This is a genomic window from Roseobacter sp. HKCCA0882 (genome assembly GCF_037805225.1).
Taxonomy (GTDB): domain Bacteria; phylum Pseudomonadota; class Alphaproteobacteria; order Rhodobacterales; family Rhodobacteraceae; genus M30B80.
On record NZ_JBBLYI010000001.1, the window covers coordinates 110,790 to 166,644 of the forward strand.

Here is a 55,855-nt window from a genome sequence, read left to right on the forward strand (position 1 = left end):
TTCATTATAATAGTCAACGCCATATACAAGGCCATTCATGAAGGCTGTCACAGGAGGTATGTTTAAACCCCCAAATGTGCCGATAGTACCTGTTTCTGTCATTCCTGCGGCCAGGTATCCGGCTAAAAACGCGGCTTCGTCAGTCGCGAAAACTTGCCCAAGGACGTTTGGAATTGTGGGATCATATGCAAAATCCACAATAGAGAATTTTTGATTAGGGTTTGCAGTGGCTGCATTAGCGGTGGCTTCTCCCATCAGGAAACCTACTGTAACAATTATATCGCATGATCCATCCATCAATGCGTTGAGATTAGCTGCGTAGTCAGTTTCTGATTGGGACTCTAAAAATCTTCCTTCGATCCCTCTATTGGCAATCGCGTTTTCAACCCCATGCCAAGCTGTTTGGTTGAAGCTAGCGTCATCAATTCCGCCAACGTCAGTAACTTGGCATGCAGTGAATGCATTGGCTGATGCAGTGCATAAGAGCGTGAAGCCTATTGCAAGGCTAGTTTGTTTTACAAATTTCATTTTAACCTCCATGTTTGTGATCTGAACCTAGGGAATGGGCCTGGTGGTTACGAGATCTAAGCCAAGTCGTTTTTTATTGGGTAGTCTACTGGCAGGAGAGGATAATGGAAAAAAAATAAAACTTTCACAATGATTTTGGGTCAACCGGCGATTTTTAATTTGTATCTAGAGTTTTTGCTAACATTATCGCATCGCTGCACTTGCCATTTTTGTACTGATAATAGCCTTTGCGAAATCCAATTTCGTTGAAACCAAAAGAGGTGTAGAGCGCCCGGCCAATACTGTTTTTGTTGTCCACTTCCAAAAAAATCTCTTTAATTTGAGCCTCCTTAGCTATTGAGATTAGTCTAGAAAGCAGAGCTTTTCCGTGACCCTTTCCCTGATGGTTTGGGTCAATTGCAATGGTTAAGATTTCAGCCTCTGGTGGCACGATCCGAAGAACGGCAAAGCCGTGATCATGATGGCTGATGGTCATATTGTGCGCCACAAGCAACTCTTCAAAATCCTTGCGCGTCCATGCGCCGCCTTGGTTAAAGGCGCGGGCGTGTAATTCGGCCATTTGTGCAGCGGTGCGGGTCACAGCAAACGCGGCCCATATTCGCGCGCAGGGGCTGCATCTGCCGCGCGCAAGTAAAGCGGCGAAGGGCGCGGCAGCGGCATATCTGCCGCGTGTTTTGTTTCGGCGATATGCGCGATGGCCGTGGCAATCATGACGGATGGGGCGACATAGATCAGCCCATAGGCATCGGCAATATGCTGTCCCAGACTTCCTGTGACCTGCTTTGCAAGCTCACGAGGGGTGAGCGTGTTCAAGCCGACAAGTCGCGCTTCATCTGCTTGGCCCTGATCATCAAAGCTTTGCAGATAGGCCTCATCGCGGCGGGCATCTTCGATCACGCTGAGGGGGCCTTTGATCCCATAACGGCGCGCTTCAAAAATTGAGACACCAATCGCAGGTCGCGCTAAGGCCAGTGCAAGACCACGGGCGGCTGAGACCGAAATACGTAGGCCTGTGAAATTGCCCGGCCCGATGCCAACACCAATGGCACCCAAGTCTGCGGCTGTTTTACCTGCTTCCGCGAAAATCTCATCTACCAAAGGCATCAGGCGTTCCGCCTGACCTTTCGCCATTGGTTCAAACCGCGCAGCAAGTACTGTGCCCCCGTCTACCAAAGCGGCCGCGCAATGCGCGGCCGATGTATCTATCCCTAAGCAAAGCAAAGGGGATTAGACCGTGACAGGGCGCACTTCCACCACTTCGGGGATGTAATGGCGCAACAGATTTTCAATACCCATTTTCAGGGTCAAGGTTGATGAGGGGCAGCCCGCGCAGGCCCCTTGCATATGCAGATACACCACCCCACGATCAAAGCCGTGAAAGGTAATGTCGCCGCCATCTTGCGCCACAGCAGGGCGCACACGGGTGTCGAGCAATTCTTTGATCTGACCCACGATCTCGGCATCCTCGCCGCTGTGGTCAGCATGGCCCCCTGCGGCGGCCCCCTCATCCCCCATCACGGGTGCGCCAGACTGGAAATGCTCCATAATCGCGCCGAGAAGGGCAGGCTTGATATGATCCCATTCGATTGTATCGGCCTTGGTCACAGTCACGAAATCGGTGCCAAAAAATACCGCCGTCACGCCATCAACCGCGAAAATGCGCGCGGCAAGTGGCGATTTATCCGCCGTCTCGCGCGATGGAAAATCGGCTGTGCCCATGTCCAGAACGGTTTGCCCTGGCAAAAACTTCAGCGTGGCTGGGTTCGGGGTGGATTCCGTTTGAATAAACATTGGGCTATCTCCTGCGCGCAAGCATGAGCCTGATATGATATGGCACCCCCGATAAGTCAAGTTTTAGAATAGTTCTAAAACTTAGCAATCAGGTGATCTGCTCAAGCTGTTCTTTGGTCAACTCACCTGGAACAATGGTGATCGGCGCGGGCAAACTGCCGGCCTGTTTCGTCAATTGAGTGACCAATGGGCCAGGCCCACCCTTGCCCGATCCTGCCCCAAGAACCAACACACCAATATTGGGATCATCGTGAATATGGGCGAGAATTTCTTGGACAGGTTCCCCTTCACGGATGGCGAGACTGGGATCAATCCCCTGTCGGTCGCGCATCCATTTTGCAAACACTTCGAAATGTGCCTCGATCCGTTCCCGCGCTTCGGCGCGCATCAAATCGCCAATGCCGATCCAGTGTTGGAATTCCTCAGGTGGGATGATGGAGAGGATTTCAACCGCACCCTTGGTGTTGGCTGCCCGCATCGCGGCAAAGCGCATCGCGTTAAGACATTCACGCGTGTCGTCTAGAACCACCAGAAACTTGCGCATTTTTTCATCCCCTCTCACCGCGCCAAAGGATGCGCATTTGCACGCGCCATTTCAACAACAAACGCGTGATGCCTTACGAGGCCGCCTCGCTACGCGCCCAATCCCAATAGAGATCGCGCGCTTTCAAGCTGATGGGCCCGATCTCATAGGTGATCTCGTCAAAGGCGCTGACAGGGGTGATTTTTTGCAAGTTGCCCGTCAAAAACACCTCATCGGCGCGGCGGAAATCATCAAAACTGAGCACGGTTTCAACCACCGTGATGCCATTTTCGCGCATGTTTTTGATATGGCGCGCGCGTGTTATGCCTGCCAAAAATGTGCCATTTGGAATTGGCGTATAGACCACGCCATCGCGCACCATAAAGACGTTTGCGGTGGCGGTTTCCGCAACATTCCCCATCGCATCGGCCACAAGTGCGTTGTCAAAACCCTTGGTTTTCGCCTCAAGAAGCATCCGCGCATTGTTGGGGTATAGGCAGCCTGCTTTTGCGTTGACCACATTATCCGCCAAGACGGGGCGGCGGAAATATGTGGTGGTCAGGCGCACGGTTTTCTTGGGGTCGGGCATTGGGATTTCTTCAAGGCTGATCGCAAATCCTGTTGCGCCCGCCTTTGGCAATATCCCCAATTCGCCCCCATCAAGCGCCCAATACATGGGGCGAATATATACGGCGGCATCCGCGGGATAGCGCGCCAATCCTTCCCAAATGATTCCATACATGGCCTTTGGGCTATGGCTTGGCGTGATCATCAACGCCTCGGCAGATCTGTTGACCCTTGCGCAATGCGCCATCAAGTCAGGCGCAAGCCCGTCCACATAGCGCGCGCCGTCAAACACATTCGAGCCAAGCCAAGCGCCATGATCAGCGGCGCGGATGACAGGGATATCCCCATCATGCCAAGCGCCGTTAAAATAGGTTTTTATATTTCTGCCAGTTGCCATGAGTGATCCTCTTCATGGCTACCTATAGGCCGCTTCAGCCCGTTGGGCCAGTCGCAAAGCCCAATTGATATTCCATCGCTGATGACGCGGGTTTTGGGCCAGCTTTCGGATCTTGAGCAGGCTTTGCCGCCTTTGCTGCTGCGCCCAATGTGGGCGGCTGCGGTGTTCCATTCTTCGATATCGTAGTCATGTCGAACCTCCGTTTCCCGTGAACCGTCGACCGAAATCAGCCAACGGAGGTTGAGGGCGCAAAAGCGCCCTGCCTTAGAATGCGTGCAAACCTTAACAACGGTATGACAAAGAAAGTATTAAGCGCGGCACTATTCTTGCCGCGCTTGCAAAATATACGCCGCAATGCAGCAAAAAGTCAAGCCTCCGCTAAGAGCGCCTCTAGATCAAGCGGGGCGTTGACCATCTCCAATGCGCCTGATGCATCGCGGGGCCAATCAGCAGGCGCGCGGTCGCGGTAGAGTTCAATCCCATTGCCATCGGGGTCAGAAAGATATAGCGCCTCAGACACGCCATGATCTGCCGCCCCTTCAAGCTGCACGCCTTTGGCAACCACATTCGCTAGGGCACCGCCAAGGCTTTTGCGGTCAGGATAGAGGAAAGCCACGTGGTAAAGACCCGCCGCCCGCCGCGGTGCGGGGCCAGCCCCCGCGGATTCCCAAGTGTTGAGACCAATATGGTGGTGATACCCCCCGGCCGATAGAAATGCCGCTTGGCGGCCATAGCGTTGTTTTAGCTCTAACCCCAAGACATCGCGATAAAATGCGATAGAGCGCTCAAGATCGGTGACTTTAAGGTGGATATGGCCAATGGCCAAGCTGTCAGGTGCAGTATATGTCATGATGTCCTCCTTTGCGGGCAATCTGCTCCCAAAGCACGCGCACATAAACTGACCATTTCGCAGGGGTTCTGTGCAAAAATGCACTAATAGCGTCTAGCTGCGCACCATCCCGACAATGTCATAAGCCTGCGCCAAAATCGGCGCTGCAATTTCGCGCGCACGTTCTGCACCGCGACCGAGAATGCGATCAATTTCGGCCTGATCCTGCATCAGGCGCGCCATTTCCGCCGAGATTGGGGCAAGTTTTGCCACAGCCAAATCAGACAGCGCCATTTTGAAATGACCAAAGAGCGCTCCTTGATGCTGATCCAAAACGGCCTGCGGATCAATTTCTGCCAAAGCGGCGTAGATATTGACCAGATTGCGGGCCTCGGGCCGCGCCGCCAGTTCGGCCAATGCATCCGGCAGCGGATCAGGGTCCGTCTTCGCCTTGCGGATTTTCTTGGAAATCGCATCAGCATCATCGGTCATATTGATCCGACTTGCATCTGCAGGGTCGGATTTCGACATCTTTTTGGTGCCGTCTTTTAGGCTCATAACCCGTGTTGCCGCCCCTTCAATCACGGGCTCAGCGATCGGGAAGAAGTCGACCCCAAAATCATGGTTGAACTTGGCCGCAATATCGCGGGTCAGTTCCAAATGTTGTTTTTGATCTTCGCCGACCGGCACATGGGTGGCGTGATAGACCAAAATATCGGCGGCCATCAGAGCGGGATATGCGAATAACCCCAGCGAGGCGTTTTCGGCGTTTTTCCCCGCTTTGTCCTTCCATTGGGTCATGCGGCCCATCCATCCCATGCGGGCCACGCAATTAAACAACCACCCAAGCTGCGCATGTTCAGGCACTTGGCTTTGATTGAAGAGGATGGATTTTTCTGGATCAATCCCTGCGGCAATGAAGCCCGCACAAAGCTCGCGGGTGTTTTTGGTAAGGTCACTTGGGTTCTGCCAAACGGTAATCGCGTGCATGTCCACCATGCAATAGATGGTCTGAAATCCGCCCGCCTCTTGCATATCTACAAAACGCTTCATCGCGCCTAAGTAATTCCCAAGGGTCAGCCCGCCCGAAGGTTGGATGCCGGAAAAGACGCGTGGTGTGAATTTTGTCTCAGCCATTAGTGACCTATTGCGGTTGTGATCGGATGCCAGAAGAAAATCATTCCACAATACTGGCATTTGCCTTGCGCATCGCTTACCCACGAGGCGCAACAAGGTCAACCGAAGGTGCAGCCATGGATCAAGAGAATAATAGCCTGTTCAACGACCTTCACCCAGTTGTTCTTGGTTTGGCTGTGGTGATCTTCGGCCTTGAGGTGATGTTTCAGCTGGCCACTGCTGGGCTTTTGGGCGGGTCAGGCGGGATTGGGTGGCGCATGGCCGCGGTGCGGGATTATGGCGTGTTCCACGAAATTGCCGCTTGGATGTTTGCCAATAACAGCTATCCCGCAAATGACCTGATGCGTCTTGTGACCTATCCGCTGATCCATGGCGGTTTTATTCATGCCGTGTTCGTTAGTGTGTTCATACTGGCCATTGGCAAAATGGTGTCACAGGTTTTCTCAGGGCTGTCGATCTTGGTTCTGTTCTTTGCGGGTTCCATCATCGGGGCTTTGGCCTTTGTGGGCCTGTTTAACAGCACCTATCCCCTGATCGGCGGGTATCCGGGTGTCTATGCTCTGATCGGTGCCTTCACCTTCATCCTCTGGGCCAATATGGGTCGGACAGGCGACAATCCGATGCGTGCTTTTTCCCTGATTGCAATGCTTTTGGGCATTCAAATCTTATTCGCTTTTTTGCAAGGCGATTGGGGCAGCGTGGTCTCTGATCTTTCAGGATTTGTGACAGGATTTGCTCTGTCGTTTGTATTGATCCCAGAGGGGTGGGCCTTGCTTTTGCAACGCCTTCGCAAACGCTAATCTAGCGGGCGGCAGCCACCATTATTGGCTCAATCGGGGATGTTGTTACCACCGCTTGTGGCGTGTTTGTGGTCATGGCCAAGATGGCCAAGCCAAAAATCACCGCAAGCGGCGCGTGAAGGATCAACCCCCGAGAAATGCTGTCACCTCATGCGATTGCGCCTCAAGGGATTTGCGCATCTTGGCAAATGCGGCAGCCTCAAGTTGGCGCACACGTTCCTTGGACAGGCCCAGTTCTTCGCCCAACGATTCCAATGTGCGCGGCTCATCCCGCAATTTGCGTTCGCGCACAATGAACCGCTCGCGCTCGTTCAATGATGACAAGGCATTCAACAACCATTCGCGCAGTTGCGCGCGGTCGCGGGCGTGCTCAACCAAATCTGCAGCCTGCTCGCTGTCATCCTCAAGCGTGTCGATCCATTCGCGCCCTTCATCCTCAACGGATTGCGTGGCGTTCAAAGAATAATCAGATCCTGCAAGGCGACCTTCCATCATCTCAACATCATGCAGCGGCACGCCGACCTCTGTGGCGATCATCTGCAACAATTGATGCTTGTCGAGGTTTTGGCCTGCGGCCATTGCCTCGCGTTCGATGCGCGTCTGCACGCGGCGCATATTGAAAAAAAGTGATTTTTGGCTGGAGGTAGACCCCGTGCGCACCATCGACCAATTGCGCATCACGTAATCTTGGATAGATGCCTTGATCCACCACACGGCATAGGTTGAAAACCGCACGCCACGATCAGGGTCAAATTTATCTGCCGCCTTCATCAAACCCAGACCGGCCTCTTGGATCAGGTCATTCATTGGCGCGCCGTAGCGCTTGAATTTCGCGGCCATGGAAATCGCAAGGCGCATATAGGCCGTCACCAGACGGTGCAAGGCTTCCTCATCGCGATGATCGCGCCAAGCATAGGCCAGCCGCAATTCCGTCTCTGCGTCTAACAGTTCCGCTTTCATCGCACGGCGCGAAAGCGCTTTTTCTCCACCCATGTCCAAAGCCATAACGCACCCCCTGTTGGCGTATCATTTTTGGCAGTGTCTTGTTCCGCATCTTGTGCGGTTCTATTGGTGTTACGCGGCAGCATGATGAATGGATCACTTTTGGTGAGGAATTTCTTTTGACGGGTTTGGCGGGTTTGACATTGGTTTTTGGCGGTGCGGCTTCTGGCAAGTCGCGCTTTGGCGAGGATTTGGTGCTGAACACGGGCCTGTCGCCCGTTTATCTCGCGACAGCACAGGCCCATGATGCCGAGATGGACGCCAAAATCGCCAAGCATAAATCCGCGCGAGCGGCGGCCCAGTGGCGCACAGTCGAAGTGCCGACCGATATTCCTGCGGCTCTGACGCAACTTCACAAAAGCGAGGCCGTTTTGATTGATTGCGCCACGCTGTGGTTGGCCAATTTGGGTATGGCTAAACGGGACTGGCGGGCTGAATGGGCGGCGCTGGCCCACGCCATCGCCGATTGCCCAGCCCCTGTTGTCATTATCTCGAACGAGCTTGGAATGGGCGTTGTGCCGGATCATCCCCTCTCGCGGGCCTTTCGTCAGGATCAAGGGGAATTGAACCAAGCCATCGCTGCCACAGCGGATCTTGTGGTGATGGTGGCCGCAGGCCTGCCTCTCGTCCTCAAAGGGCAATTGCCGAGGGGGCAGGGGTGATGCGCCGTGCCTTTTGGCTGCGCCATGGGCCGACCCATGCCAAGGTGATCACGGGGTGGCGTGATGTTCCTGCTGATCTCAGCGATCACGCGCAAATAGCGCGGCTTGATGCCTATCTTCCTGCAGAGGCAGTGGTGATTTCCTCTGACCTCATCCGTGCTGCGGCCACTGCAGATGCGCTATCGCCGCGCCTGCGCCTGCCTCATGAGCCTCATCTGCGCGAATTTCATTTTGGCGAATGGGAGGGGCAGGGGTTTGATGCGGTTAGCCAATCCGCCCCTGAACTTTCGCGCGCCTTTTGGGAGGGAGGGGAAGACATCTGCCCGCCCAACGGGGAAAGTTGGGCGATGGTCATGGCGCGGGTGAGCCGCGCGTCTGATTGCGTTCTGGCTCAGCACCCAGATCAAGATGTGATCTTCACATGCCATTTCGGCGCAATCCTAACGCAAATCGCGCGCCATTCAGGGCTAAGCGCATATCAGGCTTATGCCCATACCATCCCCCCTCTCTCGGTCACTGAATTTCACCAGAGAGAAGGCAGCTGGTCTGTTGTGAGAATCGGGTATTGCCCCTAGCGGTGGTGTCCTTGGCACAGAATGGAGTGAGACATGGCATACAGGCTTTTGATCGGGCAACGATCCTATTCCAGTTGGTCACTTCGGGGTTATCTGTGCTTTGCGCTTTCGATATTCCCGTGACCCTCGAAGAGGCCGTGATCTACAGCCCCGACTTTGCTGCACAGGTTCGTGCCTTTGGCGGTGGGTCAAGCGTGCCTGCCGTGGCCACGTAAGACGACACTATCTTACGCGATAGCCTGTCCATTGCGTGGCATTTGAGCGAGGTTTTCCCGCGACATGGTCTGTTGCCCCAGGATGATGCTGCGCGGGCTGAGGCGCACCATTGCGGATTTGGCAGCATCCGACAAAACCGAAGAGGCGTATATCCTAGAAGCGGTCAGTTATCGCATCAGCACAGGGCGTGAAGATTAGCCCGCACGCCGTGCCTCGATGGCTTGCCAAATGATTTCGGCGACATTGATCCCGTCAAAGCGTTCTAATTCTTGAATTCCCGTAGGTGAGGTCACGTTGATCTCGGTTAGGTAATCGCCGATCACATCAATCCCCACAAAAATCTGGCCTTTTTCGCGCAGCAGCGGGCCAATTTTGGCGCAGATCTCATGTTCGCGCGTGGTCAGCCCGATTTTTTCAGCCCGTCCGCCAACATGCATATTTGATCGGGTTTCGCCTTCGGCAGGCACGCGGTTGATCGCCCCAACGGGCTCGCCGTCAATCAAGATGATCCGCTTGTCCCCCGCCGTCACATCAGGCAAGAATTTTTGCGCAATCAGGGGTTCGCGGCTGCTAGAGGTGAACATCTCATGCAAGGAATTGAGGTTGCGATCCGTTGGCTCAAGACGAAACACGCCCGCGCCACCATTGCCGTAGAGCGGTTTGATGATGATTTCCCCATGGCGCGCGCGGAACTCACGCAAAGCGCCAAGATCGCGGGCGATCATAGTGGGTGGGGTTAAATCGGGGAATTCCAGAACCAACAATTTTTCAGGATAATTGCGCACCCAAAACGGGTCATTCACGATCAAGGTTTTAGGATGAATCCGTTCCAAAAGATGGGTGGTGGTGATGTAACCCATGTCAAAAGGCGGGTCTTGGCGCAAAAGCACCACATCCCAATCGCTTAGGTCGATGGTCTGTTCTGCCCCAAGGGTGAAGTGGTTCCCTTTTTCGCGGCGCAAGGTGATCGGCCACCCGCGCGCGCAGACACGACCCTCGTCAAAAAACAAACGGTCTGGAGTGTAATAAAACAGCTCATGCCCCCGCGCCTGTGCCTCCAGCCCCACGCGAAATGTGCTATCCGCGTCAATGTTAATCGGCGCGATTGGATCCATCTGAATTGCGACTTTGAGTCCCATGTCTCACCCCGTAACTATACCAACCCTTTCATGGCCTTTGGCAGGGGGGGACGCAATGCCCAATTCATGTGAGGCAGGCTATTCGAGAAACGCATTCGCGATGATGTGAACCTGTCCGATCTGGTTGAGGGCTGCGAGATCATAACGGCACGGTGTCGCAAGCCCCATGGGACACAGACCCAAATACTCATCACCTGTCTGCAGGATGCGCGCCCTTTCTGCGGGACTCACACGTGACACAGCGGTGTCAAAATCCCGCGATTTTTTAACTTCCACAAAAGCTATTTCGCCTGATTTTTCGAAGATCAGATCTATCTCGCCGCCCCGCCCGCGCCATCGCCGCGCCCGCAAGTGATAGCCATGGGTTTCATAGAGCCGCGCCACCTGATCCTCGGCTGACAGCCCCGCAAGATAGGCGGCTTTCCCGCTCACGGATCCGCGTCCAAGGACAGACCCAATTGATAAACATCGCGTTTCGGCAGGCCCAGCTCGGTTGCCACCTGTGCCGCAGCCTCCTTCAGCCGTGCAGTCTTAAGTCGCGCCCGAAGCGCCGCAATCACGGTGGCCTCATCAGCGGCCTGCTTTTCCGCGCGGTCAATGACAAGCACGATCTCACCTTTCAATGCTCGATCTTCGATTGCCGCAATCACATCTGCAAGCGATCCGCGAATGACCTCCTCAAATTTCTTGGTCAATTCGCGGCACAGAGTGATCTGGCGATCTTGGCTCCAAATCTCGGCCATATCGTTTAACAATTTATGAATGCGCTTCGGGCTTTCATATAAGATCAGTGTCGCTTGGGTCTGATCCAAATCTTGCAGAAATTTGCGCCGTTCCCCCGATTTTGGGGGTGGGAAGCCCGCAAAAAGAAAGCGGTCACTGGGCAGGCCCGACACGGTCAGTGCGGCCAATGAGGCGGATGCCCCCGGTGCGGTGGTGACCATATGCCCATCCGCAATGGCAGCACGCCCCAAGGCAAAACCAGGGTCGGCCACCAACGGCGTCCCTGCCTCTGATGCATAGGCCACGGACTTTCCTTCGCCCAAAAGGGACATGATCTTTGGCCGCATCTCTGCGCCGTTATGATCGTGATAAGGCAAGACTGCGCGGCCATTCAGCGCCACCCCATGAATTTCCATCAAATGGCGCAAGGTGCGCGTGTCTTCTGCGGCGATGACATCGCAGCTGGCAAGGATGTCTAACCCGCGCAAGGTGATGTCGCGCGCGCTGCCAATCGGGGTTGCGACAAAATACAAACCTGCGGCCAGTTTGCTGTCGCGGGGGGTGTAGGCAAACTCGCGCCCGTTTTCTGTGTCGTTTCGCATCAGCTCACTTACATATCTGCGCAATCTGTCCATTGCGAGCGTTTACTTGGCGGACAGGACTGGCTAGGGTTTGTGCAAATTGGCCCCACTGGGAGAGATCACTATGATCCCTGCTTTGACAAGATTTCGCAAGTTCTTGCGGTTGAGTTTGCTTTTGCTGTTTGGCGCGGTGCTATCGGCCTGTCAGGCCACGATGGGTACGGGGCCACAGGTCGGGCAATCGGTGCGTGTCGCGATGCTGCTGCCCTATGGTTCGCCCAATGCAGGGGACGACCTTCTGGCCAGTAGCCTTGAAAACGCCGCGCGCCTCGCAGCCGCCGAGGCCGTTGGCACGCAAATCGAATTGGTGGTTTATCCAACCCAAGCCGACGCAGGCACGGCTGCAGCTGTGGCACAGCAGGCGGTGGCGGAAGGGGCGGATGTGATCCTTGGGCCATTGCGCTCGGACGCGGCGGCGGCGGTTGGTGTGGCCGTGGCGAATACCAATGTTTCGGTTCTTAGTTTCTCAAACAATGCCAGCATTGCAGGGCGCAATCTGTTTGTGCTTGGCCTGACTTACGACAATGCCGCCGCGCGGATGGTGTCCTATGCGGCGGCAAATGGCCGTGATCGCATCATGGTGGTGCATGCGCGCAATTTGGCGGGTGAAGTGGCGCGTGATGCGGTGCGCCGTGCGGCGGCGGCCTCAGGTGCCACTGTTGTGGGTGAAATCGCCTATGAGTTCAGTCAGACTGGCGTTGTTGCTGCCTTGCCTGAGGTTGAGGCAATGGTCGCACAAACTGGCGCAAATGCGATGATTTTGACCGCGGACGCCTCAGGGGCTTTGCCGCTTTTCGGTCAGCTTTTGCCAGATAATGGCTTTGATACTGAGGCCACCAAAATCATTGGTCTGACCCGTTGGGATATCCCTGCGCAGACCTTGGAAATTCGTGGCTTGCAGGGCGGGTGGTTTGTCCTGCCCGATCCCAATGCCGAAAGTGCGTTCCGCACCCGCTATCAATTGGCCTATCAGCAAGCCCCCCACAACCTTGCGCCCTTGGCCTATGACGGGATGCGCGCTGTGATTGACACCGTGGGTCGCACGGGCCGTTTGGGCGGTGTGGATTTTGCATCAGGCTCTGGCTTTGCGGGCGCGAACGGCGTATTCCGATTGCTACCCGATGGCTCTATTGAACGCGGCCTTGCCGTAGTGACTTTGCAAGACAGGCAGATCATCCTTGTTGACCCCGCCCCAAGAACCCTCGGCGCTGGATTCTGAACAGAACCCACGCCTTTCGGTCATCCCATCTGCTGCGGGGCAATTGATTTGTCCTACGGAAGATATTTTTGACGCAGAGGCCGTTACTGCCGCAATTGATGGCGCGATATCTGATCTCAGCGATCCTGCCAAAATTCGCGCTGCGGTCGTGGCGGTCTTGCAAGATGCCCAAGCAAAGGGTCGATCTGCCATTGATGCGGCCTTTGCGGAAAATCCCCTAACCGCACGCCGTGTGACGCGCGCCTATGTCCATCTGACCGATGGGTTGGTGCAGCAGGTGTTGCGTGTCTCATCTACACGCTTACACCCCAATCCCACCCCGACCGAGGGGGAGAGGATGGCGATCTTGGCGGTTGGCGGCTATGGGCGTGGCGAGATGGCCCCGTTCTCGGATGTTGATCTTCTGTTTTTGACTCCATGGAAAAGCACAGGTTGGGTCGAAAGCGTGATTGAATCTAGTCTCTACATGCTTTGGGATCTCAAGCTGAAAGTGGGCCACGCTACCCGCAACATCAAAGATTGTCTGCGTCTGGGGCGCGAGGATTTTACAATCCGCACGGCCTTGTTGGAAATGCGCCACTTGACGGGCAATGCCGAATTATCGGCCAAGCTCAAGACGGCACTGCGCAAAGATTTGTTTGAGGGCAGCCTTTCCGAATTCATCGAAGCCAAGCTTGAGGAACGGGTCAGCCGCCACAGAAAGCAAGGTGGCCAACGCTATATGTTGGAGCCGAATGTAAAAGAGGGGAAGGGCGGTCTGCGCGATTTGCAGACGCTCTATTGGATTGCGAAATATCAGCATGGCGTGGCGCGGGCCGAAGATCTGGTCGCCCTCAAGGTGTTCAGCCGCGAAGAATTTGACGCGTTTGATGCGGCCGAACGGTTCTTGTGGTCGGTGCGCTGTCATTTGCACGCAATTGCAGGCCGCGCGCAGGATGGTTTGAGTTTCGATTTGCAAGTGCAGGTCGCGGAACGCATGCAATATGCCGATCACTCAGGCCGCCGTGCGGTTGAGCATTTCATGCAGGATTATTTCCGCCATGCCACCCGCGTGGGCGAATTGACCCGCATCTTTTTGACTGCGCTTGAGGCCAGTCACGCCAAAAGCGAACCGATGATCTTAGGCTTTTTGCGCGGGCGCAGCCGCAAAAAGAAACTCAAAGACGGCTATGCGCTGAAACAAAATCGTCTGACTGTCGAAAATGAAAAGGCGTTTTTGGCCGATAAGATCAATCTATTACGCATTTTTGAGGAAGCGTTGCGCACAGGCTATCTTCTGCACCCCGATGCAATGCGGATGATCTCGGCCAATTTGCTCCTCATTGACACAGCAATGCGCCGCGACAAAGAGGCGAACCGCATTTTCCTTGATTTGCTTTTGAAACAAGGCAATCCCGAACGTGCCTTGCGGCGGATGAATGAATTGGGGTTCTTGGGCGCATTCATCCCTGATTTCGCGGCTATCGTGGCGATGATGCAATTCAATATGTATCACAGCTACACTGTGGACGAGCATACGATCCAAGTTGTCTCTACCCTTGCGCAGATCGAACGGGGCGAATTGGTCGAGGAATTGCCGATTGCATCTGGTATTTTGAAGCGTGGGGTAAACCGCAAAGTGCTTTATGTGGCCTGTTTGCTGCATGACATTGGCAAAGGTCGGAAAGAAGATCATTCGATTTTGGGCGCGCGGATTGCGCGTGCACTCTGCCCTCGCTTGGGCCTCAAACCCGATGAGACTGAAACAGTCGAATGGCTTGTGCGCTACCACCTGTTGATGTCCGACATGGCCCAAAAACGCGACATTGCAGATCCCCGCACAGTGCGGGACTTCGCCAAACTGGTAAAAACGCGGCAGCGTCTGGATTTGCTGACTGTTTTGACAGTTTGCGATATTCGCGGGGTTGGGCCTGACACATGGAACAACTGGAAAGCCACGCTGTTGCGCGGCCTCTATCGCGCCACGGCTGAAGCCTTGGAAACGGGTCTTGAGGATCTTAACCGCGACAAGTTGGAAAGCGAGGGCAAAAAGGCCCTGCGCGATGCCTTGGCAACTTGGCCTAAGGCGGATCTTAAAACTGAAATAGACCGCCATTATGGCCCCTATTGGCAAGGGCTTGATCTGGCCAGCCAGATTATCTTTGCCAATATGCTGCTTGGCCTTCGGGATGATGAAATCCGGATTGACACACAGCGTGATACTGACCGCGATGCGACCCGCGTCTGCTTTGCGCTTGTGGATCACCCAGGCATCTTTAGCCGCCTTTCTGGCGCCCTGTCACTGGTGGGCGCGAATGTGGTCGATGCCCGCACCTATACCTCGAAAGATGGCTATGCGACTGCCGTGTTCTGGGTTCAAGATGCTGATGGCAACCCCTATGAGGATGCCCGCCTGCCGCGTCTGACTTCGATGATCGACAAAACCCTAAAGGGCGAGGTTGTAGCCTCAAAAGCGTTTGAGGGGCGCGACAAGATCAAAAAGCGCGAGCGCACGTTTAACGTGGCGACCAATATCACCTTCGATAATGACGGGTCGGAAATCTACACGATCATCGAAGTGGATACACGCGACCGCCCTGGTCTGCTATATGATCTGACCAAGACCTTAGCCGCGAATAATATTTACATCGCCAGTGCGATGATCGCGACCTTCGGTGTTCAGGTGGTAGATGTGTTTTACGTGAAAGATATGTTCGGTCTCAAACTCCACTCCAAATCCCGCCAAGATGTTTTGGAGCGCAAGTTGCGCGATGCCATCGCGCGCGTGGCCGAGCGGGCAGGGGTCTAGCTGCTGTGGCGGCCCCGCAAATTAGATTGGGCTTTGGCTTTCTCACTGTCGGTGGTTGGACATTGGTCAGCCGCGTCTTGGGATTTCTGCGCGATATTCTGATTGCCCGCTATCTTGGTGCGGGCGGCGTGGCCGAGGCGTTTTTGGTGGCGTTTTCTTTACCAAATATGTTCCGCCGCTTTTTTGCTGAGGGTGCAATGAACACGGCATTTGTGCCGATTTTTTCCAAAAAACTCGAAGGCGGCAGCGATGCGATGCCATTTGCGCGCAATGCATTATCCATGCTTGCTGTGTTTCTGATTGGCTTCACCCTGCTTGCGCAGATTGCCATGCCTTGGTTGGTTTTGGCGATGGCATCGGGCTTTGCCGATGATCCCCGCTTTGGGATCGCGGTGGAATTTGGCCGTATCTGTTTCGCCTATATTTTGCTGATCTCACTGGCGGCGTTGATTTCGGGCATGTTGAATGCTGCGGGTCGCTTTGCGGCTGCTGCTGCGGCGCCTGTGCTGTTGAATGTGATCCTCGTCTCGGCGCTGATCTTTGGCGCGCAGAGCGCTACGGACAGCCCCGAAGCCGCGCGCATGATCGGGCTGGCCCTGTCTTGGGGGGTGCCCGTGGCGGGCGTGGCGCAACTGGTTTTGGTGTGGGGGGCAGCTGCACGCGCAGGGTTGGTCATCCGCCCAACTTGGCCGAAATTCACGCCTGATCTGCGCCGACTGGCCGTTGTGGCAGGGCCTGCCATGCTTGCAGGCGGGGTGGTGCAGGTCAATCTTTTGGTGGGGCGTCAGGTTGCAAGCTTCTTTGATGGGGCGATTGCATGGTTGTCTTATGCCGACAGGCTATATCAATTGCCGCTCGGTGTGGTTGGGATCGCAATCGGGATTGTGTTGTTGCCAGATCTCTCGCGCCGCTTGCGGGCAGGCGATGATGCAGGGGGGCGGCAGGCTTTATCGCGTGCGGCTGAGATTGGGATGACCCTGACCATTCCTGCCGCGGTTGCGTTGATGGTTATCCCAGTGCCTTTGGTCTCGGTCTTGTTTGAGCGTGGGGCCTTTGAGGGCCAAGACACGATTGCCACGGCTTGGGCGGTGGCGATTTATGGGGCAGGGTTGCCTGCCTTTGTTCTTCAGAAAATCTGGCAGCCCGTGTTTTACGCGCGCGAGGATACCAAGCGCCCATTTCACTATGCTTTAGTGGCAATGGTCATAAATGCCGCTCTCGCCATCGGGCTTGCCTTTTTTATCGGCTATGTTGCCGCCGCATTGGCCACCACCATTTCCGCATGGGTCATGGCCTATCAGCTGCGCCGTGGTGCAAAGACCTATGGTGATGTCGCTGCCTATGATGCGCGGTATCTCGCGCGCATTCCACGCATTGCGGGGGCGGCCATCGCGATGGGGGCGGTGCTCTATGGTGCGGGATTGATCCTTGCCCCCGTTCTTGAGGGGGGAGGCGTGCGCTATCTCGCGCTTGCGGGGCTGATTGCAGTTGGCGCGGGGGCCTATGCCCTTTTTGGTCGCCTGTTTGGCGCCTTTTCATTCGGAGAAATTCTGGGCGCGCTGCGCCGCAAAGGGGCCGCGTGAGGGGCATTTCCCATTGCCCCACGCCGCCGCGCCACATAGGTTTCGCAACAGAACAGGCGAAAAGGTGAGATCATCATGATTTCGGGGAAACGTATATTGTTGATCATAGGGGGCGGGATCGCGGCCTATAAATGCCTTGAGCTGATCCGCCGTTTGCGCGACCAAGGGGCCGCTGTTACCCCTGTTCTCACACAGGCCGCACAAGAATTTGTGACGCTACTCTCGGTCGCAGCCCTCGCGGGCCAAAAGCCATACACGCATCTCTTTGATCTGACCGATGAGGCCGAAATGGGCCATATCGAATTATCTCGCGCCTCAGATCTAGTGGTGGTGGCCCCAGCAACGGCGAATTTGATGGCCAAAATGGCGGGCGGTCATGCGGATGATCTGGCCTCGACCCTGCTGATGGCAACTGACAAGCCCGTGCTGATCGCCCCTGCAATGAATGTGCGGATGTGGGAACATCCCGCCACCCAGCGCAATTTGGCGCAGCTTTTGGGGGATGGGATTCGTTCTGTTGGCCCCAATGAGGGCAGCATGGCCTGTGGTGAATTTGGCCTAGGCCGCATGGCTGAACCCGATGAGATTGTCAGCGCTATTGCCGCGCAATTTGCTGAAGGCCCGCTTGCGGGGCGACATGTTCTGATTACTTCTGGCCCAACACATGAACCCATAGATCCCGTGCGCTATATCGCCAACCGCTCGTCAGGGGCGCAGGGGGCGGCGCTTGCTGCGGCCTGTCGCGATTTGGGCGCGCGGGTCAGTTTCGTCACAGGCCCTGCATCTGTGCCACCGCCGTATGGTGTGGATGTGATCAAGGTCGAGACTGCCGCGCAGATGGCAAAGGCCGTGACAGAGGCCCTACCTGCAGATGCCGCTATATTTGCCGCTGCCGTTGCAGATTGGCGCGTGGATAATGCCGCAAACCAAAAGATCAAGAAATCGGGCGATGGCGCGCTGCCCCGTCTCAGCTTTACGGAAAACCCAGATATTTTGGCATCTGTGGCGGAGATGAAAAAAGGCCGCCCGGCCTTGGTTGTGGGCTTTGCCGCCGAAACCGAAAATCTGGTTGATCATGCGCAAGCGAAATTGGCGCGCAAAGGATGTGATTGGATTGTGGCCAATGATGTGTCCCCTGAAACGGGGATCATGGGGGGTGCATATAATGCGGTCACGCTGATCACGCGCACAGGCGCTGATCCATGGCCACGCTTGAGCAAATCTGAGACTGCAGCACGGCTTGCCCTGCGCGTGGCCGAGGCTTTGGGGCAGGCATAATGGCGCAAGTAGAGGTAAAGTTCTTACGCGAAGACTGGGCCGATCCTGACCTGCCCCTGCCGCAATATGAAACCGATGGGGCGGCGGGTTTTGATCTGCGCGCACAGTTCACGGCTGACGCCCGCGAGGCCGGGCTGACGCTTGCCCCGCAGACACGCGCCTTGATCCAAACAGGGTTTCGTGTGGCTGTGCCTCGCGGGTATGAGCTGCAAATTCGGCCGCGATCTGGCCTTGCCCTGAAACATGGGGTGACGCTTGCCAATGCGCCCGGAACGGTTGACTGCGATTATCGCGGGCCATTGGGGGTTATCCTCATTAATTTGGGCGATGCACCTTTTGTTATTGGCCATGGGGATCGGATCTCTCAAGGCGTTGTCGCGCCAGTGACCCAAGTCCGTTTTACGCTTGTGTCGCGTTTGGATGAAACCGCGCGTGGGGCGGGTGGTTTCGGCTCAACTGGGCAGGTCTGATGGTCACGGTTCTTGCAATCATGGCTGCGCTTTGGGGCTTCGGGGCAGTGATGAAAACCGCCTATAACCCCCGTCTTGTGATGATCGCCCTTGTCTATGGGGTGGTTGTCTTGGGCCATTTCGTATTGCCCGAGGGCCACCCTTTGCGCATCGCGACAGGCGAAACTGCCGCGCCATGGTTGATTTTAGGCGGCGCGGTTCTGTTGGTTCTGGCCTATCGTGCGGGTCTAAACCGCTTGCGCCGCGTGGCCCAGCCCATGATCACGCCCGCGCCGCGCCAAAGCGGCACCTTCACGCCAGAGGAATTAGAGCGCTATGCTCGCCACATCACCCTGCCTGACATTGGTGGGCAGGGGCAAAAGGCGCTGAAATCAGCCAAGGTTTTGGTGGTGGGGGCAGGTGGTTTGGGCTCGCCTGTTTTGCTGTATCTCGCAGCTGCGGGGGTCGGGCGCATTGGGGTGATTGACGCGGATCATGTCAGCCTTTCGAACCTGCAACGCCAAATCATTCACCGCGATGCCGATCAAGATACGCCCAAAGTGTTTTCAGCAGAAGGTGCGATGAAGGCGATAAATCCGCATCTTGATATCCGCCCTTACAATCGTGCTTTGGACGAGACGATCGCGGCAGAGCTATTCGCGGACTATGATCTAATCATTGATGGCACGGATCAATTCGAAACGCGGGCAATGATCAACCGCGCTGCGGTGTCTGCCAAGCGTCCGCTTTTGGCAGGTGCAATTTCAGCATGGGAGGGGCAGATTACCCTCTACGATCCAAGTGCTGGCGGGGCATGCATGGCCTGTGTCTTTCCCAATCCACCACAGGCAGGGATGGCTGCCACCTGTGCCGAGACGGGTGTCATCGGCGCGCTTCCAGGGGTGGTGGGCACCATGATGGCACTTGAGGCCATCAAGCAGATTACAGGTGCGGGTCAGGGGCTATTGGGACGTATGCTGCTATATGATGGGCTTGGGCCTGAGACGCGGATCGTCAAGCTAAAGCGCAATGCGGCTTGCCCCGTTTGCGCAGGGGACTAGTCGAAAATCTCGTCCTCCATCACGCCCCAAAGGGCGGATTTCTCAACCCATCCTGTAAACCCATCAACGGCAAAGCGACACCAGTCGCGTTCGCATTCGCTTACCCGTCCGACCACGCCGCGTTGGGCTTGGGCAATGACAGTGGCATCTGGATCAGGGCGTTGGTGCAAATCGGCAAGGTCAATATCAATTTGCGCTGTGCGTCGCCCTGACAAAAGGGCGTAATGCATCCATCCGCCCACGCCGTCATGATCCACGACCCGCCGCCAATGCCCATGCTCGGCCACAACCATCAGCGGCATATTGCGTTCTTGAAAGACCCAATCAATGCGGTGGTTGCGCGAGGGGCCGCGCCGTGCATAGCCGCGTGTCGCATCCATCGAAACATAGCGCGGCAGCGGAAAGCCTGTTTCTGGCCCAGTGGTCGGGGCGTCAAAACTGGGCGTTGGGGTGGGGGTGGCGGTCTCAAGTTCGGGTGTCTCGACTGGCACAAGATTGTCAGGGCGTGGCAACGGCACCGCGCCATCCGTGCTTTGCGCCCCTGCGGTGGCCGCAAACACAAGACAAACCGCACCAATCGCTAGGGTTATGCGCCAATCTGACTGTGGCATGACTATCCTCAATAGGCCTCGTCCCGCCGCTTTGGGCTGGGTTATTTTGATCTTTTTCACACCATAGCGAGAAAGCCATCGCGGGGGAAGATGACATTACGAGGCGCCTGTCGCGGCCAAGGCCCCGCGAACGCTTGCACCCGCGCGCAGAATGGGGAAGGGTAAAAGCGTCAGACATGCCATCCGCCTCAGGAGAAGCCCATGCCCGCACCAAGGTTAAAAGTTGTCGTTACCCGCCATTTGCCCGAAGCGGTGGAAACCCGCATGAGCGAATTGTTTGATGTTCAGCTCAATGACGAAGACCGCAAAATGAGCCGCGATGATCTGGTCGCAGCGATGAAATCAGCGGATGTTCTGGTGCCATGTGTGACGGATCAGATTGATGCAGGCATGTTGGGGCAAGCGGGCGAACGGCTCAAGCTGATTGCCAATTATGGTGCAGGGGTCGATCATATTGACGTTGCCACTGCACGCCAACGCGGGGTCTTGGTCACCAATACACCCGGTGTCATGACGGATGATACCGCCGATATGACCATGGCGATGATCTTGGGTGTTCTGCGCCGCGTGCCAGAAGGGCAGGCTGTCATGCAAACGGGCACATGGCAGGGATGGGCGCCAACCGCCTTTATGGGGGGGCGTATCGCGGGTAAGCGTTTGGGTATTCTGGGAATGGGTCGCATCGGTCAGGCCGTGGCCCGCCGCGCGGCTGCTTTTGGCATGCAGGTTCATTACCACAACCGCCGCAGGGTTCACGCTGATATAGAGACAGCGCTCGGCGCGACTTATTGGGAAAGCTTGGATCAAATGTTGGCGCGGATGGATGTGATTTCAGTGAATTGCCCGCACACCCCTTCGACCTTTCATTTGATCAATGCACGCAGGTTGAAGTTGATGAAGCCATCAGCGGTGATTGTGAATACATCGCGGGGAGAGGTGATTGATGAAAACGCACTCACCCGCATGTTGCGCGCGGGCGAGATCGCGGGTGCGGGCTTGGATGTGTTTGAGCGTGGCCATGATGTGAACCCCCGATTGCGGGAATTGGATAATGTGATCCTCCTCCCGCATATGGGGTCAGCCACGCTTGAAGGGCGGATTGAGATGGGCGAAAAGGTGTTGATCAACATCAAGACCTTTGCAGATGGCCACCGCCCCCCCGATCTGGTTTTGCCGAGCATGCATTGAGACAGCGGTGATATGCGGCAAAAATCGCCTCACCCCCGACAGTCGCGCCTGACCTCGCGTTCCCTCAGGCCTGTCTCGACCAACATGCATCTGTCCCGTGCTACATAGTAATAGCCACGCGCGTAATGCATGACGGCCGTGTCATAAGATCCATCTGACAGCAGCCATGCGCCGCGCAGATATTTGACCGCATAGGTGAGATTGGTTTCTGCATCCAGTAAATCGGCATCTTCACCCGTAAACCCCATATTGCGGGCTGTGGCGGGCATGATTTGCATCATCCCGTAATAGGGGCCGTTGCGGGCATGGGCGCGATAGTCGCTTTCACGTTGGATCACGCGGTGGATCAGGGGGGCGGGCACATCATATTGGCGCGCCATTTTATTCACGAGGGCCCGAATTTCTGCTGTTTCGCCTGGGTAAAGATCAGGTTCGGGTGTGCCAATGCAGGCCACAAGCATCACGCAAAGGGCTGTGATCATAAGGCGGCGCATAGATCAATTCCCCCCGAACAGGCCGCGCAAGGCACCTTCGACCTCATTGCGCAGTTGATTTTCGATGGCATCGCGCGCATCGCCCTCGGCGGGCAGGTAAAGCCGATCGCGCGCCTCTTGTTCCAGCCTAGCACGCTCTTCGTCAATGCGGGCTTGGGCCGCAGCTTCAAGTTCTGCGCGTTCCAGTTCTAGCCGCTGATTGGCCAAATATTCTAGATCAGGTGCAAAACTGAGATCAGCCCAAGGGCCGCGCACGATGACGGGCACGGCAATATTCGACCCATCGGAGGATGTTTGCACAGCGGGGATCACGCGATATTCCACTGACTGGCCCCCAATATTGATCTCGCCCGTCCCTGTGACACCGCCCCATCCAGCGGTTAGGGTGAGGTCGTCATTGCGCGCCACACCGCCCGTGATCGCAAGGGTCGCGGTGATGCTGTCATAGACTGTGCGCGCGCCTTCGCCCCGATAGGAGCTGTCGAGATTGCGGATCATCCCCGCAAGATCAAGCCCCTCAATCGCCCCCTGACCAAAGTCAAGCGCGGCACTGCCCTCAAGGCTGTTCATCCATGCCGCTACAGACCGCCTGCCCGCTAAAATGTTAAAGGTGACGTTTCCCGTGCCTGAAAGGCGGTCATAATCTGCAAAATCTTGCAACAAGGGTTGCAATTGCACCGCACGGATCGCCATGTTGCTGGCCACGGATCCATTGCCACGGCCATTTATCACAGTTTGCCCTGCAATCGTGCCGCCATAAGCCACGGCGCGCGCCAAATCGAGCTGCAGACGGCCCGCATCAAGCGTGGTTTGTAGCGCAATATCTGACAGCCGCATCATACCCAAATCCAATTCGGCAAGGGCCAGATCAAGATTGGCATCTACCGCGAACAGGCCCGTGAGGTCGATTTCGTCACGCGGCCATCCGCCGCCTGCGCTGCTGCCCTCGGTTGCGCTGCCTTCTGTCAGGGCGCTTAGGTCAACGCGCCCGCCCGCGATGCGGCCCGTGATCTTAGGGCGCTCACCGCCTGTGCTGAGATCTGCAGATAGGGTTATGGCCGTGTCATCTAGCGCAAGGGTTGCATCCATGATCTGCGCAACGCCCTCGGGCGTGATCGCAATGGGGCCGTTCAGCGCGATACGATCACGACCCAATCCCGCGGGCAAAGTCACCGCTGCGACACCCGCCGCAGTCGTGATCGGGGTCAAGTCGGTGATATCGGCATTCACCTCGCCCGCAAGGCTGAACGGGGCAAGCATAAGCGCGCCGCGATAGCCAAGGCTGCCGCCTGTCCAAGACAGGGACATATCAATGCGCGCCTCACGCCCCGCAAGCGCATCAGCAAGGGTGGTGAGGGTCACATCGCCCCTCAAGCGCGCGCCATTGATTGCGGCGTTAAAGCTGCCTGTCAGACTGCCGTTCAGATCGGGCGCTTCAAGGCGAAGATTGACCGCTTCGGCTGCATAGCTTTGCGCTGTTGTGGCATCAGTATAGCGCAGGGCGCCATCGCTGATCTGTGCAAGGCTGAGGCTGATTTGCGGCAGGTCACCGCTTGTGCCTGTCTCGGCTGTGGTGGCGGTGGTTGAAAATTCCCAATTGGCCTGTCCATCCGCGTTTCGCAGCAAAATGATGTCAGGCTTTATCAGTTCCGCGCGCGCAATCCGCACCTCGCCAGAAAAAAGGGGCATGACTTCGACCCCGATATGCAACGCCTCAGCCCGCAGCATCGGGCCTTGATCCGCAGCCCAGTCAGGGTTGGAAATTTCAAAACCTTCGGCGCTGATCCCGATCATGGGGTAAAAACTTGGCCGCACTGCGCCCGTCAGGGTCACATCACGCGCGAGGCTGGCCGATAGCCGCTCTGTCGCCAATCTGGCAATGGTGTCCGTTGGAATTAACGCAATCCCTCCAACAGCCACGCCCACGAAAATCACGACAGCCAAAATGACCCGCAACACCCACTTCATCGAGAATCCCCCAAACTATTTTTGTAACCCCAAGCACCTTTGTGTTTAGCGGCTATGGTTCGGGGCCGTAAAGCCTTGGCGGTGCCTTTATGTTCAAGGTTGCGCGAGGTCACGGCAGAACAAGATTAGGCTGGATGTGGCCCCGCGCCGATGGTGCCTGCGTGCTTTCTTGCTTCACGATGGCCAAAAGCCACGCTATAGCGCGGGATATGACACAGAACCCACCAAATCTTCGCCCAGATCTTGCCCGTGCGCGCATTGAGAAGACGATCCGCGAGGGTCAGCCCAAAATCGGGATGGTCTCGCTTGGCTGCCCCAAGGCGCTTGTGGATAGTGAGCGGATCCTGACCCGACTGCGCGCCGAAGGCTATGGGATCTGCGCCGATTATGGCGGTGCAGATGCGGTAATTGTGAACACCTGCGGCTTTCTCGACAGCGCCAAGGCCGAAAGTTTGGACGCGATTGGCGAGGCGCTGCGCGAAAATGGCCGCGTGATCGTGACGGGCTGTTTGGGGGCCGAGCCTGACTATATCACAGGCGCGCATCCGCGTGTTCTGGCCGTAACGGGCCCGCACCAATATGAGCAGGTCTTGGATGCGGTGCATGCCGCCGTGCCACCCGCGCCTGATCCGTTTGTTGATCTTTTGCCAAGTTCAGGCGTAAGCTTAACGCCCCGTCATTATAGCTATCTCAAGATTTCCGAGGGCTGCAATCACAAGTGCAAGTTTTGCATCATCCCCGATATGCGGGGCCGCCTGCAAAGCCGTCCCGCAAAGGCCGTGTTGCGTGAGGCAGAAAAACTGGTTGAGGCAGGGGTGAAGGAACTTCTGGTCATCAGTCAGGACACCTCGGCCTATGGCACGGATTGGGCTGGTCGGGATGAGAAATTCCCAATTCTTCCTTTGGCGCGCGATTTGGGCCAACTGGGCGCGTGGGTGCGGTTGCATTACGTCTACCCCTATCCGCATGTGCGGGAGTTGATCCCTTTGATGGCCGAAGGGTTGGTTCTGCCTTATCTGGATATCCCATTCCAACATGCCCATCGCGATACGTTGCAACGTATGGCCCGCCCTGCGGCATCGAGTAAAACCTTAGACGAAATCGCAGCTTGGCGTGCGGACTGCCCTGAGATCACCCTGCGCTCAACCTTTATCGTGGGGTATCCGGGCGAAACAGAGGCCGAATTCCAGATCCTGCTTGATTGGTTGGATGAGGCGCAGCTCGATCGGGTCGGCTGTTTCACATACGAAAATGTTGCGGGTGCGCGGTCAAATGATTTGCCAGACCATGTGCCGCAAGAGGTCAAGGACGAGCGTTTTGCGCGCTTTATGGAAAAGGCGCAGAGCATTTCCGAGGCGAAATTGGCCGCTAAAATTGGCACGCGTCTTGAGGTGATCGTGGATGAAGTGGACGATGAAGGGGCCACCTGCCGCACCAAATCAGACGCGCCAGAGATTGACGGCAATCTCTTTATCGATGAAGGGTTCCAAGATCTCAAAGCGGGCGACATCGTGACTGTGACAGTTGATGAGGCCAGTGAATATGATCTTTGGGGTCAGATCGCCTGATCCCCACCCTTAGCGCAAGCTTGCCATCGTATCCCGCACGATTTGAATGCGGTTCGCATTGGGCGGGTGCGTTCCAAGAAAGGTTTCGCCCGGATCAGGCAGGCGGGTAAAATATTGTGCGCCAAGCTCCGGATCAAACCCCGCGCGATAGGCGATGACAGTGCCCAAAGCATCGGCTTGCAATTCGTGATCTTGGCTAAAACGGCGCGCGCCCACTGTGGCGCCAATATCCGCCGCGTTTTGCACCATAGAGGCATCGCCACCCGCAATCCCTGCAAGCACGCCGAAAATTAACGCCCCCCCTTGGGCAGAGGCCCGTTGGCGGGGAATATGGCGGGCGATGTGATGCGCAGCCTCATGACCCATCACAAAGGCCAATTCGTCAATATTGCGCGCATCTTCAATAAGGCCAATCGTAAAGACCAGATATGGGTTGCCCGCATTGTCCAAGGTTTGAAACGCGTTGATGCCTGCATTTCTGTCACGCTCAATCGCAATGGTGAAATTACAGTTTTGATCTGGTGTTTCTTGGCGGCAAATATCTTCGGCAATGGGTTCGACCTTGGCGACCACTGTGCGGAAATTATTCATTGCCACATCTGGGGCTAGTTTGGGCAGATTATCGCTGCTGGCCGTGCTTGTAGGTGCGCCGCTTGGTGGCGGGCTTGCCACCTGACACGCGGCAAGGAATGCAAGCATCGGCAAAATCACAATTGCACGCATCAGAACCAAATACCTTTGTGTTGAGGCTAACCCTATTTAGCAGCCCATTTTGAGATATCTCAATCGAATTCTCATCACGAGAGGATCACATGATTGCCAAGAGGGAAATTCCCCCCTAGCGTGATTTTATGTTTAGCATTGAGCATGATTTTGACGCCACGGTTGTAACCTTGATGGATGAGGGGGAAAGCCCACTCCAAGAGGATGTCGTGCTGACGGCTTTTGAAGAGGTCGTTCAGGTTGAACAATATGACCCGCGCAGTGATAGCATTCAGAAAATCTCAATCTCTATGGCGCAGTTGCGGGAGTTGGCGGCAGCGCTGAACTTGCCAGAAGGGGTGTATCGGATTGATCGCCCGACCCGCTAAGACCCCCCAATGACCCCTGATACATCCCATCACGCGGCCGATTTGCGCGGCAGTTTGTTCATGGTTTTGGCAATGCTTGCCTTTACCCTCGAGGATGTCTTTATCAAGGCGGCAGCGGCGCATATCCCCTTGGGCCAAGTTATGGTGACCTTTGGGCTTGGTGGGCTGTTGGCCTTTGTGGCCACGGCGCGCTTTCGGGGCGAGGTGATCTTGCACCCTCAGGCCTTTGGTCGCGCCATGGCGTGGCGTGCCTTGTTCGAAATAACGGGTCGGGTATGTTACACGGTCGCGATTGCCTTAACGCCCCTGTCCTCGGCCAGTGCGATTTTGCAAGCCACACCTTTGGTGGTGGCGGCGGGGGCGGTGATGGTCTTTCGCGAAACCGTGGGCTGGCGGCAATGGGCGGCGATTGGCGCAGGGTTTGTTGGGGTGCTATTAATCCTACGGCCTGGGCTGGACGCCTTTGAACCGCTGTCCCTCTTCGCGGTCTTGGGCATGATCGGCTTTGCTGGCCGTGATCTGGCGACACGCGCCGCACCAAAGAGCATGACAACGGCGCAGCTTGGCGTTTACGGGTTTATCATGCTGAGCATCGCAGGCGGTATCGTTTGGGGTTATCAGGGCGGCGCGGCCCCACTAGGCGCGGGCGGCATGGTTCTGACAGGGCCTGCCATCTTATTTGGCGTTGCCGCCTATATGTGCCTGACTATGGCCATGCGAACAGGGCAAATTGCCGTTATTGCCCCATTTCGGTATACCCGTTTGGTTTTCGCTATGATCTTGGCCGTGGCCGTGTTTGGCGAACGTCCCGATGCCCTGACCTTGATTGGCAGTTTGATTATTGTTGCCTCGGGCCTTTATACGGTTTGGCAAAGCCGCAGGGTTTAGCCCATATTCACCCCAACCACTTTGTTCCGATCCGTCTCGCCGCGTATCAGCGTCAGGCATGAGGGCGCGATCCCGATTGCCTGAGCCAAGAGTTTGAGAACCGCACGATTTGCTTTGCCGCTATCGGGTGCTTGGGTCACATAGACCCGAAACAGGTCTTCTTCGACCACGATACGGTTCTGCGCGGCCTTTGGGGTGACGCGTAAATTTAGCCGTATACCGGTCTGCGCATAGGCGCTGAGGTCGGGTAGGGATTTGCGCAAGGGGTGCCTCTCAAAAGCCAATGAGCAGCAAACTTGCACTCTGTCTCTTAGGGTGCAAGATGCACGCGGTGGATTTGGTGATGAGGAAAGGTTTGATCATGGCAACAGGGTTTTTCTGGGATGAGCGCTGCTTTTGGCATTCGGGTGGCAATTATGCCTTTCTCGCCCCTGTGGGCGGATTGGTTCAACCTCTTGCCGCAGGCGGCCTGCCCGAAAATCCTGAAACGAAGCGGCGCTTGAAAAACCTACTTGAGATCACGGGACTGTGGTCTGAACTTGCGCCCCGCCATGCGGATCCTGCAACCGAAGAAGATATTTTGCGCATTCATCCCGAAACCTATTTGCGCCAGTTTCATGATATTTCAGCACAGGGTGGGGGCGAGTTGGGGTTGCGCACACCTTTCGGCCCCGATGGGTTCGAGATTGCAGCCCTGTCTGCCGGTTTGGCCAAATCAGCCCTGTTTGCAGTGCTTGAGGGGGATTTGGAGAATGCCTATGCGCTGTCTCGTCCGCCAGGGCATCACTGTTTGCCTGATTTTCCCAATGGGTTTTGCCTCCTTGCCAATATCGCCATCGCGATTGAGGCCGCGCGGGCCGAAGGGCTGGCCACGAAATTTGCCGTGATTGACTGGGATGTGCATCACGGCAACGGAACTGAGGCGATTTTCTATGATCGTGATGATGTTCTGACCATCTCCGTTCACCAAGATCGCAATTATCCCCGCGATAGCGGTGCGTTTGAGGATCGTGGATCGGGTGCTGGGGCAGGGTTTAACCTCAATATCCCGCTGCCCCCCGGGGGCGGGCATAATGCCTATCTTGAGGCGATGGAGCGTTTGGTGATCCCCGAATTGGAACGCTTTGCGCCTGATGTGATTATCATCGCTTGTGGGTTTGACGCGTCAGGTGTTGATCCTTTGGGGCGAATGATGGCAGGCAGCCACACGTTCCGTGCGATGGCAGAACAGGTGCGGGACGCGGCTGACGCGCTGTGCGAGGGTCGCCTCGTGATGGTGCATGAAGGCGGTTATTCCGAATTGCACGTGCCGTTCTGCGCCCATGCGGTTCTGGAGGTTATGAGCGGCAGTCGCATCACCGCCCCTGATCCTTTGTCAGAACGGATCACCGCACAGCAACCCGATGTGCGGTTTGATGCATTTGTGAGCGAATGGATCGCCGAGATGGAAGCAAGCCTTTCTGATATGCGCTAACAGACCCGCAAACTGATATTTGCTGCATTGCAGCACGTTGACACCGCGCAGGTTGCGGGTCAATTTGCCACAAATCTTTTTGGAAAAAGGGTGAGACCCGATGAAGAAAATCTATGGCTCTGCTGCTGAGGCTTTGGATGGCCTTTTGCAGGATGGAATGCTGATCGCGGCAGGCGGCTTTGGCCTCTGCGGGATTCCTGAATTGCTGATTGATGGCATCGTGGACAGCGGTGTTAAAGATTTGACCGTGGCCTCCAACAACGCGGGCGTTGATGATTTTGGTTTGGGCAAACTTCTGGCCACACGCCAGATCAAAAAGATGATGTCTTCTTATGTGGGCGAGAACGCAGAATTCATGCGCCAATATCTGGCGGGTGAATTGGAACTGGAATTCAACCCCCAAGGCACTTTGGCCGAGCGGATGCGCGCAGGGGGGGCAGGCATTCCGGGGTTCTACACCAAGACAGGTGTGGGCACAGTGATTGCGGAAGGCAAAGACCACAAAGATTTTAACGGCGAAACCTATATCCTTGAGGAAGGGATTTTCGCGGACATCTCTATCGTCAAAGCGTGGAAGGCTGATGAAACGGGCAATGCGATTTTCCGTAAGACCGCGCGGAACTTCAATGTGCCTGCTGCGACCTGTGGCAAGGTTTGCATCATGGAGGTCGAAGAAATCGTGCCCGCGGGCAGCCTAGACCCTGATCATATCCATTTGCCTGGAATTTTCGTGCATCGCTTGATCAAGGGGCAGCATGAGAAACGAATTGAACAGCGCACTGTGCGCCAGCGTGAGGAGGCCTAATCCATGCCATGGGATCGCAATCAAATGGCCGCCCGCGCGGCACAAGAACTTGAAGACGGGATGTATGTGAACCTTGGCATCGGGATTCCAACCCTCGTGTCAAATTATATTCCAGAAGGCATGACCGTGACCTTGCAATCCGAAAACGGAATGCTGGGCATGGGGCCTTTCCCCTATGAGGGCGAGGAAGATCCAGACCTGATCAATGCGGGTAAGCAGACGATCACTGAATTGCCCCATACCGCCTATTTTGACAGCGCAACATCATTTGCGATGATCCGTGGCGGCAAGATTGCGATGGCAATTTTGGGCGCGATGGAAGTGTCTGAGACGGGCGATCTTGCCAATTGGATGATCCCTGGCAAATTGGTCAAAGGTATGGGCGGCGCGATGGACTTGGTCGCAGGCGTGCGCCGTGTTGTGGTTGTGATGGATCACACCAACAAGCATGGGGAAAGCAAGGTTTTGAAATCTTGCACCTTGCCGCTGACAGGAACGGGCGTTGTGCATCGTATCATCACCAATTTGGGCGTTCTGGATGTGGTCGAAGGCGGCCTCAAGATCGTGCAACTGGCCGATGGTGTCACCGAAGCTGAACTGCGCGCGGCAACAGAGGCGCATATTGTCTGACCCTTAGGGCTGCATGGTTGCAAAAACGCAGCCATCCGAAATCAATTCAGGTGGCGTGATGCATAACAGCCGCGCCACCTGCCACGCCCCAGCCACTTTTGGCACATAGGCACGGGTCTCGGCAAAGGGGATGGGCAGCTTTTGGTTCTTTTTGCAGGCGTTTTGTTGGCGTCGTGGTTGGTGCATCGTATCGCGGGCAAAATCACCTTGATCCGCAAGGCTACCGCAACATGGGCCAGTTGGGAGGCCGGAAAATTGTTTCCTATGGGCGTGGCCTTAGCGGGCACATTGATCCTTTATCTTGGCTTAGGCGCGGCGCAAATCTGATCTTTGATTGGACGGGCAGGCGGGTCGCCCTATGATCGGGGTATGGACGCATTGCCTGCCCAAATTGACAATTGGTTCGCTACGCGCGGATGGCAGATGCACCCGCATCAGCGCGCGATGCTGCGCGCGACATCACCTGCGCAGGTTTTGATCGCCCCCACGGGTGCGGGCAAAACCCTGTCGGGCTTTCTCCCTTCGCTTGTGGATTTGATCCATGCACCCAAACAAGGGCTGCACACGCTCTACATCTCGCCGCTCAAGGCGCTTGCGGCAGATATTAGGCGCAATCTTCAGATCCCTGTTGCCGAGATGGGCCTTGATATTCGTATTGAGGATCGAACGGGTGATACATCGGCCCATATGCGGCGGCGTCAACGCGCTGACCCGCCTCAGATTTTGCTGACCACGCCTGAATCGCTTGCGCTGTTATTGTCCTATCCTGACGCGGATAAAATTTTTGCCTCGGTGAAGCGGGTTATTCTAGATGAAATTCATGCGCTGATTGACAGCAAACGGGGCGATCAACTGATGTTGTGTCTCGTGCGGCTTGCGCGGTTGTCCCCCCAGATGACCCGTGTGGGTTTGTCCGCCACAGTAAAAGACCCCTCTCAAATCGCGGCCTATTTGGCGCCGGACAGCGGGGCTGAGATCATCACCGCGCCGCAAGGCCCCGCGCCCGATATCGCCATTCTTGAGGCGGATATCCCGCCCCCATGGGCGGGGGGCGGCGGGCGATATGGCGTGCAGGCGGTCTATGACCAGATTAAACGCCATCGCGCCACGCTGATCTTTCACAACACCCGCGCCAATGCCGAACTGTTTTTCCACGAATTGTGGCAGGCCAATGAGGACACCCTGCCGATTGGCATCCATCACGGCGCGTTGTCGCGCGAGGCCCGCGCTAAGGTCGAGGCCGCGATGAGTGAGGGCAGCCTGCGCGCAATTGTCTGCACAGGCAGTCTCGATCTAGGGATCGACTGGGGCGATGTTGATCTGGTGATCCAAATTGGTGCACCCAAAGAGGTTAAGCGCCTTGTGCAACGCATCGGGCGCGCGGGGCACCACTTTGATCTTGCATCTAAGGCGCGTATTTTGCCCGCCAACCGCTTTGAATATCTCGAATGCCAAGCGGCGCTTGAGGCGGTGCGCGATGGCGGGCTTGAAGATGACCCCATCCGTCAGGGCGGGCTGGACGTTCTGTGCCAGCATATCTTGATCTGTGCCTGTGCAGGGCCGATTGCACCCGATGATCTTTATGCCGAGATCACCTCAGCCGCGCCCTATGTGGGCGTGACCCGTGCCGAGTTCGACCGCGCCTTGGAGTTTTGCGCGACAGGTGGCTACGCGCTGCGCGCTTATGATCGCTGGCAAAGACTGGTCACGCGGCCCGATGGGACGCTAGCTTTACGAGATCCACGCAGTGCGGCGCGCATCCGCCAAAATATTGGCACGATTATCGAAACCGACAGGTTGAAAGTGCGCATGGCCAAACGGCGCGGCGGGGCACCTTTGGGCGAGGTTGAAGAAAACTTTGCCGCGCAATTGCGCCAAGGTGACAGTTTCCTCATCGGGGGGCAGATCGTGCGCTATGAGGGCATGCGCGAATTGGTGGTTGAGGTCAGCCCAAGCCCCCAAAAGCGGCCGAAAATTGCGACATTCATGGGCACGAAATTCGCAACCTCTCTGCAACTTTCTGATCGCATTTTGGCGCGATTGGAAAGTGGCGATTGGTCGGGTTTCCCCGCCCATATTGCCGACTGGCTGGATCATCAGACGCGGCTGTCCCGCTTGCCGCAGCGTGACCGATTGCTGGTGGAAACCTACCCCCATGAGGGCCGCGCGCATCTTTGTGTGCATGGTTTTGCGGGGCGCAATGCACAGCAGACCCTTGGCCTTGTTCTGACCCATCGCATGGATCAACTGGGTCTCGCCCCGATGGGCTTTGTGGCCAATGATTATGCCACGCTGATTTGGGGGCTTGATCCCATAGCTGATCCAAGGCCGCTCTTTGCGCCTGATTTATTGCGTGCGGCCTTTGAAGGGTGGCTGTCAGAAAACGCCGTCATGAAGCGCAGTTTCAAGGCGGTTGCGTTGATCTCTGGGCTGATCGAGCGCAGCGTGAATGGCACCAAGAAAACAGGGCGGCAGGCTGTGTTTTCGTCAGATATCCTTTATGACACGCTGCGCAAATATGACAGAGACCATATCTTACTTGAGATGACGCGCCGTGATGCATTGCGGGGGTTGGTCGATTTCGGTCGCATTGATGAAATGTTGGCCCGCGTAGGCGGGCGTATTGATCATATCGCGCTGCCCCGCGTCAGCCCATTTGCAGCGCCCTTGTTGCTTGAGGCGGGGCGCATCCCTGTCCATGGTTCTGCCGATCAACGTCTGTTGGAGGAAGAAGCCGCAAAATTCCTGCCCCAAGCCGCGCTTGGTCACAGGTGAGGGGGCTTGCCCCTGTCTTTGGCTTGGCGCATCTATAGGCGATGCAAGCCCATCTTGAATTTCAGTTTGGCATGGAACGCCTTTTGGCTACGCCGCAAGGCGCGCTTTATTGGCCAAAGGCGGATGTTCTCATTGTGTCCGACCTTCATCTGGGAAAATCTGAACGGATGGCGCGGCGTGGTGCAGGGTTATTGCCGCCCTATGACACCCCCGAAACCCTTGCGCGATTGACGGAAGAGATTGCCACCTATGATCCCGCTGTGGTGATCTGTCTGGGGGATAGTTTTGACGACCTAGAGGCCGCGCGGAACCTCTCTCCCTATTTGTCGCGGCGTTTAGGGCCAATTCAAGCAGGGCGCAAATGGGTTTGGATTTTGGGCAATCATGATGCAGGCCCTGTAAATCTTTCGGGCGAACATCTGGATGAATTTGAAACGCCGCCCTTTATCCTGCGCCATATCGCGCGGGCTGATTTACCCGAAGGGCAGTTTGAGATTTCAGGTCATTATCATTCAAAAATGCGCGTGGCTTTGCGTGGGCGTAGCCTGTCGCGCGCTGCGTTTTTGATGGATGCACAGCGCCTGATCTTGCCCGCATTTGGGGCTTATACAGGCGGTCTTTGGGCCGATGATCCCGCCTTTGCGGGGCTGTTGGGGGCAGATGCGGCGGCCATCGTTTTGGGACAGCCGCCTGTCATGATCCCGCTTAAGCGGTAAGCCCTTCGGGCTCGGGCAAGCCATGGCTGCGCGCGCAGGCGGTGAGCGTATTGGCCAAAAGGCAGGCAATGGTCATGGGCCCGACACCGCCAGGAACAGGGGTGATCGCGCCCGCTTTGGCCGCGCAGCTGTCATAATGACAATCGCCGACAAGGCGGGTTTTGCCCTCAGGGGTGGCGATGCGGTTGATGCCCACATCAATCACCGTGGCCCCCTCTTTGACGAAGTCACCCGTGATCATCTCAGGGCGGCCGACAGCGGCCACCAGAATATCTGCGCCACGGCAAATTGCGGCCAAATCCTTGCTGCGGGAATGGGCGATGGTGACAGTGCAGCTGTCGCCAAGCAAAAGTTGCGCCATAGGTTTGCCCACAATATTCGAGCGCCCAACAACCACAGCGTTGAGGCCAGAAAGGCTGCCGTGATGATCGCGCAACATCATCAAGCAGCCCAATGGCGTGCAGGGCACCATGGACTTCTGCCCCGTTCCAAGCAGACCCACATTCGAGATATGGAACCCATCCACATCCTTCGCAGGGTCAATCGCATTGATCACAAGCGCGCTGTCAATGTGGTCAGGCAGGGGCAATTGCACCAAAATACCATGCACCGATTGATCCGCGTTTAATTGATCAATCAAGGCCAGCAGTTCCGCCTGCGAGGTTGTGGCATCGAGGCGGTGTTCATAGGAATTCATCCCCGCCTCAACTGTGCGCTTGCCTTTTGAGCGCACATAAACCTCGCTTGCAGGATCTTCGCCGACCAACACCACAGCAAGGCCTGGGGTGATGCCATGATCTGCTTTCATTGCGGTCACATGGTCAGTCACCATTTGCTGAACTTTGGCTGAGAAAGCTTTGCCGTCAATGATATGGGCGGTCATGGCGTCATTCCTTATTCGGGGTCGTTTTTCGGTCTATTGGCAAGCCACATATCCCCACCGCGTTACTGCTGCAACGGGCGGGGATCGCGTTATTGAAAAAGGCGCTTAGAACAGCCCCTCAACCTCGCCTGCGTCATTCAGGCGGATATTCTCCGCACTGGGGACGCGCGGCAGGCCAGGCATGGTCATGATCTCGCCGCAGATCACAACGATAAACCCTGCACCTGCCGAAAGACGCACTTCGCGCACGGGCAAGGAATGGCCTGTTGGTGCGCCGCGGCGGTTTGGATCTGTGGTAAAGCTATATTGTGTTTTTGCCATACAGACGGGCAGGTTTTGATAGCCTGCATCCTCCCATGCTTTGAGCTGATCACGGATTTTTTGATCCGCTAACACCTCGTCCGCGCGATAAATCCGCTTGGCCACTGTTTCGATTTTTTGGAACAGTGGCATGTCATCGGCATAGAGCGTTTGGAAGGCAGCAGAACCGCTATCCGCCAATTGCGCCACGCGGGTCGCAAGGTCGGTGATCCCCTTTGATCCTTCTGCCCAGTGGCGGCACAAGATGGCCTCAGATCCCAGTGATTTCACATAGTCCTGAACGGCGGCGACTTCGGCATCTGTGTCGCTGTAGAAATGGTTGATTGCGACAACCACAGGAACACCAAAACCTTTGAGGTTCTCAATGTGGCGACCAAGGTTTGGGCAGCCTTTTTTGACCGCTTCAACATTTTCTGCGCCCAAGTCAGCCTTAGCAACGCCACCATTCATTTTCATTGCCCGCACAGTGGCAACCAAGACCACGCAATCGGGCGAAAGCCCTGCTTTGCGGCATTTGATATTCATGAATTTTTCAGCGCCGAGATCCGCACCAAAGCCCGCTTCGGTGACCACATAATCCGCCAATTTCAGCGCGGTTTTGGTGGCAATGACCGAGTTACAGCCATGCGCGATATTGGCAAAGGGGCCACCATGCACAAAAGCGGGGTTGTTCTCGAGGGTCTGCACGAGGTTTGGCTGCATGGCATCTTTGAGCAGAACAGTCATTGCGCCATCGGCTTTGATGTCGCGTGCGTAAATCGGGCTGCGGTCACGGCGATAGGCCACGATCATATCCCCCAAACGGCGCTGCAAATCCGCCAAATCATCTGCCAAGCACAAGATGGCCATCACTTCGGAGGCCACTGTGATGTCAAACCCTGTCTGCCGTGGGAAGCCGTTGGACACACCGCCAAGCGAGGTCACAACATCGCGCAAGGCGCGGTCGTTCATATCGAGAGCACGGCGCCAGACCACGCGGCGCTCGTCAATCTGCAGCTCGTTGCCCCAGTAGATATGGTTGTCGATCATCGCAGAGAGCAGGTTATGCGCTGCCGTAATCGCATGAAAATCGCCTGTAAAATGCAGGTTCATTTCTTCCATTGGGACAACTTGCGCCAAGCCGCCGCCAGCCGCGCCGCCCTTCATGCCGAAGTTTGGCCCAAGCGAGGCTTCGCGGATACAAATCGCGGCCTTTTTGCCAATCGCACAAAGACCATCCCCAAGCCCCACTGTGGTGGTGGTTTTGCCTTCGCCCGCAGGGGTGGGGTTGATCGCAGTCACAAGGATCAGCTTGCCATTGTCGCGGCCCTCAAGACTGTTGATGAAATCCTGAGACACTTTTGCCTTGTCGTGCCCATAGGGCAGCAGCGCCTCATATGGGATATCCAGCTTTTCGCCGATGTCTTTGATTGGCTGTTTGTTTGCGGCGCGTGCGATTTCGATGTCGGTTTTGAAGGCCATGATGCGCGTGTCCCATTCATAGTTTGGGGTTGAGAAAAAAGGTCGAATTCAGCGCGACTATAGGGAGGCGATTCTGAATCGCGCGGACTGTTTTCGACCTTTTCGCGCCGTGGTGCGCCAGAAGCAGAGCGCGCAGAAATGAAAACACCCCCAGATCGAAACGGATCGGGGGGTGTCTTGTAGTCTAGAAAACCATGGCCGCTTAGGGCGAGGGTTCAGGCTCCATCCCGCCATCGTCATTGCGCGGTTTGCGCGACTTGGTTTTTGGAATCGCGGTGATCGAGGCGCCACCGCCTGTGCCTGTGTCATCCCCATCATCGCCGCGGTTCAAAGGTTCGCCCGCGATAACACGGGTGATCTCAGAGCCTGTGAGGGTTTCATATTCAAGCAGACCTTGTGCCAAACGCTCAAGATCATCGCGCTTTTCGGTCAAGATGCGCTTGGCGGTCTCATAACCTTGATCCACCAATTCCTTGACCTTGTCGTCAATGATCTTTTGCGTGGCCGCCGAATGGTTCGTGCCGCCGCCATAAGAGCCCAAATAGGATTGCTGCTCATTGGCGTAATCGACATAGCCCAGCTCTTCGGCATAGCCAAATTGCGTGACCATGGCGCGCGCAATGCGGCTGACCTGCTGAATGTCAGAGGCCGCCCCAGAGGTGACGTTCTCTTTGCCAAATACCAACTCCTCAGCCACACGGCCCCCCATCGCCATTGCGATTTTCGAGGTGTATTTTGAATAGCTGACGGACAGTTGATCGCGCTCAGGCAGGGAAAGAACCAAACCCAAGGCACGACCGCGCGGGATGATTGTCGCTTTGTGAATTGGATCGTGCTGCGGCACGTTCAATCCAACCACCGCGTGGCCCGCTTCGTGATAGGCGGTGAGGCGTTTTTCATCCTCAGTCATCACCATTGAGCGGCGTTCAGCCCCCATCATCACCTTGTCTTTGGCATTCTCGAAATCTTCCATCGTGACAAAGCGGCGATTGACGCGGGCCGCCATCAAAGCGGCCTCATTCACCAAATTGGCCAGATCAGCGCCCGAAAAGCCTGGCGTGCCCCGTGCGATGATTCGCAGATCGACATTCGGGCCAAGAGGCACTTTGCGCGCATGAACGCCCAAGATTTTTTCACGGCCTTTGATGTCTGGGTTGGGCACCTGCACCTGCCGGTCGAAACGACCAGGACGCAGAAGGGCAGGGTCAAGAACATCGGGGCGGTTGGTCGCCGCAACGATGATAATACCTTCGTTGGCCTCAAAGCCGTCCATCTCAACCAGAAGCTGGTTCAGGGTTTGCTCGCGTTCATCATTGCCGCCACCATAGCCAACACCGCGCGAGCGCCCGACCGCGTCAATCTCGTCAATGAAGACTATACAAGGCGCGTTCTTTTTGGCCTGCTCAAACATATCGCGCACGCGGCTTGCGCCAACACCCACGAACATCTCGACAAAGTCAGAGCCAGAGATGGTAAAGAAGGGCACACCGGCCTCGCCAGCGATGGCGCGTGCAAGCAAGGTCTTACCCGTTCCGGGAGGGCCGACAAGCAGCGCACCCTTGGGGATCTTGCCGCCAAGCTTGCTGAATTTCTGCGGATTCCTTAGGAATTCAACGATTTCTTCCAATTCTTCCTTGGCTTCATCGATCCCTGCAACATCGTCAAAGGTGACGCGGCCATGCTTCTCGGTCAGCAGTTTCGCCTTGGATTTTCCAAAACCCATAGCCCCGCCACGACCGCCGCCCTGCATGCGATTCATGAAGAAAATCCAGATCCCGATGAGAACCAGAACGGGCAGCCACAGTGACAAGATGGACATAAATCCTGACTGCTCCTGTGGCCGAACCTCGACCCGTACGCCTTGGTCAATCAAGGCGGTGGCGATGTCACTGTCCGCAGGGCGGGTGGTTTCAAATGTGCCCTCCGAAGTGGTGAACTGCACCGCTTCGCCATCTATCGTTGCCGTGCTCACCGAGCCTTGTTCGACTTGAGAGATGAAATCAGAGTAAGCCACTGATCGGGCATTGACCGATGACTGGTTGCCGCTGAACAGATTGAACAGCGCAAGGATCAACAAAAACAAAATGACCCAAAAGGCGATATTACGAGCATTGCCCAAGAGAATTCTCCTCGCTTTCGCGGCAGCCGCGCCACATGCGCGCTTGCGTTCCCCCTAAGATAAGGAAGCTTTGGCTGACTTCAATGCGATAATATGGATCGGTGGAACTCTGCCGATGGATCATATTGCGGCGCGCATAGTCCCTCGCGCGCCAAATAGGGCACGGCGACCAAGGCTTGCCCCGCCCAAAGCGCGGGATAAGACTGAAACGCGGCCTTTGGCAAACCCTTTGGCAGCTCAAGCGCAGCAAGGCTTTGCGCGCCCAAGGGGCGGATCACCGCCTCGCCCAAACGGCGCCCTTTGATGCGCCACCGCCCATCCCACGCAGACGCCCCATCTGAAGGGCATTCATAATCGGCCACTGCGCGCAATTCACGCACCAAGATCAGCGCATCATCTTGCACAAAACTTTGCACCCCTTGAAGCGTTGCCCCGCGCCCCGCATATGCGGCTTCTGCCAAGGCCTCTAGGCTGCTGAGGCGGGGCCTGTAGGGGGCTTGGGTCAAGCACCCGATCCCATGCGCCAAGAGGCGCAATTGGGTTTCTTCTTCAATCCGTTCAAGGCGCGTCAGGTCAAACCGCAGAATGCCTGGATAGGGTTCGGTGACAACATCGCGTGCCACATCCGCTGCGCGCGCCCAAAGTGCAACGCTGGCGCGGGCCATGTGGTCTGCCGTGCGCGTAAGGGTGTCGACATCAAGACCAATTTCGGCCAGATCGCGCATCGCCTTGCGCGTGCGCACGCGCAGATAATCTTCGTTATCGTTTGAGGGGTCATCGACCCACCCCATCCCGCGCGCTTGCAGGGCCGCACGCAGGTCAGCGCGGGACGCCCAAAGGATTGGGCGAATAACTGGGGCAGCCCCTGCCGCATCTGCGGCCTTATGCGAGAGCGGCAGGGCTTTCATAGCTGACAACCCCTCAACGCCCGATCCGCGCGATAGGCGCATCAAAAAGGTTTCGGCCTGATCATCACGGGTATGGCCCACAAGGATCGCGCCAATTTCAGGCCGTTTACGTCTGCGCCATTCTTGAACAAGACTATAGCGCGCAGCGCGCGCGGCTGCCTGTAGGTTGCCCACGCCATCCCATTTCCATTGCAAGGTGACGTGATCAATTCCAAGATCATGGGCGATTTTCGCTACCCCTTCCGCCTCAGCGGCGCTTTCGGGGCGCAATCCATGATCCACAGTAATCGCAATTAGCGTCACGGGGCCATTGTCAGGGTCTTGGCGCATCTCTGCGGCCCAATCATGGGCCAGCATCATCAATGCAAGGCTATCGCTGCCACCTGAAACCATGATGGCCAAAACTGACGGTAAAGGCGCGGGGCATAGCCGCGCCATCTCACTATGAAATTTATCGCTCAGGCTCAATTGCACGCAAGCGCTACACGCGTTGCTTCGGCAGTCGCAATTTCGCTGCGTGCCTCTGGATAGCGCGTAGCGACCTCTGACAGCGTGATACAGGCTTCCTCGATTTGGCCCAATTCGCCTAAGGATTGCCCAAGGCGGGCCAAGGCCGCAGGCGCGCGTGGGCCATCGGGGCTGCCTGAGAAACTGTCAAGAAAGGCGCGGGCTGCACGGCTCCACGCCCCTTGCTGGACTTCGGCCTCACCTCGCAGGAAATGCGCTTCGCCCGATAATGGGCCGCCCGGATAAGTTTCTGCGAAGCGGCTAAAGGCTTGCGCGGCCTCTGCCCAATTGCCTGCATCATAGGCCGCAAGGGCGCGGTCAAAATCTGATTGTTCTGCAACGGCCAATTGCGGGCCATCATTGGCCTCGCCAGTGCTTGGCGCGGGCGCAAGGGTGCTGCCTTGGCCCAAGGGCGTGCCTGTGTCCCCATTGGGGGCAACACCGCCCAAGGACGGCGTGTCACCCAGCGTTGCGATATCGCAATCAGGTTCCAATTCACAAAGGCGAAATTCCAGATCACCAATGCGGTTGGTGCCGTCACCCACAATCGCCTCGATGCGCAATTGCAGCGTTTCGGTTGCGGCGGTCATACGGCGCAATTCCGTCTCAATGGCATCAAGCCGCGAAAGCGGGTTCGCCGTTCCTGCGGGCAGGCTTGGTCCGCCCGTTGTTGAGAGCTCAAGCCTGAGGCGCTGTATCTCGAAATAAAGCACCGATAGCTCTTGTCGAATATCGGCAAGGCTTTGGGCTTGGTCGGTTTGGGCAAAGGCCGTATGGGGGGGCATGCCGCCCCCAAGGCCAATGACCATAACCCCGCAGATCAGCGCCTGCTTGAGCATATCGCTTAGACCCCCGCACCTGCGGCAATCACCGTCACCGCGCGGCGGTTGCGGCTATAGCACGCTTCGTTGGAGCAAATCTCAATTGGGCGCTCTTTACCATAAGAGATGGTCGACAGACGATTCGCGGCTACCCCACGGCTGATCAGATATTCCTGTGCCGATGCCGCGCGGCGCGCGCCAAGCGCAAGGTTATACTCGCGCGTGCCTTGTTCATCCGCGTGACCCTCGATAATCGCGGTGTAGTTTGGATTGCTCAACAGCCAGTTCGCCTGTTGCTCTAGGGCCGCAATTGCCTCAGCCGACAGGTTCGATTGATCCACCGCAAAGAACACGCGGTCACCAATGGTTTGGTTGAAATATTCGGGGCTTGCAGGGTCGTAATTCCCGCCTGCGCCCGCGCCATATTGGCCACTTGCGCCATTGCCACCAAGCCCTGCTTGCGAACAGGCTGCAAGACCAAGCATCGCAACCATCAAAGTTGATTTTACCAAAAGTTTCATCGTTTACATTCCTAAGACAGGGGGTAGGTCATTCCACCCCGATTGTGGGCACCGCTTTGGCCCTGTGTAACATGTCCAAAGCGCGTTGTGAATCGGGCATAATGATTTGGCCAATCACGTGCGGGTTATTGCAACAGCGGCGACCAAGCGGGATCGGACGCCATTCCCGGTGTCGCGACACGCTGAAGGTTGCGACCCGAAATATCGACCGAATAAAGCGCGGGCGCGCCATTTGTGCCTGCAGTTTCGCGGGTGAACATAACCACGCGCCCATTCGGCGCCCAAGTTGGCCCTTCATCAAGGAAAGACGCTGTCAAAAGGCGCTCTTCGCTGCCATCAATACGCATGACACCGATATGGAACCGCCCTGCCTCTTGTTTGGTGAAGGCGATATAGTCGCCGCGCGGGCTCCAGACGGGGGTGCCATAACGACCGCTGCCGCGGCTGATACGCTGCGCAGGGCCACCCGTGGCAGGCATGATGTAAAGCTGCTGGTTGCCAGAGCGGTCGCTTTCAAACACGACTTGGCTGCCATCTGGTGAAAAGCTTGGAGCCGTTTCAATCGAAGGCGCTTCGGTCAAACGTGTCTGCGTGCCCGTGACCAAATCAAGCACATAAATATCGCTATTTCCGCCACGCTCGACCGAAAACACAACGCGCTGCCCGTCAGGGGAATAGCGCGGGGCAAAGGTCATAGTTCCAGGAAGATCGGCCAAAGGACGATGGGTCACGCTCGCAATATCCATCTGATAGATGCGCGGTGTGCCACTTTCATAGGATGTGTAGAGCAAGCTGCGCCCATCTGGCGAAAAGCGGGGCGCAAGAACAATTGCGGTGCTATCTGTTAGATATTGAACATTCGCGCCGTCATAATCCATCAGGGCCAGACGCTTAAGCCGCGCGTTTTTGGGCCCTTCCTCGTTGATGAAGGCCACGCGCGTGTCGAAATATCCGCTTTCGCCTGTAATGCGGCTATAGACTTGATCTGCCACCCGATGCGCCATGCGCCGCCATGTTTCGGGCGTTGCCACGAATTGCAGCCCATCCCCGAGCGGCAGTTGCGAGAACACATCAAAAAGCCGAAAGCGCACAACCATCTGCCCCTCTGGGGTGCGGCCCACCGAACCTGTGATCAGGGCTTGGGCATTGATGGCTTGCCAATCGGCAAATTGCACGGGGCTGTCAAAACTGGTGATTGTGGAAATATGAGCCTCGGCTGGGATTTCGCGAAACAGGCCTGTGCCACGCAGATCGGCGGCAATCACCCGCGTGATATCTTGGGCGGCATCGGCCATGTCGGGCGTATCCGCGATAAAGATAGGCAGGGCGAAGGGGAGCGGCTCAATCACACCTTCGGTGATTTCAATGCGCAAAGGCCCGCCTGCACCTTGGGCCCATGCGGGTAGGCTGCTTGCGCCAAGCGCAAGGCACAGCCCCAAGCCGCGAAAAACTGTAATCAACTGCGCCTTCATCTCAGCCTCATCTGTTCAGGGTTGAAGACCATCTCGATGGTTTGCCATTGGTCATATTTTTCTGGAGGCAGGTTAAACCCGTTTGCGCCACAGCGCAAAATCGCACGGCGTCCTGTTTCAAATGCTTGGGAGACCGATGCATCCGAGCCACCAGAACTGTCGATCATTCGGATAGACCCCGCATCTGGCCGCCCATCTTGCCCCAAGGTGACCGAGATGGTGACAATTGTGCGCTGCGCCTCGGAGGATAGCGCGCCCACATTCCAACAGGCGCGCACATCCGCGATCAAACCATCCACCTCGCCGCTGCTGAGGGGCGGGCCAGAGGGAACGGAGGGTGTCGCAGGGGCGCTGACCGCATCTGCAACCGCCGCCGCAATCGCATCAGCGAGCGCGTCAGCAGGTTCAGGCGCGGGTTCAGGTTCAGGCTGCGGCTCTGGTTCGGGTGTTGGTTCGGGTGTGGGGCGCTGTGGCCGTGCGGTCGGCACAGGTGACGCAATCGGTGCAAGGCTTGCTGCGGGTGTTTCGGCCTCTGTTACGATCTGGGTCGTTGCGGCTTCGGGGGCTTGGGCCACCTCTTGTTCAACGGGTGTTTCACTCTGTGCATCAGGCTCAGGGGTTACCTCGACAACAGTCGGCGCGATTTCGGCATCAGGCGGCGGTGCAGGCGCGGGTGTTGGTGCCACGCGCGGCGCAGCCTCAGGTGTTGGCGTGTCTGACGGGGGCGCATTCTCTGCGCCCAAAGGGGGTGCGCTGATTTCTGGGGGCTGTGGTTGCACCTCGGGTTGCGGTGCAGGGTCTGGCGCTGGCTCTGGCGCAGGTTCGGGCGCAGGCGGCAGGCTCGCCGCTTGGGTGAGTTCTTCAAATTCAGCGGTTGAGATGATTTGAACGCCCGTCACCTGAAAATCGGTTTCCGTGTTGCGGTGAAACAAAATATCTCCAAAGGCCACCCATAAGAGCAGCGCGATGTGCAGCCCAGCCGAGACATAAAGCTCCCGCCGCATCAAACCTACCCCTCAGGCCCGCTGCCCGCCGCGCCATCCAGCGCAGGCCCGCCCGCATCGGTCACAAGGCCGATTTCGCGAAAGCCGCCCAAATTCAGCGCGCCCATGATTTGCATCACTTGCTCATAGGAAATGGCGCCATCTGCGCGCAGGAAAATGCGCGTGCTGTCGCGCTCGCCTGCAATGGCCAACAGCCGCGTGACCAGTTCATCCCGCGAAACTTCGGTGGTTTGGATCATCACCCGCCCATCGGGGGCGATCGTTACAGTGAGCGGTTCTTCTTCCTCACTCGGCAGGGCTTCTGCGGCGGTGTCTGGCAGGTTAATCGGCACACCAACAGTCATCAACGGGGCGGCCACCATGAAGATGATCAAAAGGCATAACATCACGTCCACGAAGGGCGTGACGTTGATTTCGGACATGGCGCGGCTGCTGCCCGCCCGTCTGCGGCCGCGTCTGCGACCGCCGCCCGATTTTTGCGCAAACGAGGCCCCCATCAGTCAAGCTGCCGTGACAAGAGGGTGGAAAACTCATCTGCAAAGCTCTCATAGCCTGCAATGATCCGATCTGAGTCGGACGACAGTTTGTTGTAGAAAATCACGGCAGGGATCGCGGCCAACAGGCCAAGACCCGTTGCAAGCAGGGCCTCGGCAATACCAGGCGCCACAACGGCAAGGGATGTGTTGCCAGAAATCGCGATTTCTTGGAAGGATCGCATGATCCCCCAAACTGTACCAAAGAGGCCAACAAACGGTGCCGTTGCGCCTGTTGTGGCAAGGAAGGTCAAGCCTGCGGTTAGGCGCTCTGCTTCGCGGGCAATCGCCACATCCATCGAGCGATCCACGCGTTGCTGCACACCAGGGATGAGCGCGCCATCGTCACGCAGCGAGTTGCGCCATTCGGCCATGCCGGCCACAAAGACACGTTCCGCGGCCGATTGCGGGCTTTCCGCGATTTGATCATAGAGCAAATCAAGCGGCTGACCCGACCAAAAAGCCGCGTCAAAATCCGCTGTGTTTTGCCTTGCGCGGCGATAAATCCGAAATTTGTTGATCGTGATCGCCCAGACCCAAACGGAGGCCACGATCAGTGCGATCATCACGGCCTGCACAATAAAGGATGCGCGGAAAAACAGCGCCATGAGGGTGAAATCAGCCTCTTGCGCCATGCTAAGCGTTGTAGCGTCCATGCCCGTTCTTTCTATTTGCCTCGATGCCCGACCTTGCCTTTTGAGCAAAGCACCCCCAAATCGGCGCCGTTCTTTTTGCGGCACTCAGTATGGGGTCACATGCACCTATATCAGGTTCAAAATCACTTGGGAATGGGCGCGCGCTCAAGCCCGCGTGATTGGCAAATCCTTGCTTTCAGGGCTTAGCGGAATTTCGACAGCACTTCGGGCTGCAGTTTCGCCACGCCGCCTTGACCATTGATCGTGGCGAGGGTGATTTTGGCGGCAAAGATCACGGTGCCTGCGCGCATGACATCTTGGCTCAATTCCAAGCGCACAGGGCTTGCGCGCAGAATTTTGGTTTCAACCACCAATTCATCATCGAATTTTGCGGGCGCGCGGTAATCAGCCTCAACGCGGCGCACGGCAAATACGATATCTTGGGTGGCCTTTAGCGCCGCTTGATCAATGCCAAGGTCGCGCACCATCTCGCTGCGGGCGCGCTCAATGAATTTTAGGTAATTGGCATAATAGACGATCCCCGCCAGATCGGTATCTTCGTAATAAACACGGATGGGCCAGTGATGCGTCATGTTCAATTTCTATGCTCCAAGACAGCCACCCGTGCCGCCATGCGTAGGCCATGCGTGCTGTCTTGCGCGCAGACGGGCATAACAGGATCATAGCCTGCGCGAATAATCGCGGCAATTTCAGGTTTCAGGCGCGCCGCGCCAACGGTCCCTGCGGCCAGTGGGGATTGCCCTAGAAAGGCTTGATCCGACCAAAGTAAAATCGTCTGCACCGCTTGTGACAGCGCGATGGTATCTGCGGGTAGACGCGATAAATCCGCATCCATGCGCACAAAAACAAAGGCCGCTTTGATGCCACCATCTGCATCAAACCGAAATGCGCGATACTGGTTGGCATCTATCGATTTGAGCCGCGCAATGATCTCGGCCAAATCGGGCAGCAGGCGATCCATATTGGGTGTGGCAAGCACCTCGTCCCAATCACGGATGAAAAACACCATGAAATTCGCGCCCAGTTCGGGATCTGTCTCGGCCATCTGGTGGCCCGCGAGTGCGACAATCGCCTCAAGCGCGCCCTTGACGATGGACACGGTCGCATCCTCAACCCCAAACACCACAGGGGCGATAGGCCGACCCCAACGGGCGAAGAGATAGCTGCCATCAGCGCGGGTGAAATAGGGTGTGACTGCATCTTGGGTCATAGACCACGGGATTAGCGGCTTGGGGGCTGTGGTTCAATCCCCTCAGCTGATCTCTAGCGTGCCAGTTTGATCCGTTATTTTGCCAATAACCCATCCGTTGTGACCTGCGGCCCGAAGTCCCGCTTGCACCTCTGGCAGGACGGTTTGGGGCAGGGCTGCCAAAAGTCCGCCTGCGGTTTGAGGATCAAATAACAAATCGGCGCGCGGGCCCGATGTTGTGCCCCGTATTTGCCCCAAAAGATGCGCGCGGGTTTGCGGGTAGAGGGTCGATTGCACCCCCGCCGCCGCCAAATCAAGCGCGCCTTGATAGAGAGGAATTTGATCAAGCCAAATCTGCGCCCCCAAGCCCGAGGCACGGGCGATATTCATGATATGGCCCGCAAGGCCGAACCCCGTCACATCGGTCATGGCGCGCGCATGGGGGACGAGAATATCCGCCACCGCCCCCTGCGGTGTCGTAAGTCCTTGATAAAGGCGCGCAATGTCGCCGCCCTTTGCCAATCCTTGCATCTCTGCCGCCAGAAGAACGCCTGTGCCAATGGGTTTGGTCAGGATCAGCGCATCCCCTGCTTGCGCTCCCGTAAGTCCGATTGCGCGATCTGCAACAAGACCTGTAACAGTGAACCCGATGCTCAGTTCCGCCCCCGCCGCACTATGGCCGCCGATAATATCGGCGCCTGCCGCTGACATTACCTCGGCGGCGGCTGACATGATTTCGGTCAACCAAGCACTTTGCAGCGGTTCAGATAAGGGGGGCAGGGTGATCATTGCCAAGGCTGATTGCGGGGCGGCCCCCATGGCCCAAATGTCGCCAAGTGCGTGAATGGCAGTGATGCGCGCCATCACGGCCGGGTCATTGCAAAACGCGCGCAGATGATCTGTGCTAATCACTTGGCGCGCGCCGCCCATATGCAGCACCGCCGCATCATCCCCCCGCCCAATCTCGATGTCTTTGCGGTGGGTTGGGGGTGGGGGCAGGGCGGCCTCAAGCGCGGCTTGGCCCAGTTTTGCGCCACAGCCGCCGCATTGCGGTTTTGGCCCCATGGCCTCGATTATGCCAAGCGCGTGTTCTTGCGGCGGTTGCGGTCGCGCCGCCATCTCAGGCAACTGGGTCAGCTGTCGCATGAACTTGCGATCAATTTGGTCTTTCCACATCCACAGAAAGGGAAAGGATGCAGCCACCCGCCCGCGCGTGGCAATGGCCCGCTTATCGCCCAAGGAAATCAGCTTGAGATAGTGGCGTTGCGGCTGATAGATGCGCGAACTGCGCCCCATCACAGCCGCGCGCAGATTGTGAAAGAGGGGCTTTGCCGCGCGCACCGCATAAACGCCCGCCTTACTGCGGGAGGCATGATCAAAATGCGCGCAATCCCCCGTGGCGAAAATATCGGGGTCTGTCACGCTGCGCAGATCGGCGCCCACGCGGATGAACCCATCTTTGAGTGCAAGCCCTGTCTCTGCCAGCCACGGATGCGCCCGCGCGCCTGCCGCGCCAAGGATCAAATCAAAGAGCAGCGGGGACTCATCTCGCAGATGGATCATTTGCGCGGTGATCTCGGTGATCTCTACGCCCTCGCGCAGGGTAATATTTTGGGTGCGCAAGTCTTGTCGCAAAAGCCGTGCCGCGCGCGGAGGCAATTCTTGCAACGCCTGTGCCCGCTCAAATATCGTCACCTCGGGCTTGCGCCCTGTGGTGCGCAGGCGGTGCGCCACGGCCATGGCGACCTCAACCCCCGCAATTCCGCCGCCGATAAGGGCGATGCGTGCAGGATTGGGCGCTTGGGTCAGAAAGCCCTCCCATGCGGCTGCAAACCCCTCGAGAGGTTTGACGGGCACGGCATGATCTGCAAAGCCTGCTAAGGCGGGCATATCAGTCGTGATGCCAATATCAATCGACATGATATCATAGGAAATAGACCTGCCCCCTGCGAGATGCAGGCGTTTTTCCGCTCGATCAATCCCAATGGCGGGGGCAAGGATGAGGCGGGCATTGGCGAAACGGGCGAGGCGAACCAGATCAATCTCGATTTCGTCTTGTTGGTAATGCCCCGCAATCGCACCGGGCAGCATCCCTGAATAGGCCGCCGTTGGGTTGGGCGAGACAAGGGTCAAGCGCGCACCCGCAAGCGGCCGCATCCCCCACATACGCGCGACAAGCGCGTGACTATGCCCGCCCCCCACAAGCACAATTTCGCGGGTCACGGGCCAAGCGGTGGGGGTCATGATCCTTGACCCCTAAACGGATCATCTGGATACCCCACGCCCGTCAGGATTAATCCATCAGGCGGCGCAACAGGGCCGCAGGCGGCCCGATCGCGCGACTCTAGGCTGATGCGCACATCGTCAGGCGACCATGATCCCGCCCCAACCCGCTCAAGCGTGCCGACAATCGAGCGCACTTGATTATGCAGGAACGAGCGCGCGCGCAGGTGAAATTGAAATTCGACCGCATCGCTGCGCGGGAAGGCCTCAATCCGTATCTCATCAAGGGTTTTGACGGGCGATTTCGCCTGACAGATAGAGGCACGGAAGGTTGTGAAATCATGCTTGCCGATCAAATGGCGTGCGGCCTCTTGCATGGCGGCAAGATCAAGGGGCTGCTTGACGGCCCATGCCTGCCCCACATCAAGGGTCAAGGGCGCGCGGCGGTTGATCAGCCGATAGGTATAGCGCCGCTCAACTGCGGAAAACCGCGCGTGCCAATCCTCTAACACGGGCGCACAGGCCACAATTGCCACCGGTAAAGGTTTCAAATGATAATTCAGCGCCTCAGACAGGCGAAAGGGCTGCCACTCTTGGGCCATGTCACATTGCGCGACCTGACCCGTGGCATGAACGCCTGCATCTGTCCGCCCTGCCGCAGCGATGGAGGGCACATCCGCCTCAAGCTGTGAAAGCGCAGCCTCAATCGCACCCTGCACTGAGGGTTGATCAGCCTGACGTTGCCACCCCGCAAAGGGGCGACCATCATATTCGACTTTGAGCGCATAACGGGCCATGGCTTTGGCTAACGGAAACGCGCGCGCCATGCAATTGCCCATAACCCCCTATCCATGGCGGCTTTGGCATCCTATCTTTGCGCAAGGCATTAGATGGGGGCAGGCCAAGCGTGATATCATCTTTGGGCGATATGCTGCGTGACAGCGTGGAGAGCACGGGCGAAGCATTGACGCGCGCCTTTTCAAACCCAAGCCTGCGCTTGGGGGTGACAGGGGTGTCTCGCGCAGGAAAGACGGTGTTTATCACCTCTCTCGTGGCCAATTTGATGGAGCGGGGCCGCATGGCGGCATTCTCGCCCGAGCGCGAAGGTCGGATTGAAGCGGCCTACCTGCAACCACAACCCGATGATACAGTCGCGCGATTTGATTACGAAAGCCATCTTGCCGCGATGACGGGGCCAGAGGCGCATTGGCCGATTGGCACGCGCAGCGTTTCGCAATTGCGCTTGTCCTTGCGCGTCACGCCAAAATCACGGTTTGCGCGTCTGACGGGCCCACGCCGCTTGCATTTGGATATCACTGATTATCCGGGTGAATGGTTGTTGGATTTGGGACTGTTGACGCAAAGCTACGCGCAATGGTCTAAGTCCAGTTTGGCGCAGATTTCCGCCAAAGCGCAGAGCTTGGCCGCGGCGCGAGATTTCTTGGCGATGGCCACCGAAGCTGTGGCTGAGACGCGCCATGATGAGATGCAGGCCTCGGCCCTTGCGCAAAGTTTCACCGCCTATTTGCACGCGGCGCGCGCGGCGGGGTTCAGCCAATTGACCCCCGGCCGTTTTATCTTGCCGGGCGAATTGCAGGGCAGCCCTGCGCTAACCTTTTGCCCCTTGCCGATTGAGGCCCTGAGGCGTGGCACAATCGCGCGCGAGGCCGCGCGGCGCTTTGAGGCCTATAAATCGCAAATCGTGCGGCCGTTCTTTCGCGCGCATTTTGCCCGCATTGATCGTCAGGTGGTTTTAGTGGATCTGCTCAGCGCCATGCAAGGTGGGCCTGAGGTCTTAGAAGATTTGCGACAGGCGATGGCGGGTATTTTGTCGGTGTTCCGCCACGGCGCGAATGGCCCTTTGGCGGCACTCTTGGGGCAAAAAACCGATCGTATCCTTTTTGCCGCGACCAAGGCAGATTACCTGCATCAATCCCAGCATCAGGCCTATGCCAATCTTCTTGAGGCTTTGGTGCAACAGGCCAAACAGCGCGCCGATTATCGGGGGGCGAAAACGCGGGCTATGGCGATTGCAGGCCTGCGCAGCACCGTTGAGGAAAGCCGCATTCTAGACGGGGCCGAGGTTGATCTGGTGCGGGGCCGTGTTGGGCAATCTAATCAGATGCGCGCCCTTTATGCGGGCCACTTGCCAGACCATCCCGACCATATCCTTGCCCCTGCACGCGAAGGCGCGCGGGATTGGTCGGATCATGAATTCGCGGTGACAGATTTCGCCCCGCCTATATCAAGCCTGCGCGCGGGGCTTGGCCCCCCGCATATTCGCCTTGATGCGGCGGCGGAATTTCTTTTGGCAGATTGTATGGGGTGAAAGTTTCAATTGCCAAGCCTAGCCCTTCGGGCCTATGGCAAAGTCTATGAAGCTTGTGCCCCTCTCTGAAACCTCACATTTGCCGCGCTGGCAGCGCCCGCAGGTTCTTTTGTTCCTGATGGCTTTTGCGATGCCCGTGGCCTTTGCCACATGGTCTGCATTGCTCAATAATTTTGTGATTGAGGCGGCAGGGTTTGACGGGGCTGATATAGGATGGCTGCATTCAGTGCGCGAAATTCCAGGGTTTCTCGCGATTGGCGTGATTGCCCTATTGCTTGTGATCCGCGAGCAGAAATTGGCGCTTGTGTCCTTGGTTATGTTGGGTCTGGCCACGGCGCTGACCTCGCAATTCCCCTCCTTGGGGGGGTTGTTGATTGTCACCCTGATCTCCTCCATCGGGTTCCATTATTACGAGACAGTCAACCAATCGCTTCAATTGCAATGGATCGACAAAAAGCGCGCGCCACAGACCATTGGTTGGCTGATGTCGATGGGGTCTTTGGCCACGCTTTTGGCCTATGCGTTAATCGTGCTGACATGGCGTGCTTATGATTTGAGCTATGACTTGGTCTATGGGGTGGCGGGCGGCTTTACCGCCTTGGTTGCAGTGATTGCATTTTTCGCCTTCCCCCAATTTGAGGGCCCAACCCCGCAGAACCGCAAAATGATCCTGCGCCGCCGCTATTGGCTCTATTATGCGCTCCAATTCATGTCGGGCGCGCGGCGGCAGATTTTCGTGGTCTTTGCAGGCTTCATGATGGTCGAGCGCTATGGATTTGCCGTGCATGAGATCACAGCGCTGTTCATGGTCACATTGGTCGCCAATATGATCGCAGCACCGCTTCTGGGTCGTGCTGTTGCCTTTTTTGGGGAACGTGCGGCCTTGATGTTTGAATATGCGGGCTTGTTCGTGATTTTCCTACTTTATGCGGGCCTCTATCATTTTGATTGGGGCGTGGGTATGGCGGCGGTGCTCTATGTCGGCAACCACGTCTTTTTTGCGCTGGCCCTCGCCATCAAAACCTATTTTCAGAAAATCGCAGATCCCGCTGATATTGCGCCTACGGCCGCCGTGGCCTTTACCATCAACCATATCGCTGCGGTGTTCTTGCCTGCGATCTTGGGGTATATCTGGCTGACCTCGCCGATTGCGGTGTTCCTGCTTGCGTCAGGGATGGCTGCCACATCTTTCGCCTTGTCGCTTTTGGTGCCGCGTCATCCAGAGGCGGGGAATGAAACCTTACTTGCGCGGCGCGGTTTACCCGTGGCTGCGCCTATCACCACCGTGATCAAATAGGGTGCTTATGACGACCTTTACCGCCTTTACCACATTGCCTGCTAAATCCGCCGCTGAAGCCTTGGGTGAGGCCATAGAGGCACTTGATCCCGCGCCCTATGGCGTAGGGGTTTTTCAGATCGAAGACGGCTCTGGCCGTTGGGAGGTGGGCGGTTATTTCCTTGAGGCCCCCAATGAGATCGGATTGGCGCTTTTGGCGGCATCGCATGGCGCGCGGGAATTTGTCGTTTCAGAATTGCCCGAAACCGATTGGGTCGCGCAGGTGCGCCGTGAATTGCACCCTTTGCGCGCGGGGCGGTTTTACCTTTACGGCAGCCATGATGCCGATACAGTTCCAAACGATGCCGTGCCCTTGCTGATTGAGGCCGCAATGGCCTTTGGCACAGGGCATCACGGCACCACCTCTGGATGTTTGATTGCGTTTGATCGTCTGCTCACTGAGGGCCATGTTTTCAAAAATGTGGTTGATATTGGCTGTGGCACGGCGGTCTTGGCCTTGGCTGCGGCACGGGTCTTTCCGCAGACTGTTCTGGCCTCGGATATTGATGAGATCGCGGTTGATGTCGCCCGTGTAAACGCCCAAGCGAATGACCTCGCAGATCGGATCGAGGCTGTGCAAGCCGCAGGGTTTGATCATCCCACCCTTGCAGCCCGCGCGCCCTTTGATTTGATCTTTGCCAATATCCTAAAGGCGCCACTGATCGAACTGGCTCCCGATATGGCGCGTCATGCCGCGCAGGGCGGTTATTTGATCTTGTCAGGCCTTTTGTTGGAGCAGGCTGAGGACGTCACTGCCGCCTATCTCGCGGCAGGGTTCGAGCGGGTTTATGCGTCCGAGCATGGGGAATGGGCGGCGCTGACACTGCGCTATATGGGGTGATTGGCACGCCCCGCTTGTTGAATGTTCTTGTTTCGTGCTATTGATGGGCTAAGCTGACGCAAAGAACCACAAAGGGCGAGCAGGCCATGCGTATCATCGGTATTGACCCAGGGCTTCGCTATCTTGGGTGGGGCGTAATCGAGGCGGATGGCCCGCGCCTACGCCACATATCAAATGGCGTTATCGAAGGGGTGGGCGATGATCTCGCCCCGCGTCTTTTGGCGCTATATGATGGATTAATCGCCGTCCTTGCCGAATTTGCACCAGATTGCGCGGCGGTCGAACAGACCTTTGTCAATCGTGATGGCGCGGCCACGTTGAAATTGGGGCAGGCGCGTGGTGTTGCGATGTTGGCCCCTGCCAAGGCAGGCTTGCCTGTGGCTGAATATGCGCCAAACACAGTAAAGAAAACCGTGGTTGGGGTGGGGCACGCGCATAAAGATCAGATTGGACATATGGTGCGCCTGCAATTGCCCGGATGCGCGCCAAAATCCCCGGATGCTGCTGACGCTTTGGCGATTGCGATATGTCATGCCCATCATGCGCAATCGCAGACGCGGATCATGAAAGCAGTGGGGGCAAGCCTGTGATCGGGAAATTGACAGGCCGCGTGGATTACCGCGCCAGTGACCATGTGCTTTTGGATGTCGGTGGCGTGGGCTATGTGGTTTATTGCTCAGAACGCACTCTTGCGAACCTGCCGAATGCGGGGCAGGTGGCAAGCCTTTACACTGAACTTCTGGTGCGCGAAGACCTTTTGCAGCTTTTTGGGTTTTTAACCCCGTATGATCGTGAGTGGCATCGTTTGTTGGTGTCTGTTCAGGGCGTGGGGGCCAAAGCCGCGATGGCAATCTCGGGTGCGCTTGGCACAGAGGCCTTGGCCCGTGCCATTGCGATTGGGGATTGGGGCGCGGTCAAAGCAGCCCCTGGTGTGGGCCCGAAATTGGCGCAGCGTGTGGTCAATGAACTAAAGGATAAAGGTCCTGCTTTGATGGCGATGGGTGGCAGTCTGGCCCGCGATTTGACGCAGAATGCCCCTGCGCCCGTGGTGGAAGGCCCGCAGGGGCCTGTATCCACCCCTGCGGCATCGCCGCCGCCTGCAACCACGCAGGCCGATGCGCAAAGTCAGGCCGAGGCAATTTCAGCCCTGACCAATTTGGGCTATGGCCCCTCTGACGCGGCAAGTGCGGTTGCGCGCGCGGCAGATGAGGCCGACACGACCCCTGCGCTGATCCGTGCGGCACTGCGCCTCTTGGCCCCGAAGGATTGATATGAGCACGCCTGATCCAACATTGCGCCCCGATCCGCACCCGCAGGATGATCTGCGCGAAGATCGCGCGTTGCGTCCTGAACTTCTGACCGAATTTATTGGTCAGGCCGAGGCGCGGGCGAATTTGCGGGTGTTTATCGAAAGCGCGCGCAAACGCGGTGAGGCGATGGACCATGTGCTGTTTCATGGCCCGCCCGGATTGGGCAAGACCACCTTGGCGCAAATTATGGCGCGCGAATTGGGGGTGAATTTTCGCATGACCTCTGGCCCCGTTTTGGCAAAGGCGGGGGATTTGGCCGCGATCCTCACCAATCTTGAGCCGCGTGATGTTTTGTTTATTGACGAAATCCACCGCCTGAACCCCGCAGTGGAAGAGGTGCTCTATCCCGCGATGGAGGATTTTGCATTGGATCTGGTCATAGGTGAGGGGCCTGCCGCGCGATCTGTGCGCATCGAATTGCAGCCCTTTACCTTGATCGGGGCCACCACGCGCTTGGGGCTGTTGACCACGCCCTTGCGGGATCGGTTCGGCATCCCCACGCGTCTGGTGTATTATGACACGCCTGAGTTGGAGCAGATTGTGACCCGTGGTGCGCGCCTGATGGGCGCCCCTGCCGATGAGGAAGGGGCGCGGGAGATCGCCAAGCGCGCCCGCGGCACCCCGCGCATTGCAGGGCGCTTATTGCGCCGCGTGGTCGATTTCGCCGTGGTCGAGGGGGATGGCCGCGTAACAGCGGCGATTGCAGATCGCGCCCTGACACGGCTTGGGGTCGATAAGCTAGGGCTTGACGGGGCAGATCGGCGGTATTTGCGCCTAATTGCGGAGTCTTATGGCGGCGGCCCTGTCGGGATTGAAACGCTTGCAGCCGCCCTTTCCGAAAGCCGCGATGCGCTCGAAGAGGTGGTTGAACCCTATCTCTTGCAACAAGGCCTGATCGCGCGCAGCCCGCGGGGGCGGATGCTGACGCAATCGGCCTTTGCGCATCTGGGGCTGCCCGTTCCTACCCCGCCTGCCCAGACGGGGCTTTTTGAGTGATCAGCCAAATTTCTCGGCCCATGTGGGCAGGGGATCATGTGCTGCAGGGGTGGCCTCATAGACCGCGCGGGCAATCGCGCGGCAAAGGCACAGGGCTGCCGCATTTCCCAAATGCAGCGTATCCATGAGCGGATCGCGAAGGGCGCGCGCGCCCGTTGCAGCGGCAAAGACCAAATCCCCATCCATCGGCGTATGCGCGGGATAAATCGCGCGCGCCATGCCATCATGCGCGGCGGTGGCCATGCGGGTGGCTTGCGCTTGGGTCAAGATGGCATCTGTCGCCACAATCGCGATGGTGGTTGCCCCGTC

General features: G+C 57.1%; 59 protein-coding genes and 1 pseudogene (2 of these 60 only partly in view). 26 read left to right on the plus strand and 34 right to left on the minus strand.

Annotation, left to right across the window (positions count from 1 at the left end; translation table 11 throughout):
• The 9 genes from AAC622_RS00620 to trpS form a co-directional block, all read right to left on the minus strand.
• Positions 1–528, minus strand: partial view of a BMP family lipoprotein gene (locus AAC622_RS00620; RefSeq protein ID WP_340254243.1) — the 5' portion only. Its footprint begins 489 nt before the window's first position; only the first 528 of its 1,017 coding nucleotides appear in the window; the start codon lies at positions 526–528; the stop codon falls past the left edge of the window.
• A gap of 154 nt (positions 529–682) precedes the next feature.
• Positions 683–1,108 (minus strand): ribosomal protein S18-alanine N-acetyltransferase, encoded by a 426-nt coding sequence (gene rimI, locus AAC622_RS00625; RefSeq protein ID WP_340254246.1) that lies wholly within the window; start codon positions 1,106–1,108, stop codon positions 683–685.
• Positions 1,105–1,749 carry a tRNA (adenosine(37)-N6)-threonylcarbamoyltransferase complex dimerization subunit type 1 TsaB gene (gene tsaB / locus AAC622_RS00630; RefSeq protein ID WP_340259846.1) on the minus strand — a complete coding sequence of 215 codons (645 nt, stop codon included), beginning with the start codon at positions 1,747–1,749 and terminating at the stop codon, positions 1,105–1,107. Before tsaB ends, rimI begins: the two co-directional genes overlap by 4 nt.
• Positions 1,750–1,755: 6 nt before the next feature.
• Positions 1,756–2,319: a NifU family protein gene (locus tag AAC622_RS00635; RefSeq protein ID WP_340259847.1), complete on the minus strand. Its 564-nt coding sequence runs from the start codon at positions 2,317–2,319 to the stop codon at positions 1,756–1,758.
• Positions 2,320–2,407: 88 nt separating this feature from the next.
• Complete coding sequence (locus tag AAC622_RS00640) at positions 2,408–2,863, minus strand: universal stress protein (protein ID WP_317655687.1); 456 nt, start codon at positions 2,861–2,863, stop codon at positions 2,408–2,410.
• Positions 2,864–2,936: 73 nt separating this feature from the next.
• Complete coding sequence (locus AAC622_RS00645) at positions 2,937–3,806, minus strand: branched-chain amino acid aminotransferase (RefSeq protein ID WP_340259848.1); 870 nt, start codon at positions 3,804–3,806, stop codon at positions 2,937–2,939.
• Between the two features lie 34 nt (positions 3,807–3,840).
• On the minus strand, positions 3,841–3,996 hold the full coding sequence (locus tag AAC622_RS00650) for a hypothetical protein (RefSeq protein WP_340259849.1): 156 nt from the start codon (positions 3,994–3,996) through the stop codon (positions 3,841–3,843).
• Between the two features lie 177 nt (positions 3,997–4,173).
• Positions 4,174–4,656, minus strand: a complete 483-nt coding sequence (locus tag AAC622_RS00655) for a VOC family protein (RefSeq protein ID WP_340259850.1) — start codon at positions 4,654–4,656, stop codon at positions 4,174–4,176.
• A 93-nt stretch (positions 4,657–4,749) separates the two neighbouring features.
• A complete protein-coding gene (gene trpS, locus AAC622_RS00660) occupies positions 4,750–5,772 on the minus strand; it encodes a tryptophan--tRNA ligase (protein WP_340244483.1) in 1,023 nt (340 codons plus the stop codon).
• A gap of 116 nt (positions 5,773–5,888) precedes the next feature.
• Between trpS and AAC622_RS00665 the strand changes: the two genes are divergently transcribed.
• Entirely contained in the window at positions 5,889–6,572 is a 684-nt protein-coding gene (locus AAC622_RS00665) for a rhomboid family intramembrane serine protease (RefSeq protein WP_340259851.1), read from the plus strand.
• Between the two features lie 123 nt (positions 6,573–6,695).
• Here AAC622_RS00665 and AAC622_RS00670 read toward each other — a convergent pair whose 3' ends face one another.
• Entirely contained in the window at positions 6,696–7,577 is an 882-nt protein-coding gene (locus AAC622_RS00670; protein WP_340259852.1) for an RNA polymerase factor sigma-32, read from the minus strand.
• A 38-nt stretch (positions 7,578–7,615) separates the two neighbouring features.
• Here AAC622_RS00670 and cobU point away from each other — a divergent pair, with 38 nt between their 5' ends.
• Genes cobU through AAC622_RS00685 form a run of 3 tightly spaced genes read left to right on the plus strand, consistent with a single transcriptional unit; the run spans position 7,616 to position 9,026 of the window.
• On the plus strand, positions 7,616–8,236 hold the full coding sequence (cobU, locus tag AAC622_RS00675; protein ID WP_340259853.1) for a bifunctional adenosylcobinamide kinase/adenosylcobinamide-phosphate guanylyltransferase: 621 nt from the start codon (positions 7,616–7,618) through the stop codon (positions 8,234–8,236).
• On the plus strand, positions 8,236–8,811 hold the full coding sequence (locus AAC622_RS00680; RefSeq protein WP_340259854.1) for a histidine phosphatase family protein: 576 nt from the start codon (positions 8,236–8,238) through the stop codon (positions 8,809–8,811). Before cobU ends, AAC622_RS00680 begins: the two co-directional genes overlap by 1 nt.
• A gap of 26 nt (positions 8,812–8,837) precedes the next feature.
• The gene (locus AAC622_RS00685; protein ID WP_340259855.1) at positions 8,838–9,026 is read left to right on the plus strand and encodes a hypothetical protein; all 189 of its coding nucleotides are present in this window, start codon (positions 8,838–8,840) and stop codon (positions 9,024–9,026) included.
• Positions 9,027–9,221: 195 nt separating this feature from the next.
• On the opposite strand, the gene gshB is transcribed toward AAC622_RS00685, so the two are convergent.
• The 3 genes from gshB to rsmI all read right to left on the minus strand — a co-directional run bounded on the left by gshB (position 9,222) and on the right by rsmI (position 11,491).
• Positions 9,222–10,166, minus strand: a complete 945-nt coding sequence (gene gshB / locus AAC622_RS00690) for a glutathione synthase (RefSeq protein ID WP_340259856.1) — start codon at positions 10,164–10,166, stop codon at positions 9,222–9,224.
• Between the two features lie 78 nt (positions 10,167–10,244).
• Complete coding sequence (locus AAC622_RS00695) at positions 10,245–10,598, minus strand: YraN family protein (protein ID WP_340259857.1); 354 nt, start codon at positions 10,596–10,598, stop codon at positions 10,245–10,247.
• Complete coding sequence (gene rsmI, locus AAC622_RS00700; protein ID WP_340259858.1) at positions 10,595–11,491, minus strand: 16S rRNA (cytidine(1402)-2'-O)-methyltransferase; 897 nt, start codon at positions 11,489–11,491, stop codon at positions 10,595–10,597. The genes AAC622_RS00695 and rsmI overlap by 4 nt, the downstream gene beginning before the upstream one ends.
• A gap of 103 nt (positions 11,492–11,594) precedes the next feature.
• Between rsmI and AAC622_RS00705 the strand changes: the two genes are divergently transcribed.
• The 6 genes from AAC622_RS00705 (at position 11,595) to AAC622_RS00730 (ending at position 19,908) form a co-directional block, all read left to right on the plus strand.
• On the plus strand, positions 11,595–12,749 hold the full coding sequence (locus tag AAC622_RS00705) for an ABC transporter substrate-binding protein (RefSeq protein WP_340259859.1): 1,155 nt from the start codon (positions 11,595–11,597) through the stop codon (positions 12,747–12,749).
• Complete coding sequence (locus tag AAC622_RS00710; protein ID WP_340261363.1) at positions 12,712–15,537, plus strand: [protein-PII] uridylyltransferase; 2,826 nt, start codon at positions 12,712–12,714, stop codon at positions 15,535–15,537. The genes AAC622_RS00705 and AAC622_RS00710 overlap by 38 nt, the downstream gene beginning before the upstream one ends.
• Before the next feature lie 5 nt (positions 15,538–15,542).
• Entirely contained in the window at positions 15,543–17,120 is a 1,578-nt protein-coding gene (gene murJ, locus AAC622_RS00715; protein ID WP_340259860.1) for a murein biosynthesis integral membrane protein MurJ, read from the plus strand.
• A gap of 75 nt (positions 17,121–17,195) precedes the next feature.
• Positions 17,196–18,398: a bifunctional phosphopantothenoylcysteine decarboxylase/phosphopantothenate--cysteine ligase CoaBC gene (coaBC, locus tag AAC622_RS00720; RefSeq protein ID WP_340259861.1), complete on the plus strand. Its 1,203-nt coding sequence runs from the start codon at positions 17,196–17,198 to the stop codon at positions 18,396–18,398.
• Positions 18,398–18,868 (plus strand): dUTP diphosphatase, encoded by a 471-nt coding sequence (dut, locus tag AAC622_RS00725; RefSeq protein WP_340259862.1) that lies wholly within the window; start codon positions 18,398–18,400, stop codon positions 18,866–18,868. The genes coaBC and dut overlap by 1 nt, the downstream gene beginning before the upstream one ends.
• A complete protein-coding gene (locus AAC622_RS00730) occupies positions 18,868–19,908 on the plus strand; it encodes a HesA/MoeB/ThiF family protein (RefSeq protein ID WP_340259863.1) in 1,041 nt (346 codons plus the stop codon). Before dut ends, AAC622_RS00730 begins: the two co-directional genes overlap by 1 nt.
• On the opposite strand, the gene AAC622_RS00735 is transcribed toward AAC622_RS00730, so the two are convergent.
• Positions 19,905–20,519, minus strand: a complete 615-nt coding sequence (locus tag AAC622_RS00735) for an SH3 domain-containing protein (protein WP_340259864.1) — start codon at positions 20,517–20,519, stop codon at positions 19,905–19,907. The genes AAC622_RS00730 and AAC622_RS00735 overlap by 4 nt on opposite strands.
• A 201-nt stretch (positions 20,520–20,720) precedes the next feature.
• On the opposite strand from AAC622_RS00735, the gene AAC622_RS00740 reads away from it, so the two are divergent.
• Positions 20,721–21,707 carry a 2-hydroxyacid dehydrogenase gene (locus AAC622_RS00740; RefSeq protein ID WP_317655664.1) on the plus strand — a complete coding sequence of 329 codons (987 nt, stop codon included), beginning with the start codon at positions 20,721–20,723 and terminating at the stop codon, positions 21,705–21,707.
• A gap of 29 nt (positions 21,708–21,736) precedes the next feature.
• Here the strand turns inward: AAC622_RS00740 and AAC622_RS00745 are convergent, their stop codons facing one another.
• Together AAC622_RS00745 and AAC622_RS00750 are read right to left on the minus strand one after the other, a co-directional pair.
• Positions 21,737–22,201, minus strand: a complete 465-nt coding sequence (locus AAC622_RS00745) for a lytic transglycosylase domain-containing protein (RefSeq protein ID WP_340259865.1) — start codon at positions 22,199–22,201, stop codon at positions 21,737–21,739.
• A gap of 3 nt (positions 22,202–22,204) precedes the next feature.
• Positions 22,205–24,169, minus strand: coding sequence for an AsmA family protein (locus AAC622_RS00750; RefSeq protein ID WP_340259866.1), 1,965 nt, complete (start codon positions 24,167–24,169; stop codon positions 22,205–22,207).
• Between the two features lie 209 nt (positions 24,170–24,378).
• Between AAC622_RS00750 and rimO the strand changes: the two genes are divergently transcribed.
• Entirely contained in the window at positions 24,379–25,737 is a 1,359-nt protein-coding gene (rimO, locus tag AAC622_RS00755) for a 30S ribosomal protein S12 methylthiotransferase RimO (RefSeq protein WP_340259867.1), read from the plus strand.
• A 9-nt stretch (positions 25,738–25,746) separates the two neighbouring features.
• On the opposite strand, the gene AAC622_RS00760 is transcribed toward rimO, so the two are convergent.
• A complete protein-coding gene (locus AAC622_RS00760; RefSeq protein WP_340259868.1) occupies positions 25,747–26,460 on the minus strand; it encodes a M57 family metalloprotease in 714 nt (237 codons plus the stop codon).
• 128 nt (positions 26,461–26,588) lie between these two features.
• Between AAC622_RS00760 and AAC622_RS00765 the strand changes: the two genes are divergently transcribed.
• Together AAC622_RS00765 and AAC622_RS00770 are read left to right on the plus strand one after the other, a co-directional pair.
• On the plus strand, positions 26,589–26,828 hold the full coding sequence (locus AAC622_RS00765; RefSeq protein WP_317655657.1) for a hypothetical protein: 240 nt from the start codon (positions 26,589–26,591) through the stop codon (positions 26,826–26,828).
• A gap of 9 nt (positions 26,829–26,837) precedes the next feature.
• Positions 26,838–27,716 (plus strand): DMT family transporter, encoded by an 879-nt coding sequence (locus AAC622_RS00770; protein ID WP_340259869.1) that lies wholly within the window; start codon positions 26,838–26,840, stop codon positions 27,714–27,716.
• On the opposite strand, the gene AAC622_RS00775 is transcribed toward AAC622_RS00770, so the two are convergent.
• Positions 27,713–27,979: a DUF167 domain-containing protein gene (locus AAC622_RS00775; protein ID WP_340259870.1), complete on the minus strand. Its 267-nt coding sequence runs from the start codon at positions 27,977–27,979 to the stop codon at positions 27,713–27,715. The two genes, AAC622_RS00770 and AAC622_RS00775, sit on opposite strands and share 4 nt — an antisense overlap.
• Before the next feature lie 98 nt (positions 27,980–28,077).
• On the opposite strand from AAC622_RS00775, the gene AAC622_RS00780 reads away from it, so the two are divergent.
• The 3 genes from AAC622_RS00780 to AAC622_RS00790 all read left to right on the plus strand — a co-directional run bounded on the left by AAC622_RS00780 (position 28,078) and on the right by AAC622_RS00790 (position 30,625).
• A complete protein-coding gene (locus AAC622_RS00780) occupies positions 28,078–29,190 on the plus strand; it encodes a class II histone deacetylase (protein WP_340261365.1) in 1,113 nt (370 codons plus the stop codon).
• A 100-nt stretch (positions 29,191–29,290) separates the two neighbouring features.
• The gene (locus tag AAC622_RS00785) at positions 29,291–29,995 is read left to right on the plus strand and encodes a CoA transferase subunit A (RefSeq protein ID WP_317655654.1); all 705 of its coding nucleotides are present in this window, start codon (positions 29,291–29,293) and stop codon (positions 29,993–29,995) included.
• A 3-nt stretch (positions 29,996–29,998) separates the two neighbouring features.
• Positions 29,999–30,625, plus strand: a complete 627-nt coding sequence (locus AAC622_RS00790; protein WP_317655652.1) for a CoA transferase subunit B — start codon at positions 29,999–30,001, stop codon at positions 30,623–30,625.
• Positions 30,626–30,628: 3 nt separating this feature from the next.
• On the opposite strand, the pseudogene AAC622_RS00795 reads toward AAC622_RS00790, so the two are convergent.
• Positions 30,629–30,754: pseudogene (locus AAC622_RS00795) on the minus strand (lytic transglycosylase domain-containing protein); the annotation flags it as partial.
• Positions 30,755–30,766: 12 nt separating this feature from the next.
• On the opposite strand from AAC622_RS00795, the gene AAC622_RS00800 reads away from it, so the two are divergent.
• Genes AAC622_RS00800 through pdeM form a run of 3 tightly spaced genes read left to right on the plus strand, consistent with a single transcriptional unit; the run spans position 30,767 to position 34,116 of the window.
• A complete protein-coding gene (locus AAC622_RS00800) occupies positions 30,767–30,952 on the plus strand; it encodes a hypothetical protein (RefSeq protein WP_340254316.1) in 186 nt (61 codons plus the stop codon).
• Positions 30,953–30,994: 42 nt separating this feature from the next.
• Complete coding sequence (locus tag AAC622_RS00805; protein WP_340259871.1) at positions 30,995–33,400, plus strand: ligase-associated DNA damage response DEXH box helicase; 2,406 nt, start codon at positions 30,995–30,997, stop codon at positions 33,398–33,400.
• A 41-nt stretch (positions 33,401–33,441) separates the two neighbouring features.
• Positions 33,442–34,116, plus strand: a complete 675-nt coding sequence (gene pdeM / locus AAC622_RS00810; RefSeq protein ID WP_340259872.1) for a ligase-associated DNA damage response endonuclease PdeM — start codon at positions 33,442–33,444, stop codon at positions 34,114–34,116.
• On the opposite strand, the gene folD is transcribed toward pdeM, so the two are convergent.
• From folD to truA, 14 genes are all read right to left on the minus strand, one after another.
• Positions 34,106–34,999, minus strand: coding sequence for a bifunctional methylenetetrahydrofolate dehydrogenase/methenyltetrahydrofolate cyclohydrolase FolD (folD, locus tag AAC622_RS00815; RefSeq protein WP_340259873.1), 894 nt, complete (start codon positions 34,997–34,999; stop codon positions 34,106–34,108). The genes pdeM and folD overlap by 11 nt on opposite strands.
• A 105-nt stretch (positions 35,000–35,104) precedes the next feature.
• Positions 35,105–36,781 (minus strand): formate--tetrahydrofolate ligase, encoded by a 1,677-nt coding sequence (locus tag AAC622_RS00820; protein WP_340259874.1) that lies wholly within the window; start codon positions 36,779–36,781, stop codon positions 35,105–35,107.
• Positions 36,782–36,983: 202 nt separating this feature from the next.
• Positions 36,984–38,900, minus strand: a complete 1,917-nt coding sequence (ftsH, locus tag AAC622_RS00825; protein ID WP_340259875.1) for an ATP-dependent zinc metalloprotease FtsH — start codon at positions 38,898–38,900, stop codon at positions 36,984–36,986.
• 80 nt (positions 38,901–38,980) lie between these two features.
• Positions 38,981–40,276: a tRNA lysidine(34) synthetase TilS gene (gene tilS, locus AAC622_RS00830; RefSeq protein ID WP_340259876.1), complete on the minus strand. Its 1,296-nt coding sequence runs from the start codon at positions 40,274–40,276 to the stop codon at positions 38,981–38,983.
• Positions 40,273–41,154 carry a tol-pal system protein YbgF gene (gene ybgF, locus AAC622_RS00835; protein WP_340259877.1) on the minus strand — a complete coding sequence of 294 codons (882 nt, stop codon included), beginning with the start codon at positions 41,152–41,154 and terminating at the stop codon, positions 40,273–40,275. Before ybgF ends, tilS begins: the two co-directional genes overlap by 4 nt.
• Positions 41,155–41,159: 5 nt before the next feature.
• Positions 41,160–41,657, minus strand: coding sequence for a peptidoglycan-associated lipoprotein Pal (pal, locus tag AAC622_RS00840; protein WP_340259878.1), 498 nt, complete (start codon positions 41,655–41,657; stop codon positions 41,160–41,162).
• 125 nt (positions 41,658–41,782) lie between these two features.
• Entirely contained in the window at positions 41,783–43,129 is a 1,347-nt protein-coding gene (gene tolB / locus AAC622_RS00845; protein WP_445322586.1) for a Tol-Pal system beta propeller repeat protein TolB, read from the minus strand.
• Positions 43,126–44,133 carry a hypothetical protein gene (locus AAC622_RS00850; RefSeq protein WP_340259879.1) on the minus strand — a complete coding sequence of 336 codons (1,008 nt, stop codon included), beginning with the start codon at positions 44,131–44,133 and terminating at the stop codon, positions 43,126–43,128. The genes tolB and AAC622_RS00850 overlap by 4 nt, the downstream gene beginning before the upstream one ends.
• A gap of 5 nt (positions 44,134–44,138) precedes the next feature.
• Positions 44,139–44,630 carry a protein TolR gene (tolR, locus tag AAC622_RS00855; RefSeq protein ID WP_340259880.1) on the minus strand — a complete coding sequence of 164 codons (492 nt, stop codon included), beginning with the start codon at positions 44,628–44,630 and terminating at the stop codon, positions 44,139–44,141.
• A complete protein-coding gene (gene tolQ / locus AAC622_RS00860; protein WP_317655619.1) occupies positions 44,630–45,322 on the minus strand; it encodes a protein TolQ in 693 nt (230 codons plus the stop codon). The genes tolR and tolQ overlap by 1 nt, the downstream gene beginning before the upstream one ends.
• A 182-nt stretch (positions 45,323–45,504) precedes the next feature.
• On the minus strand, positions 45,505–45,894 hold the full coding sequence (ybgC, locus tag AAC622_RS00865) for a tol-pal system-associated acyl-CoA thioesterase (protein ID WP_340254345.1): 390 nt from the start codon (positions 45,892–45,894) through the stop codon (positions 45,505–45,507).
• A 2-nt stretch (positions 45,895–45,896) separates the two neighbouring features.
• Positions 45,897–46,532: a hypothetical protein gene (locus tag AAC622_RS00870; protein ID WP_340259881.1), complete on the minus strand. Its 636-nt coding sequence runs from the start codon at positions 46,530–46,532 to the stop codon at positions 45,897–45,899.
• Positions 46,533–46,574: 42 nt separating this feature from the next.
• On the minus strand, positions 46,575–48,755 hold the full coding sequence (gene selD / locus AAC622_RS00875) for a selenide, water dikinase SelD (protein WP_340259882.1): 2,181 nt from the start codon (positions 48,753–48,755) through the stop codon (positions 46,575–46,577).
• Positions 48,752–49,531, minus strand: coding sequence for a tRNA pseudouridine(38-40) synthase TruA (gene truA / locus AAC622_RS00880; RefSeq protein WP_340261369.1), 780 nt, complete (start codon positions 49,529–49,531; stop codon positions 48,752–48,754). The genes selD and truA overlap by 4 nt, the downstream gene beginning before the upstream one ends.
• A gap of 131 nt (positions 49,532–49,662) precedes the next feature.
• Here truA and AAC622_RS00885 point away from each other — a divergent pair, with 131 nt between their 5' ends.
• From AAC622_RS00885 to ruvB, 6 genes are all read left to right on the plus strand, one after another.
• Positions 49,663–51,063: a YcjX family protein gene (locus tag AAC622_RS00885; protein ID WP_445322518.1), complete on the plus strand. Its 1,401-nt coding sequence runs from the start codon at positions 49,663–49,665 to the stop codon at positions 51,061–51,063.
• Between the two features lie 46 nt (positions 51,064–51,109).
• Positions 51,110–52,360 (plus strand): MFS transporter, encoded by a 1,251-nt coding sequence (locus AAC622_RS00890; RefSeq protein WP_340259883.1) that lies wholly within the window; start codon positions 51,110–51,112, stop codon positions 52,358–52,360.
• A gap of 7 nt (positions 52,361–52,367) precedes the next feature.
• Positions 52,368–53,240 (plus strand): 50S ribosomal protein L11 methyltransferase, encoded by an 873-nt coding sequence (locus AAC622_RS00895; protein ID WP_340259884.1) that lies wholly within the window; start codon positions 52,368–52,370, stop codon positions 53,238–53,240.
• Positions 53,241–53,326: 86 nt separating this feature from the next.
• Positions 53,327–53,830, plus strand: a complete 504-nt coding sequence (ruvC, locus tag AAC622_RS00900) for a crossover junction endodeoxyribonuclease RuvC (RefSeq protein WP_340259885.1) — start codon at positions 53,327–53,329, stop codon at positions 53,828–53,830.
• Positions 53,827–54,510, plus strand: coding sequence for a Holliday junction branch migration protein RuvA (gene ruvA, locus AAC622_RS00905; protein WP_340259886.1), 684 nt, complete (start codon positions 53,827–53,829; stop codon positions 54,508–54,510). The genes ruvC and ruvA overlap by 4 nt, the downstream gene beginning before the upstream one ends.
• A gap of 1 nt (position 54,511) precedes the next feature.
• The gene (gene ruvB, locus AAC622_RS00910; protein WP_317655609.1) at positions 54,512–55,546 is read left to right on the plus strand and encodes a Holliday junction branch migration DNA helicase RuvB; all 1,035 of its coding nucleotides are present in this window, start codon (positions 54,512–54,514) and stop codon (positions 55,544–55,546) included.
• On the opposite strand, the gene AAC622_RS00915 is transcribed toward ruvB, so the two are convergent.
• A protein-coding gene (locus AAC622_RS00915; protein ID WP_340259887.1) for a P1 family peptidase crosses the window boundary here: on the minus strand, positions 55,547–55,855 show its 3' portion. The gene runs 678 nt beyond the window's last position; the window shows 309 of its 987 coding nt (coding positions 679–987); the start codon falls outside the window, past its right edge — the gene reads right to left on this strand; its stop codon occupies positions 55,547–55,549.

What these genes read in the sequence shown, in the direction of transcription:
- AAC622_RS00635 (WP_340259847.1), bottom strand. Translation starts at nt 2,319, where the DNA reads ATGTTTATTCAAACGGAATCCACCCCGAACCCAGCCACGCTGAAGTTT.
- AAC622_RS00640 (WP_317655687.1), bottom strand. Translation starts at nt 2,863, where the DNA reads ATGCGCAAGTTTCTGGTGGTTCTAGACGACACGCGTGAATGTCTTAAC.
- AAC622_RS00645 (WP_340259848.1), bottom strand. Translation starts at nt 3,806, where the DNA reads ATGGCAACTGGCAGAAATATAAAAACCTATTTTAACGGCGCTTGGCAT.
- AAC622_RS00650 (WP_340259849.1), bottom strand. Translation starts at nt 3,996, where the DNA reads ATGACTACGATATCGAAGAATGGAACACCGCAGCCGCCCACATTGGGC.
- AAC622_RS00655 (WP_340259850.1), bottom strand. Translation starts at nt 4,656, where the DNA reads ATGACATATACTGCACCTGACAGCTTGGCCATTGGCCATATCCACCTT.
- trpS (WP_340244483.1), bottom strand. Translation starts at nt 5,772, where the DNA reads ATGGCTGAGACAAAATTCACACCACGCGTCTTTTCCGGCATCCAACCT.
- AAC622_RS00665 (WP_340259851.1), top strand. Translation starts at nt 5,889, where the DNA reads ATGGATCAAGAGAATAATAGCCTGTTCAACGACCTTCACCCAGTTGTT.
- AAC622_RS00670 (WP_340259852.1), bottom strand. Translation starts at nt 7,577, where the DNA reads ATGGCTTTGGACATGGGTGGAGAAAAAGCGCTTTCGCGCCGTGCGATG.
- AAC622_RS00680 (WP_340259854.1), top strand. Translation starts at nt 8,236, where the DNA reads ATGCGCCGTGCCTTTTGGCTGCGCCATGGGCCGACCCATGCCAAGGTG.
- gshB (WP_340259856.1), bottom strand. Translation starts at nt 10,166, where the DNA reads ATGGGACTCAAAGTCGCAATTCAGATGGATCCAATCGCGCCGATTAAC.
- rsmI (WP_340259858.1), bottom strand. Translation starts at nt 11,491, where the DNA reads ATGCGAAACGACACAGAAAACGGGCGCGAGTTTGCCTACACCCCCCGC.
- AAC622_RS00705 (WP_340259859.1), top strand. Translation starts at nt 11,595, where the DNA reads ATGATCCCTGCTTTGACAAGATTTCGCAAGTTCTTGCGGTTGAGTTTG.
- coaBC (WP_340259861.1), top strand. Translation starts at nt 17,196, where the DNA reads ATGATTTCGGGGAAACGTATATTGTTGATCATAGGGGGCGGGATCGCG.
- dut (WP_340259862.1), top strand. Translation starts at nt 18,398, where the DNA reads ATGGCGCAAGTAGAGGTAAAGTTCTTACGCGAAGACTGGGCCGATCCT.
- AAC622_RS00730 (WP_340259863.1), top strand. Translation starts at nt 18,868, where the DNA reads ATGGTCACGGTTCTTGCAATCATGGCTGCGCTTTGGGGCTTCGGGGCA.
- AAC622_RS00735 (WP_340259864.1), bottom strand. Translation starts at nt 20,519, where the DNA reads ATGCCACAGTCAGATTGGCGCATAACCCTAGCGATTGGTGCGGTTTGT.
- AAC622_RS00740 (WP_317655664.1), top strand. Translation starts at nt 20,721, where the DNA reads ATGCCCGCACCAAGGTTAAAAGTTGTCGTTACCCGCCATTTGCCCGAA.
- AAC622_RS00745 (WP_340259865.1), bottom strand. Translation starts at nt 22,201, where the DNA reads ATGCGCCGCCTTATGATCACAGCCCTTTGCGTGATGCTTGTGGCCTGC.
- AAC622_RS00750 (WP_340259866.1), bottom strand. Translation starts at nt 24,169, where the DNA reads ATGAAGTGGGTGTTGCGGGTCATTTTGGCTGTCGTGATTTTCGTGGGC.
- rimO (WP_340259867.1), top strand. Translation starts at nt 24,379, where the DNA reads ATGACACAGAACCCACCAAATCTTCGCCCAGATCTTGCCCGTGCGCGC.
- AAC622_RS00760 (WP_340259868.1), bottom strand. Translation starts at nt 26,460, where the DNA reads ATGCGTGCAATTGTGATTTTGCCGATGCTTGCATTCCTTGCCGCGTGT.
- AAC622_RS00765 (WP_317655657.1), top strand. Translation starts at nt 26,589, where the DNA reads ATGTTTAGCATTGAGCATGATTTTGACGCCACGGTTGTAACCTTGATG.
- AAC622_RS00770 (WP_340259869.1), top strand. Translation starts at nt 26,838, where the DNA reads ATGACCCCTGATACATCCCATCACGCGGCCGATTTGCGCGGCAGTTTG.
- AAC622_RS00780 (WP_340261365.1), top strand. Translation starts at nt 28,078, where the DNA reads ATGGCAACAGGGTTTTTCTGGGATGAGCGCTGCTTTTGGCATTCGGGT.
- AAC622_RS00785 (WP_317655654.1), top strand. Translation starts at nt 29,291, where the DNA reads ATGAAGAAAATCTATGGCTCTGCTGCTGAGGCTTTGGATGGCCTTTTG.
- AAC622_RS00790 (WP_317655652.1), top strand. Translation starts at nt 29,999, where the DNA reads ATGCCATGGGATCGCAATCAAATGGCCGCCCGCGCGGCACAAGAACTT.
- AAC622_RS00805 (WP_340259871.1), top strand. Translation starts at nt 30,995, where the DNA reads ATGGACGCATTGCCTGCCCAAATTGACAATTGGTTCGCTACGCGCGGA.
- pdeM (WP_340259872.1), top strand. Translation starts at nt 33,442, where the DNA reads ATGCAAGCCCATCTTGAATTTCAGTTTGGCATGGAACGCCTTTTGGCT.
- folD (WP_340259873.1), bottom strand. Translation starts at nt 34,999, where the DNA reads ATGACCGCCCATATCATTGACGGCAAAGCTTTCTCAGCCAAAGTTCAG.
- AAC622_RS00820 (WP_340259874.1), bottom strand. Translation starts at nt 36,781, where the DNA reads ATGGCCTTCAAAACCGACATCGAAATCGCACGCGCCGCAAACAAACAG.
- ybgF (WP_340259877.1), bottom strand. Translation starts at nt 41,154, where the DNA reads ATGCTCAAGCAGGCGCTGATCTGCGGGGTTATGGTCATTGGCCTTGGG.
- pal (WP_340259878.1), bottom strand. Translation starts at nt 41,657, where the DNA reads ATGAAACTTTTGGTAAAATCAACTTTGATGGTTGCGATGCTTGGTCTT.
- tolB (WP_445322586.1), bottom strand. Translation starts at nt 43,129, where the DNA reads ATGAAGGCGCAGTTGATTACAGTTTTTCGCGGCTTGGGGCTGTGCCTT.
- AAC622_RS00850 (WP_340259879.1), bottom strand. Translation starts at nt 44,133, where the DNA reads ATGCGGCGGGAGCTTTATGTCTCGGCTGGGCTGCACATCGCGCTGCTC.
- tolR (WP_340259880.1), bottom strand. Translation starts at nt 44,630, where the DNA reads ATGGGGGCCTCGTTTGCGCAAAAATCGGGCGGCGGTCGCAGACGCGGC.
- tolQ (WP_317655619.1), bottom strand. Translation starts at nt 45,322, where the DNA reads ATGGACGCTACAACGCTTAGCATGGCGCAAGAGGCTGATTTCACCCTC.
- ybgC (WP_340254345.1), bottom strand. Translation starts at nt 45,894, where the DNA reads ATGACGCATCACTGGCCCATCCGTGTTTATTACGAAGATACCGATCTG.
- AAC622_RS00870 (WP_340259881.1), bottom strand. Translation starts at nt 46,532, where the DNA reads ATGACCCAAGATGCAGTCACACCCTATTTCACCCGCGCTGATGGCAGC.
- selD (WP_340259882.1), bottom strand. Translation starts at nt 48,755, where the DNA reads ATGACCCCCACCGCTTGGCCCGTGACCCGCGAAATTGTGCTTGTGGGG.
- truA (WP_340261369.1), bottom strand. Translation starts at nt 49,531, where the DNA reads ATGGCCCGTTATGCGCTCAAAGTCGAATATGATGGTCGCCCCTTTGCG.
- AAC622_RS00885 (WP_445322518.1), top strand. Translation starts at nt 49,663, where the DNA reads ATGCTGCGTGACAGCGTGGAGAGCACGGGCGAAGCATTGACGCGCGCC.
- AAC622_RS00890 (WP_340259883.1), top strand. Translation starts at nt 51,110, where the DNA reads ATGAAGCTTGTGCCCCTCTCTGAAACCTCACATTTGCCGCGCTGGCAG.
- AAC622_RS00895 (WP_340259884.1), top strand. Translation starts at nt 52,368, where the DNA reads ATGACGACCTTTACCGCCTTTACCACATTGCCTGCTAAATCCGCCGCT.
- ruvC (WP_340259885.1), top strand. Translation starts at nt 53,327, where the DNA reads ATGCGTATCATCGGTATTGACCCAGGGCTTCGCTATCTTGGGTGGGGC.
- ruvB (WP_317655609.1), top strand. Translation starts at nt 54,512, where the DNA reads ATGAGCACGCCTGATCCAACATTGCGCCCCGATCCGCACCCGCAGGAT.